At 33.5% G+C, this 57,671-nt stretch carries 52 protein-coding genes and 3 tRNA genes (1 of these 55 running past the window's edge); 30 read left to right on the forward strand and 25 right to left on the reverse strand.

What is annotated here, in order from left to right; all coding sequences use genetic code 11:
* Positions 1-275: 275 nt before the first annotated feature.
* The 6 genes from thrS (at position 276) to C8N41_RS15550 (ending at position 7,823) form a co-directional block, all read left to right on the forward strand.
* Positions 276-2,219, forward strand: coding sequence for a threonine--tRNA ligase (gene thrS / locus C8N41_RS15525; protein ID WP_115839933.1), 1,944 nt, complete (start codon positions 276-278; stop codon positions 2,217-2,219).
* A 37-nt stretch (positions 2,220-2,256) separates the two neighbouring features.
* The gene (gene infC, locus C8N41_RS15530) at positions 2,257-2,805 is read left to right on the forward strand and encodes a translation initiation factor IF-3 (protein WP_092443500.1); all 549 of its coding nucleotides are present in this window, start codon (positions 2,257-2,259) and stop codon (positions 2,803-2,805) included.
* Positions 2,806-2,863: 58 nt separating this feature from the next.
* Entirely contained in the window at positions 2,864-3,061 is a 198-nt protein-coding gene (gene rpmI / locus C8N41_RS15535) for a 50S ribosomal protein L35 (RefSeq protein ID WP_092443502.1), read from the forward strand.
* 107 nt (positions 3,062-3,168) lie between these two features.
* Positions 3,169-3,513, forward strand: coding sequence for a 50S ribosomal protein L20 (gene rplT, locus C8N41_RS15540; protein ID WP_092443504.1), 345 nt, complete (start codon positions 3,169-3,171; stop codon positions 3,511-3,513).
* A 170-nt stretch (positions 3,514-3,683) separates the two neighbouring features.
* Positions 3,684-6,944 (forward strand): amidohydrolase family protein, encoded by a 3,261-nt coding sequence (locus C8N41_RS15545; protein ID WP_115839934.1) that lies wholly within the window; start codon positions 3,684-3,686, stop codon positions 6,942-6,944.
* Between the two features lie 75 nt (positions 6,945-7,019).
* Positions 7,020-7,823 (forward strand): HAD family hydrolase, encoded by an 804-nt coding sequence (locus tag C8N41_RS15550; protein WP_249033289.1) that lies wholly within the window; start codon positions 7,020-7,022, stop codon positions 7,821-7,823.
* Here C8N41_RS15550 and C8N41_RS15555 read toward each other — a convergent pair.
* The 11 genes from C8N41_RS15555 to tgt form a co-directional block, all read right to left on the reverse strand.
* Positions 7,788-8,219: a secondary thiamine-phosphate synthase enzyme YjbQ gene (locus C8N41_RS15555; protein WP_092443510.1), complete on the reverse strand. Its 432-nt coding sequence runs from the start codon at positions 8,217-8,219 to the stop codon at positions 7,788-7,790. The genes C8N41_RS15550 and C8N41_RS15555 overlap by 36 nt on opposite strands.
* Before the next feature lie 17 nt (positions 8,220-8,236).
* Complete coding sequence (locus C8N41_RS15560) at positions 8,237-8,515, reverse strand: EF-hand domain-containing protein (RefSeq protein WP_092443512.1); 279 nt, start codon at positions 8,513-8,515, stop codon at positions 8,237-8,239.
* Between the two features lie 246 nt (positions 8,516-8,761).
* Positions 8,762-9,946: an asparagine synthetase B gene (locus tag C8N41_RS15565; RefSeq protein ID WP_115839936.1), complete on the reverse strand. Its 1,185-nt coding sequence runs from the start codon at positions 9,944-9,946 to the stop codon at positions 8,762-8,764.
* Between the two features lie 146 nt (positions 9,947-10,092).
* Positions 10,093-10,818, reverse strand: a complete 726-nt coding sequence (locus tag C8N41_RS15570; RefSeq protein ID WP_092443516.1) for a sulfotransferase-like domain-containing protein — start codon at positions 10,816-10,818, stop codon at positions 10,093-10,095.
* Positions 10,811-11,728 (reverse strand): aminotransferase class IV, encoded by a 918-nt coding sequence (locus C8N41_RS15575; RefSeq protein WP_115839937.1) that lies wholly within the window; start codon positions 11,726-11,728, stop codon positions 10,811-10,813. Before C8N41_RS15575 ends, C8N41_RS15570 begins: the two co-directional genes overlap by 8 nt.
* 61 nt (positions 11,729-11,789) lie before the next feature.
* Positions 11,790-12,824, reverse strand: coding sequence for an AI-2E family transporter (locus tag C8N41_RS15580; protein WP_092443520.1), 1,035 nt, complete (start codon positions 12,822-12,824; stop codon positions 11,790-11,792).
* Positions 12,825-12,896: 72 nt separating this feature from the next.
* Positions 12,897-14,429 carry a replicative DNA helicase gene (gene dnaB / locus C8N41_RS15585; protein ID WP_092443522.1) on the reverse strand — a complete coding sequence of 511 codons (1,533 nt, stop codon included), beginning with the start codon at positions 14,427-14,429 and terminating at the stop codon, positions 12,897-12,899.
* A gap of 167 nt (positions 14,430-14,596) precedes the next feature.
* On the reverse strand, positions 14,597-15,550 hold the full coding sequence (locus tag C8N41_RS15590; protein WP_092443524.1) for an acetyl-CoA carboxylase carboxyltransferase subunit alpha: 954 nt from the start codon (positions 15,548-15,550) through the stop codon (positions 14,597-14,599).
* Positions 15,551-15,695: 145 nt separating this feature from the next.
* Entirely contained in the window at positions 15,696-16,604 is a 909-nt protein-coding gene (locus C8N41_RS15595; protein WP_092443526.1) for a DMT family transporter, read from the reverse strand.
* Positions 16,591-17,667, reverse strand: a complete 1,077-nt coding sequence (locus C8N41_RS15600; RefSeq protein ID WP_115839938.1) for an LptF/LptG family permease — start codon at positions 17,665-17,667, stop codon at positions 16,591-16,593. The genes C8N41_RS15595 and C8N41_RS15600 overlap by 14 nt, the downstream gene beginning before the upstream one ends.
* 58 nt (positions 17,668-17,725) lie before the next feature.
* Positions 17,726-18,856, reverse strand: coding sequence for a tRNA guanosine(34) transglycosylase Tgt (gene tgt / locus C8N41_RS15605; protein WP_092443530.1), 1,131 nt, complete (start codon positions 18,854-18,856; stop codon positions 17,726-17,728).
* A 314-nt stretch (positions 18,857-19,170) separates the two neighbouring features.
* Here tgt and C8N41_RS15610 point away from each other — a divergent pair, with 314 nt between their 5' ends.
* Genes C8N41_RS15610 through C8N41_RS15620 form a run of 3 tightly spaced genes read left to right on the forward strand, consistent with a single transcriptional unit; the run spans position 19,171 to position 21,673 of the window.
* On the forward strand, positions 19,171-20,016 hold the full coding sequence (locus C8N41_RS15610; protein WP_115839939.1) for a transketolase: 846 nt from the start codon (positions 19,171-19,173) through the stop codon (positions 20,014-20,016).
* Between the two features lie 42 nt (positions 20,017-20,058).
* Positions 20,059-21,012: a transketolase family protein gene (locus tag C8N41_RS15615; protein WP_115839940.1), complete on the forward strand. Its 954-nt coding sequence runs from the start codon at positions 20,059-20,061 to the stop codon at positions 21,010-21,012.
* Positions 21,013-21,067: 55 nt separating this feature from the next.
* Positions 21,068-21,673 carry a porin family protein gene (locus C8N41_RS15620; protein WP_115839941.1) on the forward strand — a complete coding sequence of 202 codons (606 nt, stop codon included), beginning with the start codon at positions 21,068-21,070 and terminating at the stop codon, positions 21,671-21,673.
* Between the two features lie 89 nt (positions 21,674-21,762).
* Here the strand turns inward: C8N41_RS15620 and C8N41_RS15625 are convergent, their stop codons facing one another.
* Complete coding sequence (locus tag C8N41_RS15625) at positions 21,763-22,812, reverse strand: FKBP-type peptidyl-prolyl cis-trans isomerase (RefSeq protein WP_115839942.1); 1,050 nt, start codon at positions 22,810-22,812, stop codon at positions 21,763-21,765.
* A gap of 135 nt (positions 22,813-22,947) precedes the next feature.
* On the opposite strand from C8N41_RS15625, the gene C8N41_RS15630 reads away from it, so the two are divergent.
* The 3 genes from C8N41_RS15630 (at position 22,948) to C8N41_RS15640 (ending at position 24,562) form a co-directional block, all read left to right on the forward strand.
* Positions 22,948-23,319 carry an RNA-binding S4 domain-containing protein gene (locus C8N41_RS15630; RefSeq protein ID WP_092443540.1) on the forward strand — a complete coding sequence of 124 codons (372 nt, stop codon included), beginning with the start codon at positions 22,948-22,950 and terminating at the stop codon, positions 23,317-23,319.
* Positions 23,320-23,390: 71 nt separating this feature from the next.
* Positions 23,391-23,966 (forward strand): methyltransferase domain-containing protein, encoded by a 576-nt coding sequence (locus C8N41_RS15635; RefSeq protein ID WP_170137141.1) that lies wholly within the window; start codon positions 23,391-23,393, stop codon positions 23,964-23,966.
* Positions 23,967-24,058: 92 nt separating this feature from the next.
* The gene (locus C8N41_RS15640) at positions 24,059-24,562 is read left to right on the forward strand and encodes a phosphoribosyltransferase family protein (RefSeq protein ID WP_115839944.1); all 504 of its coding nucleotides are present in this window, start codon (positions 24,059-24,061) and stop codon (positions 24,560-24,562) included.
* Here the strand turns inward: C8N41_RS15640 and C8N41_RS15645 are convergent.
* Positions 24,554-25,075: a shikimate kinase gene (locus C8N41_RS15645; protein WP_115839945.1), complete on the reverse strand. Its 522-nt coding sequence runs from the start codon at positions 25,073-25,075 to the stop codon at positions 24,554-24,556. The genes C8N41_RS15640 and C8N41_RS15645 overlap by 9 nt on opposite strands.
* Before the next feature lie 129 nt (positions 25,076-25,204).
* Here C8N41_RS15645 and C8N41_RS15650 point away from each other — a divergent pair.
* From C8N41_RS15650 to C8N41_RS15680, 7 genes are all read left to right on the forward strand, one after another.
* Positions 25,205-25,277, forward strand: a tRNA-Lys gene (locus tag C8N41_RS15650).
* A 264-nt stretch (positions 25,278-25,541) separates the two neighbouring features.
* A tRNA-Lys gene (locus tag C8N41_RS15655) sits at positions 25,542-25,614 on the forward strand.
* A gap of 59 nt (positions 25,615-25,673) precedes the next feature.
* Positions 25,674-25,757: transfer RNA gene (locus tag C8N41_RS15660), tRNA-Leu, on the forward strand.
* Positions 25,758-25,912: 155 nt separating this feature from the next.
* Complete coding sequence (locus tag C8N41_RS15665; RefSeq protein ID WP_115839946.1) at positions 25,913-26,824, forward strand: MerR family transcriptional regulator; 912 nt, start codon at positions 25,913-25,915, stop codon at positions 26,822-26,824.
* Positions 26,817-28,277: a phytoene desaturase family protein gene (locus C8N41_RS15670; RefSeq protein WP_115839947.1), complete on the forward strand. Its 1,461-nt coding sequence runs from the start codon at positions 26,817-26,819 to the stop codon at positions 28,275-28,277. The genes C8N41_RS15665 and C8N41_RS15670 overlap by 8 nt, the downstream gene beginning before the upstream one ends.
* 20 nt (positions 28,278-28,297) lie before the next feature.
* Complete coding sequence (locus tag C8N41_RS15675; RefSeq protein ID WP_092443549.1) at positions 28,298-29,137, forward strand: phytoene/squalene synthase family protein; 840 nt, start codon at positions 28,298-28,300, stop codon at positions 29,135-29,137.
* A gap of 12 nt (positions 29,138-29,149) precedes the next feature.
* Positions 29,150-29,596: a sterol desaturase family protein gene (locus tag C8N41_RS15680; RefSeq protein WP_092443551.1), complete on the forward strand. Its 447-nt coding sequence runs from the start codon at positions 29,150-29,152 to the stop codon at positions 29,594-29,596.
* Position 29,597: 1 nt separating this feature from the next.
* On the opposite strand, the gene C8N41_RS15685 is transcribed toward C8N41_RS15680, so the two are convergent.
* The 9 genes from C8N41_RS15685 to C8N41_RS15725 form a co-directional block, all read right to left on the reverse strand.
* Positions 29,598-30,224, reverse strand: coding sequence for a TlpA family protein disulfide reductase (locus tag C8N41_RS15685; protein ID WP_249033290.1), 627 nt, complete (start codon positions 30,222-30,224; stop codon positions 29,598-29,600).
* A 22-nt stretch (positions 30,225-30,246) separates the two neighbouring features.
* Complete coding sequence (locus C8N41_RS15690) at positions 30,247-31,125, reverse strand: anti-sigma factor (RefSeq protein ID WP_115839948.1); 879 nt, start codon at positions 31,123-31,125, stop codon at positions 30,247-30,249.
* A gap of 70 nt (positions 31,126-31,195) precedes the next feature.
* Positions 31,196-31,867: a Crp/Fnr family transcriptional regulator gene (locus tag C8N41_RS15695; protein WP_115839949.1), complete on the reverse strand. Its 672-nt coding sequence runs from the start codon at positions 31,865-31,867 to the stop codon at positions 31,196-31,198.
* Between the two features lie 111 nt (positions 31,868-31,978).
* A complete protein-coding gene (locus C8N41_RS15700; protein WP_115839950.1) occupies positions 31,979-34,249 on the reverse strand; it encodes an aconitate hydratase in 2,271 nt (756 codons plus the stop codon).
* 177 nt (positions 34,250-34,426) lie between these two features.
* A complete protein-coding gene (locus C8N41_RS15705; RefSeq protein WP_115839951.1) occupies positions 34,427-37,201 on the reverse strand; it encodes a bifunctional aconitate hydratase 2/2-methylisocitrate dehydratase in 2,775 nt (924 codons plus the stop codon).
* A gap of 313 nt (positions 37,202-37,514) precedes the next feature.
* The gene (locus C8N41_RS15710) at positions 37,515-38,468 is read right to left on the reverse strand and encodes an AAA family ATPase (protein WP_092443561.1); all 954 of its coding nucleotides are present in this window, start codon (positions 38,466-38,468) and stop codon (positions 37,515-37,517) included.
* Positions 38,469-38,474: 6 nt separating this feature from the next.
* Positions 38,475-39,929 carry a peptidylprolyl isomerase gene (locus tag C8N41_RS15715; RefSeq protein ID WP_092443563.1) on the reverse strand — a complete coding sequence of 485 codons (1,455 nt, stop codon included), beginning with the start codon at positions 39,927-39,929 and terminating at the stop codon, positions 38,475-38,477.
* On the reverse strand, positions 39,877-40,614 hold the full coding sequence (locus C8N41_RS15720; protein WP_244266697.1) for a peptidyl-prolyl cis-trans isomerase: 738 nt from the start codon (positions 40,612-40,614) through the stop codon (positions 39,877-39,879). Before C8N41_RS15720 ends, C8N41_RS15715 begins: the two co-directional genes overlap by 53 nt.
* Before the next feature lie 127 nt (positions 40,615-40,741).
* Complete coding sequence (locus C8N41_RS15725; protein WP_115839952.1) at positions 40,742-42,685, reverse strand: peptidylprolyl isomerase; 1,944 nt, start codon at positions 42,683-42,685, stop codon at positions 40,742-40,744.
* Positions 42,686-42,937: 252 nt separating this feature from the next.
* On the opposite strand from C8N41_RS15725, the gene C8N41_RS15730 reads away from it, so the two are divergent.
* Together C8N41_RS15730 and C8N41_RS15735 are read left to right on the forward strand one after the other, a co-directional pair.
* Positions 42,938-43,387 (forward strand): SRPBCC family protein, encoded by a 450-nt coding sequence (locus tag C8N41_RS15730; RefSeq protein ID WP_115839953.1) that lies wholly within the window; start codon positions 42,938-42,940, stop codon positions 43,385-43,387.
* Positions 43,388-43,435: 48 nt separating this feature from the next.
* Positions 43,436-43,669, forward strand: coding sequence for a hypothetical protein (locus C8N41_RS15735; RefSeq protein ID WP_115839954.1), 234 nt, complete (start codon positions 43,436-43,438; stop codon positions 43,667-43,669).
* A gap of 16 nt (positions 43,670-43,685) precedes the next feature.
* On the opposite strand, the gene C8N41_RS15740 is transcribed toward C8N41_RS15735, so the two are convergent.
* Positions 43,686-44,849 carry a lycopene cyclase family protein gene (locus tag C8N41_RS15740; protein WP_249033291.1) on the reverse strand — a complete coding sequence of 388 codons (1,164 nt, stop codon included), beginning with the start codon at positions 44,847-44,849 and terminating at the stop codon, positions 43,686-43,688.
* Positions 44,850-45,073: 224 nt separating this feature from the next.
* Here C8N41_RS15740 and C8N41_RS15745 point away from each other — a divergent pair, with 224 nt between their 5' ends.
* From C8N41_RS15745 to C8N41_RS15755, 3 genes are all read left to right on the forward strand, one after another.
* Positions 45,074-45,517, forward strand: a complete 444-nt coding sequence (locus tag C8N41_RS15745; protein ID WP_115839956.1) for a hypothetical protein — start codon at positions 45,074-45,076, stop codon at positions 45,515-45,517.
* Positions 45,518-45,680: 163 nt separating this feature from the next.
* Positions 45,681-46,241 (forward strand): STM3941 family protein, encoded by a 561-nt coding sequence (locus C8N41_RS15750; RefSeq protein ID WP_115839957.1) that lies wholly within the window; start codon positions 45,681-45,683, stop codon positions 46,239-46,241.
* Between the two features lie 216 nt (positions 46,242-46,457).
* On the forward strand, positions 46,458-46,814 hold the full coding sequence (locus C8N41_RS15755) for a bleomycin resistance protein (RefSeq protein ID WP_092443585.1): 357 nt from the start codon (positions 46,458-46,460) through the stop codon (positions 46,812-46,814).
* A 460-nt stretch (positions 46,815-47,274) separates the two neighbouring features.
* On the opposite strand, the gene C8N41_RS15760 is transcribed toward C8N41_RS15755, so the two are convergent.
* Together C8N41_RS15760 and C8N41_RS15765 are read right to left on the reverse strand one after the other, a co-directional pair.
* Positions 47,275-48,159 (reverse strand): patatin-like phospholipase family protein, encoded by an 885-nt coding sequence (locus C8N41_RS15760; protein ID WP_115839958.1) that lies wholly within the window; start codon positions 48,157-48,159, stop codon positions 47,275-47,277.
* A gap of 137 nt (positions 48,160-48,296) precedes the next feature.
* Positions 48,297-50,276, reverse strand: coding sequence for a M1 family metallopeptidase (locus C8N41_RS15765; protein ID WP_115839959.1), 1,980 nt, complete (start codon positions 50,274-50,276; stop codon positions 48,297-48,299).
* Positions 50,277-50,587: 311 nt separating this feature from the next.
* On the opposite strand from C8N41_RS15765, the gene C8N41_RS15770 reads away from it, so the two are divergent.
* The 6 genes from C8N41_RS15770 to recG all read left to right on the forward strand — a co-directional run.
* Entirely contained in the window at positions 50,588-51,199 is a 612-nt protein-coding gene (locus C8N41_RS15770; RefSeq protein WP_115839960.1) for an acyltransferase, read from the forward strand.
* A 154-nt stretch (positions 51,200-51,353) separates the two neighbouring features.
* The gene (locus C8N41_RS15775) at positions 51,354-51,605 is read left to right on the forward strand and encodes an acyl carrier protein (RefSeq protein WP_092443593.1); all 252 of its coding nucleotides are present in this window, start codon (positions 51,354-51,356) and stop codon (positions 51,603-51,605) included.
* 19 nt (positions 51,606-51,624) lie between these two features.
* Positions 51,625-53,601, forward strand: a complete 1,977-nt coding sequence (gene asnB / locus C8N41_RS15780) for an asparagine synthase (glutamine-hydrolyzing) (RefSeq protein WP_115839961.1) — start codon at positions 51,625-51,627, stop codon at positions 53,599-53,601.
* A gap of 22 nt (positions 53,602-53,623) precedes the next feature.
* Positions 53,624-54,604 carry an NAD(+) synthase gene (gene nadE / locus C8N41_RS15785; RefSeq protein ID WP_115839962.1) on the forward strand — a complete coding sequence of 327 codons (981 nt, stop codon included), beginning with the start codon at positions 53,624-53,626 and terminating at the stop codon, positions 54,602-54,604.
* An 11-nt stretch (positions 54,605-54,615) separates the two neighbouring features.
* Positions 54,616-56,076 carry an AMP-binding protein gene (locus tag C8N41_RS15790; protein ID WP_115839963.1) on the forward strand — a complete coding sequence of 487 codons (1,461 nt, stop codon included), beginning with the start codon at positions 54,616-54,618 and terminating at the stop codon, positions 56,074-56,076.
* A 180-nt stretch (positions 56,077-56,256) separates the two neighbouring features.
* Positions 56,257-57,671: the 5' portion of an ATP-dependent DNA helicase RecG gene (recG, locus tag C8N41_RS15795; protein WP_115839964.1), read on the forward strand. Its footprint extends 688 nt past the window's final position; 1,415 of the gene's 2,103 nt are visible here — the first part of the coding sequence; it begins with the start codon at positions 56,257-56,259; its stop codon lies off the right edge, out of view.

The raw sequence follows: 57,671 nt of genomic DNA on the forward strand, positions 1-57,671 counted from the left end.
TAGAACCATAACAAGTATGTGCGTTAGCGGTAGTAACGGCATCCTTTTTTGTTTCTATATTCTCTTTATATAAAGTAGACAATCTTATATTATAGGTAGCAATCATTATAATATAAGCGTTAAACAAAAAAGATATAGCGGATGACGCGGCACTTTTGCTCATTAAAAGCTAAAGTGAAACGCTATAATAACACGAATCAATAATTATAGAAACTTCACTTTGTCTATTCCTTATATAGGTATATCTTTGTAGGCTAAAATTTATACTATATATAATGATACAAATTACTCTACCAGATGGTTCGGTTAGATCTTTCGAAAAAGATGTAACTCCTTATGAAGTGGCTGTAGACATTAGTGCTGGATTTGCGCGTAATGTTATTTCAGCAAAATTCAATGATACAGTTATTGAAACCACCACTCCATTAACCACAGACGGTAGTCTTACCTTATATACTTTTAGAGATGATGAAGGAAAAAAAGCATTTTGGCATTCTTCTGCTCACGTTTTAGCTCAAGCCTTAGAAGAATTATACCCTGGAGTAAAACTTTGGGTTGGTCCAGCAATAGATAATGGGTTTTATTATGACGTTGATTTAGGTAAAGAAGGCACTATTTCTGAAAAGGATTTTAAATCTATTGAAACTAAAATGATAGAAATCGCTAGAGGCAAGCACGATTTTAAGATGCGTGATGTTTCTAAAGCTGAAGCTTTATCCTATTATGAAGGAAAAAACGAATATAAAGTTGATTTAATTGACAACTTAGAAGATGGTACGATTAGTTTTTGTGACCATTCTACTTTTACAGATCTTTGTCGGGGTGGACATATACCAAATACCGGAATTATAAAAGCAGTTAAGATTTTAAGTGTTGCTGGTGCTTACTATAAAGGTGATGAAAAGAATAAACAATTAACTAGAGTTTACGGTATTTCTTTTCCTAAACAAAAGGAACTGACAGAATACTTGGAGCTATTAGAAGAAGCTAAGAAAAGAGACCACCGTAAACTTGGTAAAGAATTAGAACTGTTTACGTTCTCTCAACGAGTAGGACAAGGTTTACCTTTATGGTTACCTAAAGGTGCTGCTCTAAGAGAAAGACTAGAAAATTTTCTAAAAGCCGCACAAAAGAAAGCTGGTTACGAAATGGTTGTCACACCTCATATTGGTCAAAAAGAATTATATGTTACTTCTGGCCACTATGCAAAATATGGAGAAGACAGTTTTCAACCTATTGCAACTCCTTCTGAAGGTGAAGAATTTTTATTAAAACCAATGAATTGCCCTCATCATTGTGAGATTTATAATTCTAAACCTTTTTCCTATAAAGAATTACCAAAACGCTATGCAGAATTTGGAACTGTTTACAGATACGAACAAAGTGGTGAATTACATGGCTTAACAAGAGTTAGAGGTTTTACGCAAGACGATGCTCATATTTTCTGTACACCAGATCAATTAGATAAAGAATTTAAAGATGTTATCGATTTAGTACTTTATGTATTTGGCTCTTTAGGTTTTGAGAACTTCACAGCTCAAGTTTCATTAAGAGATCCTGAAAACCTAGAAAAATACATTGGTAGTGATGAAAATTGGCAGAAAGCGGAAGAAGCTATTTTAAATGCAGCAAAAGATAAAGGCCTGAACTATGTTGTTGAAACTGGTGAAGCTGCATTTTATGGACCAAAGTTAGACTTTATGGTTAAAGATGCTTTAGGTAGACAATGGCAATTAGGAACCATACAAGTAGATTATAATCTACCAGAACGTTTTGATTTAGCTTATAAAGGCAGTGATAACGAAATGCACAGACCAGTAATGATTCACCGTGCGCCCTTTGGAAGTATGGAAAGATTCATTGCAATTTTACTAGAGCATACTGGCGGAAATTTCCCACTTTGGTTAATGCCAGAACAAGCAATAATACTTTCAATAAGTGAGAAATATGAAAAATACGCCGAAAAAGTTTTAATTTCGCTAGAAAATGACGAAATTCGCGCCCTCACAGACAATAGAAATGAAACTGTAGGTAAGAAAATTCGTGAAGCTGAAATGCAAAAGTTTCCTTTTATGATTATTGTTGGTGAGCAAGAAGAAAAGGATAATACAATAACAGTGCGTCAACATGGTGGCGAAGACCTTGGCACAATTAGTGTAGAAGACTTTGTTAAAATAGTAAAAGAAAGAATTAGTAAAAGTTTAAAGACTTTTAAATAATAAAAATAAGTTTAATTTAAATACAGAAGCCATAGCAATACGTAGAAACAGAAAGAATTTTACAAGACGTGTATCTCAAGAAGATAAACACCGTATAAATTCTAAGATCAGATCTGAAGAAGTAAGATTAGTCGGAGATAATGTAGAAATAGGAGTTTATCCTATCAAACAGGCATTATCCTTAGCCGATGAACAAGGTTTGGATCTCGTTGAGATTTCGCCAAATGCGAACCCTCCTGTTTGTAAAGTTATGGATTATAAAAAATTCCTTTACGAGCAGAAAAAGCGAGAAAAAACACTGAAGTCTAAAGCGACTAAAGTTATCGTGAAAGAAATTCGTTTTGGTCCTCAGACAGACGACCATGATTACGAGTTTAAAAAGAAACACGCTGAAAAGTTCCTAAAAGATGGAGCTAAATTAAAAGCGTTTGTATTCTTTAAAGGACGTTCCATAGTTTTTAAAGAGCAAGGTCAAATCTTATTATTAAGATTGGCACAAGATCTTGAAGAATTTGGAAAAGTAGAACAAATGCCAAAACTTGAAGGAAAGCGAATGATTATGTTCATTGCACCTAAGAAAAAATAAAAGCTGAATAATTCAGCAAAACGATAATAAGCGAAACGTAAATTAAAAAGAGGAGAAAATGCCTAAAATGAAAACAAAATCGAGTGCTAAGAAACGTTTCAAACTAACTGGCACTGGTAAGATTAAAAGGAAGCATGCTTTTAAGAGTCATATCTTGACAAAAAAATCTAAAAAGCGCAAGCTTAAATTAACTCATGATGCTTTAGTACATAAAGCAGACGAGGACAATATTAAAACTTTATTACGTTTAAAGTAATTCTGTTTTAATCGGTTAACACAATTTATAAACCCTGGAGTTAGGCAAAATAATTTAGCAAGTGTCTATTAATTTAGACCGCCTACTACAAAAAACAATTAAAAGAAATGCCAAGATCAGTAAATTCAGTAGCAAAGAGAGCCAGAAGAAAAAAGGTTCTTAAGCAAGCAAAAGGTTACTTCGGAAGACGTAAAAACGTTTGGACAGTAGCAAAAAATGCGGTTGATAAAGCGATGCAATATTCGTATAGAGACCGTAGAAATAAAAAGAGAACATTCCGTTCGTTATGGATTATGCGTATTAACGCAGGTGCAAGACAACATGGAATGAGCTATTCAAAATTTATGGGAGGATTAAAATCTAATAACATTGACTTGAACCGTAAGGTACTTGCCGATTTAGCAATGAATCACCCAGAAGCTTTTGAAGCTATAGTAAACAAAGTAAAATAGGCTTTTAGCCAAATTGATAACAACATTTCGCTTATAAAAACCGATTCATTAATTTGAGTCGGTTTTTTTTATGCCCTTATCCTAAAAATCAAAAGCTATTTACTGCGCTTAGGTCATATGCACAAACTCATTTTTTATGTTTAACTTACACTTTTATTAAAACTAATAATATGAAGCGTATTTTACTCATTATCAACATCTTTATTCTACTACTTACTCCTAATGCATATTCTCAAAAAACTGAAAAATCAAAATCTTGGAGTGTCGCAAATCCTGAAGGTGATTGGGATTTTAAATCTATAAAACTCTCCACTAACGAAGGCACATGGATGAACCTCGATGTTAGTCCAGATGGAAAACACATTGTTTTTGATCTATTAGGAGATATTTATAAACTAGACATTAAAGGTGGAAAAGCACAACTTTTAAGAGAAGGATTACCTTTTGAAATTCAACCACGATTTAGCCCTAACGGTAAATACATTACATTTACTAGTGATGCAGGCGGAGGTGATAACATTTGGGTTATGGACGCAGACGGCTCAAATGCAAAGCAAATTACAAAAGAAAATTTTAGGTTATTAAACAATGCCATTTGGACTCCAGATGGCAATTATATTATTGCAAGAAAACACTTTACCTCTAGTCGCTCATTGGGTGCAGGAGAGTTATGGATGTATCATAAAACTGGTGGAACTGGACTTCAACTTACTAAAAAGAAAAACGATCAACAAGACGTTAATGAACCTAGTATCTCTCCAGATGGCAAATATTTATACTACAGTGAAGATGTTTATCCTGGTGGCTATTTTCAATATAATAAAGACCCTAACAGTCAAATCTATGTTATCAATAGATACGATATGGAAACGGGAAAAACGACAAGAATTACTGGTGGTCCTGGAGGAGCAGCACGTCCTCAGGTCTCTAGAGATGGAAAAAAATTAGCCTTTATAAAGCGAGTACGCACAAAATCTGTACTATTTATTCACGATTTAGAAACGGGAGAAGAATGGCCAGTCTATGATCAACTCAATAAAGACCAACAAGAAGCTTGGGCCATTTTTGGAGTGTATACCAATTTTAATTGGATGCCAAATAATGAAGATATCGTAATTTGGTCTGGCGGAAAAATTAACAAAATCAATATCAATTCACTTCAAGTTTCTGATATTCCTTTTCAAGCCAACGCCACAATCAAAATTGCTAAAGCGGTTAAATTTAATACTCCTGTAGCACCAGATACTTTTAATGCTAAAGTTATTAGACATGTTGAGACTTCACCCGATGGAAAATCAATTGTATTTAATGCCCTTGGCTATTTATACACTCAAAAATTACCTAATGGTAAAGCTAAAAGATTAACTTCAGGTACCGATTTTGAATTTGAACCAACCTTTTCACCAGATGGAACTACCATAACCTATGTTACATGGAATGACGACAATCTAGGAGCTATTTACGAGATCCCTTCAACTGGAGGAGCACCTAAAAAATTAACATCAGAAAAAGGTATTTATAGAAATCCATCATATGCACATAACGGCAAGCAAATTGTTTATCGAAAAGAAGGAGGAAACAATGAACAAGGCCGTACATTTTCTAAAAAAACAGGTATCTATCGTATGGATAGTGATGGTACAAACCATAAACTAATTACTAAAGAAGGAGATTATCCACGGTTTAATGCAGACGATTCTCGCATTATATATCAACACGGTGGGCAGTTCTTTGGAGCTCTAACTAAAGAATTAAAAAGTATTGACCTTAATGGTTTTGATAAGCGTACACTAGTAAAATCCAAACACGGTAATATCTTAGTACCTAGTCCTGATAGTAATTGGATTGCTTTTGTGCATTTACATAAGGTATATTTGGCACCGATGCCAAAATCCGGAAAAACTTTAGACTTAACCGATAAAAGTCAATATGTTCCGGTAACTCAACTCTCTAAAGACGCTGGTATCAATCTACATTGGTCTAAAGACAGTAAAACTTTGCATTGGACCTTAGGTAACCAATATTTTTCGGCAGAAGCTTCTGAAGATGTTAAGCTTGTAGAAAAAAGCATTACCATTAATGTCGAAGCTAAGACTGATAAACCTTCAGGAAGAATTGCTCTAAAAGGAGCACGACTCATTACTATGGAAGGTGATAGAGTTATAGAAAACGGAACGATTATTATTAACCAAAACATAATAGAATCCATAGGACAATCATCAGATATTACAATCCCTTCTGATGCCAAAATATATGATGTTTCAGGAAAAACAATAATGCCAGGCATGGTAGATGCACACGCCCATATTGGTGGCTTTAGATACGGATTAACAACACAAAAGCATTGGCAATTTTATGCAAATTTAGCCTATGGAGTAACAACATCCCATGATCCCTCTGCCCATACTGAAACCATTTTTGCTCTTTCCGAATTACAAAAAACAGGTGAACTTGTTGGACCACGCCTCTACTCTACTGGTTTTATACTTTATGGAGCTGATGGAGATTTTAAAGCCGTTATAAATAATCTTGAAGATGCACGTTCATCAATTAGACGTACAAAAGCGTTTGGTGCATTATCCGTTAAGAGTTATAATCAGCCAAGACGAGAACAAAGACAACAAGTGTTACAAGCAGCTAGAGAAGAAGGTATATTTGTGGTTCCGGAAGGTGGTTCTACATTTTACCACAATATCACCATGGTTATGGATGGACATACTGGAGTTGAGCATAATATACCAGTTGCTCCGGTTTATAAAGATGTTTTAGAACTTTGGGGAAAAAGTAATGTTGGCTATACGCCTACACTTATTGTCAATTATGGTGGTATGAATAGTGAAGTATACTGGTATCAAAAAACAAATGTTTGGGAAAATGAAAAATTATTAAAATACACACCAAGAGGCATTATAGATTCGCGTTCTAGACACCGTATTATGGTACCAGATGAAGAGTACGAAAACGGACATATTTTGGTTTCAAAGACCACAAAAGCTCTTAGTGATGCAGGTGTAAAAGTAAACCTTGGTGCTCATGGACAACTACAAGGTCTTGGTGCCCATTGGGAACTTTGGTCTCTTCATCAAGGAGGTATGTCCAATCTAGAAGCTTTAAAAGCAGCCACTATAAATGGTGCTAATTATATAGGTGCAGGCAACGATATCGGTTCACTAAAAAAAGGCAAATTGGCTGATTTAATTGTAATGGACAAGAACCCTTTAGAAGATATTAGAAATTCTGAAAGCATTATTTATACCATGATTAATGGACGATTCTATGATACTGAAACCATGAATGAAATTGGAAATCATCCGAAAGAACGTACTCTATTCTACTGGGAAAACAATAAATACAACCAAGCCTTTCCTTGGCATGAAGCCTCTCATAGCTTTACTCGGGAAACCTGCGGTTGTCATATAGGTTCTCACTAAAAACAAAAAACCGATTCTATTATGAATCGGTTTTTTATTTCACTTAATTTGAATTCAACTTTTGATATATATAACATGAAAGACGTAAAAATGGTCGTAACAGACATGGATGGTACTCTTCTAAATTCTAATCACGAAGTCAGTTCTAAGTTCTTTACACTATTTAAAAATTTAAAACAGAAAAATATTCAGTTTGTAGCAGCTAGTGGTCGACCATATTACAGTATTATTGAAAAACTTCAATCCATAAAAGAAGACATAATAATCGTTGCTGAAAATGGAGGTTTAGTTATTAAAGCTGAAGAAGTATTGCTTTCAAACACATTGCATACTAAGCGATTAAAAGCATTATATAACACAGTAACATCTATAGCAGATACCTATCCTATTTTCTGTACCCAAAATCAAGCATTTATTCTTAGAGCACCAGATGAATTAGTAAAAACGTTTTCTGAATATTATTCTAATTATACCATCATTAATACTTTTGAAGAGATTACCGATGACATTATAAAAATAGCCTTATACCACACTTCAAATTCTGAAGCCCATATTTTTCCATTTGTAAAACACCTAAAACCAGAACTTAATGTGGTGGTTTCTGGAAATCATTGGGTGGATATATCTGAGGCCATTACTAATAAAGGAAATGCTCTTACATTTCTACAACATCAATTAAATATTACGCCTGCTGAAACAATGGTATTTGGAGACTATAATAATGATTTGGAAATGCTAAAACGAGCCAAATACAGTTATGCCATGAAAAATGCGCATCCGGATGTAAAATTGCTGGCCAAATTTGAAACATCTACTAATGATAACAATGGTGTAGAATTAGTTTTAGAACAACTCATTGCCGAAAGCGGTAAGCACTAATTGCCTCCTACTTGCTCTATTTCTGTGTTCGCAAAGATAAATGCCTTGCCAAATTCCAAGATTTAATTTACCGTCTGTAATAGGAATTTGTACCGATGTTTCCATTAAAGACGCTTTAATATGTGCTGGCATATCATCAGAGCCTTCAAATGTATGCTGGTAATAGGATTGATTTTCTGGTACCATAACATTCATATGACTTTCAAAATCTAACCTCACCGTAGGGTCTGCATTTTCATTTATCGTTAAACTTGCTGAAGTATGTTTTATAAAGACTTGTAATTGTCCGATTTTTATTTGGCTGATTTCTGGAATTGCCTGTAATATGTTTTTAGTAATTAAGTGAAACCCTCTACTGTATGCCTGAAGTTTAAGTTCTTTCTGAAAAAATTTCATAATATCGCATCATAATTTTAATTAGATTCATCTGACATTTCGTCGATTGCAAATTTAAATTCTTCCCAACTAATAAGATCATCACCATCTTTATCATAGCCTTCTATTAATTTTGAATACACCATACCACGTATAAATCCAGTAATTTTAGCTTCTTTCAATAATTTTACAATTTCAGCTTTATTTAGTTTTCCGTCTCCATCTTTATCAAAAAACTTAAACGCGTCCTCTGGAGTTTCAAAATGGTTGGTAATTAAGATTCGGATTTTGTTTAGTATGGTTTCTTTAGAGAACATATGTAAAGCATTTTATTAAAAATAAGTAATATTACTGTAAGCGCATTATTATAGAGTAGAAAAAAGTGATTCTAAAGTAAGCTTTAATTTTGGTTACTTCAAAATTCTACTTCCTAATCAATACTTCGGAAATATTAAAAAATCACGATTTAAGACTTAACTGGTCTCATTTTAATTAAGCGTTCGCTATAAATGGTATTACAAATTCAGAATGGGAGAATGAGATACGTAATAAAATATTTCATTTTATGTTTTCTGCTTTTTCTTCTTAGCTGCTGGAAACAGAACATTATTCAAAATCAAACGATAGCCTGGTGATGTTGGATGTAGGTCTAATTCTGTTTTAGGATCTCCTACTCTATGTGTATAATCTTCAGGATCGTGACCACCATAAAATGTAAAGAAGCCTTTTCCTTTAATACCATGAATGTATTTAGCTTCACCATTGGTACGGTTTTCTCCCATAACCAAAACATTAGACTTAATTTGGCCGCGAGCAAAAGCTGTAGTTTGGCCCATAAATCCTTTAACCAGAGCTGTATGGTTTTGAGTTAACATGGTTGGAATTGGATCCCATTTAGCCGAATATTCCATCAACGAAAAATAATCCGTGGTTTTAGGTATTTTTCGTTTGGTTGTCATGTCTATAGATGAAAACTCATAAACATTAGGGCTGCGTTCTAATATATAATCTTTAAAAGCAAACGTTTTACTAAAATCAATTTTATTCTGATATCCTGGATCGCTACCGTCTCCATCAAACATTGGTTCGCAAATATCAACTCCTTCAGCCGATAATGCAATATCAAAACTATCCGTAGCAGAACACATAGCAAACATAAATCCACCACCCACAACATAATCTCTTATTTTCAAAGCCACCGCTAATTTTTCATCAGACACTTTATCGTAACCTAATTTTCTGGCCAAAGCTTCAGCTTCTTTTTTATCTTCAATATACCAAGCTGCAGAACGGTATGCTCTATAAAACTTTCCATATTGACCTGTAAAATCTTCGTGATGTAAGTGCAACCAATCATAAAGAAGCAATTCGTCCTTTAACACTTCTTCATCATAAATGGTTTCATAAGGAATTTCAGCATACGTTAGCACCATGGTCACAGCATCATCCCATGGTTTTAATCCCGTTGGCGTATAAACCGCAATTTTTGGTGCTTTTTCTAATACAACGGCTTCTTGATTTACCGCAGGACTAGCAATACCTTCTAAAATTTGTGTTGCTTTAGCATCAGAAATAACTTCAAAAGACACTCCTCTAATTTGGCATTCGCGTTGAATAATTTCCGCATCAGGTAATAAAAACGAACCACCTCTATAATTTAGTAGCCATTTTACTTTCAGTTCGCGTTCTAGCGTCCAATAGGTTATACCATATGCCTTTAAATGATTGCTCTGTGTTTCTGCATCCATTGGAATAAGAATATAAGATGCAAAAGCATTTAAACTAAAGCATAGGCTAAAAATTATAAAAAGTAGATTTTTCAAGGTCATAGATTTATAACGAAATATAGCTATATTTTAGTCTATAAAAGATTGATTTAGCATTCTTTTAAGACCTATATTGAATAAGTTATAAGTTGGTTGTAATGTGTAAGACATTCATTTAATAATGGTTTTAAATGTTCTGAAATTTTTTCTTCTTTTGGTTTATAAGGTATAAAACCATGAGATAGGTGAACATTTTTATACCAATACTTTGCCCAAATACCATCTTCTTTAAGCTGTTGTGGTTGCCATGAGAGCATCTTGTTATCAAAAGGAATATTAGCAAATGTGCATAGCTTTTGCAATGTTCCTTTTGGGTTTAATAATACTTTTTTTGCATCTAATACCACAAAAGGAATCTGATGTGTTTTAAAATATTCTATCAACTCTACATGCAGTGCATAGCCAACATCATCTATGCTTGGATTTTTTATAACTTTATTAAAAGAAGGTAGCATCTCTTTTGGATCTCTTGTAAGGATGACGTTCACCATTTTTTTCATAAAATCACGCTTCAAGTTCCATAAATGATGTGTCATTTGTTTAAAAAACAAAACTGGTTTTTCAGTATTCTCTAGCATCATGCTAACGACCTTTTCTCCGTCGTTTTCCATGCTCTTCAATATTAAGTCAGCACCTGGATGGTACGTATGAGCTTCAGGATGATTTTTTAAATAATAACCATACAATGGTTCATCAAATACTTTGGTATCTTCTCTTTGGGCAAAAGCATACATTAAAGCTGTCGAAATATTTCTTGGTCCAGACCATAAACAAATACGTGTTATGTTATTCATTGTGTACCGTATTTTCAATTAACGCTTCGTAAAGTGCATTCAGTTTTTTAGTGACGCTCCCATAATTACCTTCGCCAATCTGCCTTCCGTCAATTTTTGTTACCGGAGTTAAACCACCAAAAGTTCCTGTCACAAACGCTTCATCGGCTCCATAAACATCAAATAGTGAAAAGTCTTTTTCAAAACAAGGTATATGGTTTGTATTACAGATTTCAATAACTTTGGCTCTGGTAATACCATTCATACAATATTTGCTAGTTGAAGTCCACACTTCTCCTTTATGCACTATAAAAAAATTAGTCGCATTACAAGTAGAAACAAAACCATTAACATCTAACATTAAAGCTTCGTCTGCACCAGCTTGTATAGCTTGAATAAGCGCTTGAACTTCATGAAGTTTACTGTGGCAATTTAACCTTGGGTCTAAATAATCTGGCGAACCTCTTCTAATTGTACTTGTAAAAAGAGTAATTCCTTTTTCTTTAGAATCTTGTGAAGCCGTTTTATATTCTGGTATAATCACTACATTTGGACCAGAAATTGTGAGACGAGGATCTTGTGATGGTGTTTTCTTGATACCGCGAGTAACCATGATTCTCACATGTACTCCGTCGGTCATGTTATTTGCTTTTAGTGTTCGCATTACTTTAGCTTGTAATTCTTTCTTTGAAAAAGGTAAATGCATACCAACTGAAGCTGCAGCAGTCCATAAGCGATTAAAATGATCGTCCAAAAATACTAATACACCATGATGTAATCGTAAGGCTTCCCAAATACCATCACCGACTAAGTAACCACTATCGAAAACGGAAATTTTAGCGTCTTTACGCGGAAATAATTGATCGTTTATTGAAATTAGAATATCGTTATTTCTACTATCTTCAATAGCATTGTGCGTTCCATGAACCATATTTATAATTTTAATATCGAAAGATAAATAAAATTATATTTTAAAGCTCTAAAAAAACGATTTACTCCATGGTAGTTTCATTACCTGAGAGTAAGCTTGCAATCACTTTAGTTCCTTCAAATTGTTCTAAAATAATTTTGATAAAAACCGTAATTGGAATGGCCATAATTAAACCAGGAATGCCCCAAAGAAATCCCCAAAACATCAGCATTACAAGTACCGCAATGACATTTATGGAAAAAGATTTTCCCATAAAAATAGGTTCTAAAATTGCGCCAAAAGTCACTTGAACCATAGAAATAGAAAAGATAAAAAAGAACAATGTACTCGTTGGATCTAATTCTACAAAAGCAAAAATAGATAAGAGAATAACAGAAATAAAAGAACCTACCATTTGAACAAAGTTAATTGCAAAAGCAAATAAACCCCAGAAAATAGGAAAACTAACATCAAAAAAGACACACATTAATCCTGTAAATATTCCGGTAAGTGCACTGACTAAAACTTTAACTTTTATAAATTTAATTAAGTCTTTTTCAATTTTCATAAAGGTTTTAACAGAGGTATGCTTACGTTTTAGCAACGTGCTATTGAGTAATTTATGCACATTAATCGATTCTGCTAACCATAATACCACAAAAAATACGGTCATTAATAAAGCGGTTAAAAACGAGTTTACGAATCCGAGTGTAGAACCAAGATTTTCTTTTTCGAATAGTTGACCAATAAGGCCGTGTTCTTGTTCAATCTCTATCCCAAAGTTATCAAATAGATATACTTTTAGATCCGCTATTTTTAACTCTGCTTTAGATAAAAACCCAGTGTTATTCGCTAATATTTGCTTGCTTGATAACTGAACAAGCTCTACCCCAATCTTGAGACCTATTGCAACTAACAAGAGTACAATAATAATACTGACAATTTTAGGTACATTTCTACGTCCCAACCATCGCATTAATGGCAAGAATAATAATGCTATAAACATTGAAAAAATCAATGGAATAAAAATAAAAGACAATATCTTTAGTAAATAAAATACTAAAGGCACCACTAAAATTAACAGCAATACATTGGTTGTACGTCTTTGTTCTAACATGAGGCAGATTACTTTTTAAACTAAGCCCTCAAAGATAAGTTAAAATACAGTTTTTAAAAGCTTAAATTGCTGTTAAAATGGTACTCCATCATCCTCTGGTCCACCAAAGGCATCTGAGGCAGACGGGAATTTATCTGGAGTAAAGGTATTATCATTAGCTGCTTCATTCATTTTGGAATGGTATTCACCAAACGGTGTGTCAAAATCATCTAAATTATCGAACTTACCTAAATGACCGATAAACTTTAATCTAATATTTTCTAAGCCACCATTTCTGTGCTTTGCTACAATAAATTCTCCTTGACCTTCGGTTGGTGAACGTTCTTCATCATCCCATTCATCAATTTTATAATATTCAGGTCTATAAATAAAGGATACGATATCTGCATCTTGCTCAATGGCACCAGATTCACGTAAATCGGATAGTAAAGGTCTTTTACTTCCACCACGCGTTTCTACAGCACGTGATAACTGAGATAAAGCTATTACCGGCACACTTAATTCTTTTGCTAGAGCTTTTAAGTTTCGAGAAATCATGGAAATTTCCTGTTCACGGTTTCCTCCTTTTTGACTTCCACCTGCGGTCATTAACTGCAAGTAATCTATCATAATCATCTTAATGCCATATTGAGACGCTAAACGACGCGCTTTTGCTCTTAAGTCGAAAATAGAAAGTGATGGAGTATCATCTATAAATAACGGTGCTTGCTCTAATGTTTTAACTTTAACATTAAGCTGTTCCCATTCGTGCTTTTCTAATTTACCCGTTCTTAACTTTTCTGAAGACAAACCCGTTTCACTAGAAATTAGTCGTGTAATTAACTGTACAGAGGACATCTCTAAAGAAAAGAACGCTACAGGTGTATTACTATTAACAGCCACATTTCTGGCCATGGTAAGTGTTAAGGCTGTTTTTCCCATACCAGGACGTGCCGCAACAATAATTAAATCACTTGGTTGCCAACCTGAGGTTAATTTATCTAACTTATCGAAACCAGAAGGCACACCACTCATTCCCTCTTTATTGGACATTTCTTCGATTTTCTTCTTCGCTTGAATTACCAAACTCTGAGCAGATTCTGTAGATTTTTTTACGTTACCTTGGGTGACTTCATACAACTTTGCCTCTGCAGTATCTAATAAGTCAAAAACATCTTTAGTTTCATCATACGCTTCTTCAATAATTTCGTTTGAAATTTTTATTAAACTTCTCTGAATATATTTCTGAAGAATAATACGTGCATGGAATTCGATATGCGCCGAAGACGATACACGTTGTGTTAAAGAAATAAGATAAAAATCACCTCCAATAGCTTCTAGCTTTTGATCTTTTTTTAATTGACTAGAAACGGTTAATAAGTCAATAGGCTCACTGTTTTCGAACAATTTAAAGATGGCTTCAAAGATATACTTATGCGCTTCTTTATAGAACGCATCAGGACTAAGGATATCAATAACTTCATCGACTCCTTTTTTATCTATCATCATCGCACCAATTACAACCTCTTCTAAATCAGTTGCTTGAGGAGGTATTTTACCTTTCTCTAAATTAATGATAGTGCCTTTATCAACTTTGTAGCCTTGTACTGGATTGGGTTGTTTCATAAGTAACAAAAGTAGTTAAATAGTGTTGAGGAAATGAAAATCTTCGCTTTACGATTTCAACATATCTTCAACAATCTAACTGTTAATAACTTGATTATATTTTTAATAGCGCCAAAAAAAACCGAAGCCTAAACTTCAGTTTTTTTAGTATCCTATGTTTAGTGGAATTAATCCTTATAGACACCCATGGCGTCGTATTTTTCCATTCGTTGATTTACTAAATCTTTTGGTGATAAGTTTTTAAGTTCACCATACGCTTTTTCGATTGCATTTTTTACTGCTAAAAACGTTTTGTCTCTATCCGTATGAGCTCCACCAAGTGGTTCTTTAATAATTGAATCGACCAATTTCATACGTTTCATATCCTTAGCTGTAAGTTTTAACGCTTCTGCAGCTTGTTCTTTATATTCCCAGCTTCTCCATAAAATAGAAGAACAAGATTCTGGTGAAATTACAGAATACCAAGTATTCTCTAACATCATAACACGATCTCCAACACCAATACCTAAGGCTCCACCAGAAGCACCTTCACCAATTATGATGGTGATGATTGGTACTTTAAGACGTGCCATTTCTAAAATATTTCTGGCAATTGCTTCCCCTTGTCCGCGCTCTTCTGCTTCTAATCCTGGATAAGCACCTGGTGTATCGATTAACGTTACTACAGGAATTCCAAATTTTTCAGCAGATTTCATTAATCGTAAAGCTTTACGATACCCTTCAGGATTAGACATTCCAAAATTACGATACTGTCTTGTTTTGGTATTAAACCCTTTTTGTTGTCCAATAAACATATATGATTGGTCACCTATTTTACCTAGACCTCCAATCATGGCCTTATCATCCTTTACATTTCGGTCTCCGTGTAGTTCTAAAAATGTATCACCACAGAGTGCTTTTATATGATCTAAGGTATAAGGTCTATTAGGGTGGCGAGATAACTGAACACGTTGCCATGCTGAAAGATTTTTATAAATATCTTTCTTAGTTTCAGCGAGCTTTTTTTCAATCTGCTTACAAGTTTCGGTGACATCGACATCACTTTCTTTACCTATAATCTCGCATTTATCTAATTGCTCTTCAAGTTCTTTTATTGGTAATTCAAACTCTAAATATTCCATACAATTTGAAGTTAGTTTTGTTTAGTTAGTATAGTTAGGTTACAAACCTACGTATTCTTATTTCTATATTAGAAAAAATACTCAAAAAAGTAAGTTCGCATTTTCAATTTACAAAAATAGAATTTATTCAAGAAACATTAAAAATTTAATTGGTAATACTATTCGATTTGCGTTTTTGCCTTTTATAATTCTTAAAAATGGCATCGAATAAAACGGTCATTAAAACGAGAATAGCACCGATATAAAATTGTGGAGACATTTTTTCAGTCTCAGGAAAAAGTGCCAAGGCTATAGCAATACCGTATACAGGTTCTAAGTTATAACTTAAAATAACAGTAAAAGGACTGATATATCGCATGATATCTACAGATCCAATAAATGCATAAGCCGTACATACTGAAGCCAAAATAAACAAATACATCCAATCGGAATTTGAAAGTGTAAAAAACTCAGCATTAAAAGTTTTACCTGTACATAAAATAAAGACCGTTAAAAACAAGACACCACTGACAAACTCATAAAATGAAATCACAGTCGCATTATGCTTTGTTATAAAAAGACCATTAATGACTGCAAATAATGTTGAGAATAAAGCGGAAAGCAACCCTAAAATAATACCATTAATATATCCCATTTCGCTACTCGTAATTAAATAGACTCCAAGAATAACAATGATTCCAAAGATAATTTCATAGCCCAGAATACGTCGCTTAAATATTAAAGGTTCTATAAATGAAGCAAAGAAAGCTCCAGAAGAAAACATAGCTAAAGCAATAGACACATTGGCTTGGTTGATGGCTTCAAAAAAAGTAATCCAATGTAAAGCGATGATTACACCAGCTGCAGAAAATTGTAAAAGTGAGGTCTTTGTTATTTTAATATTTACCTGTACGACTTTAATATAAATAAACATTAAAATTCCGGCCATTGCCATTCTATACCAAACGAGTTCTATGGCACCAATGGTAATTAACTCACCTAAAATGGCTGTAAAACCGGCAATGATAACAAGAAAATGTAAGTGCAGATAATGCTTTAATTTAGCGTTTGGCATTTTGAAGGAGATATACAGCTAAAATACCAAATATTACATTAGGAAACCACACTGCAACTATCGCTGGGAAATTAGATTGTTCTGCCATGACTCCAAATACTTTATCAAAGAACACATAAATCATAGCAATGGCAATACCAACGGCTAAATTTGTTCCCATACCTCCACGTCGTTTTACAGACGATACCGCAACTGCAATAATGGTAAGAATAAATATAGATACAGGTAAACTCCACTTTTTTAATTTCACTACTTCATAGCGACCAATATTTGGCGATCCGCGTCGTTTTTCTGCAGCAATAAATTTCAATAATTCTCCATAAGATTTCGTCTCGGCAGCATATTGTACGGGAGTAAGATCTTCAAGCTCAAAAGGGAAATCCATAAGTTTCTGACCTTCTTGCTCAACCGTTTCAACTCCATCATTAAACGAACGTTTTATATAAGTAATCAGTTTATAGACACTATCTTTTTCAACATAACTAATGCGGTCTGCAAAGATTTTATATTTCAGTTCGTTATTTTCAAAATGTTCGTAAGTGAATTTTAAACCTGTGCTGGTTTTAGGTATAAAATTACTAACGTAGATATAATCGTTATCATTAATTTGTTGATACACATCTTTGGTTTGCTGAATAGATCTACCTTTTTTAAGGTATTTAAATTTAAATTCATTAAAACCTTGGCTGGCAATTGGCGCTAAATACATCCCTAAAAACAAAGCGAAACCTGCAACAATTGAAGCTCCTATTATATACGGCCTTAAAAACCTCGAAAAAGAAACACCCGAACTTAAAAACGCAACAATTTCTGTATTATTAGCCAGTTTAGAAGTAAACCAAATCACCGATAAAAATAAGAATAATGGAAATAGAAGATTAGCGAAATAAACAGTAAAATCTAAATAATAAAATGCTACCTCTCCAAATGGCACATCATTTTCTAACATCTTACCTACCTTCTCCGCTAAGTCTACAATTATTCCGATAGGAACAAACAGCAATAACATCATCAGGAATGTAAATAAATACCGTTTTAATATGTACCAATCTAGTATTTTCAAGTTGCTCGTTTAATTATGGATTAAAATTATAATTTCTGAATTTACACTAAAAATTACCTTACAGTCTGTTGTCCATTTGCTTTACCATTTTATCCTTCCAAGTACCAAAATCACCTGCAATTATGTGTTTTCGGGCTTCTCTCGTTAACCATAGATAAAACCCTAGGTTATGAATAGTTGCAATTTGTTTTCCTAATAATTCATTTACAGTGAACAAATGTCTTAAATATGCTTTGCTATATTCTGTATCTACAAAGGTTATTCCCATTTCATCTATGGGTGAAAAATCATTTGCCCATTTTAAATTTTTGATATTAATAGAGCCATGTGCTGTAAATAACATACCATTTCTAGCATTTCTTGTTGGCATCACACAATCAAACATGTCTACACCTAACGCAATATTTTCTAATATATTGATTGGTGTCCCTACTCCCATTAAATACCGCGGCTTATCCTCTGGTAGAATGCTACAAACCACATCGGTCATTGCATACATTTCTTCTGCAGGCTCTCCTACAGACAATCCACCAATGGCATTACCTTCAGCTCCTGCATTGGCAATATATTCTGCAGATTGTTGACGTAAATCTTTGTACGTACTTCCTTGCACAATTGGAAAAAACGTCTGTTCGTAATCGTATGTAAACGGAGTCTTTTTTAAATGAGTTAAACAACGCTCTAACCAACGATGCGTCATATGCATAGAACGCTTAGCGTAATGATAATCGCATGGATAAGGTGTACACTCATCAAAGGCCATAATAATATCTGCGCCAATACTACGTTGAACTTCCATTACATTTTCTGGTGTAAATACATGGTAGCTACCATCAATATGCGATTTAAACTTTACACCTTCTTCTTTTATCTTTCTATTAGACGATAATGAATAAACTTGATATCCTCCAGAATCAGTTAAGATATTACGATCCCAATTCATAAATTTATGCAAACCGCCTGCTTGTTCTAAAATTGGAGTTTGAGGTCTTAAATAAAGATGGTATGTATTTCCTAAAATAATATCTGGATTGATATCATTTTTAAGTTCTCTTTGATGCACACCTTTTACCGAAGCTACAGTGCCTACTGGCATAAAAATAGGTGTTTCTATAGTGCCATGATCTGTAGTAATAGATCCTGCTCTAGCTTTGGTTTGCTTATCGTTTGCTACTCTTGTAAATTTCATGTGTTATTACTTATTGTTTTTCAGTGCACACATGTGTTTTGCAATTTACCACTCTATTGAATTGATAATTCTTCAGCATGCTCATGTCATTAAATATAAGTCTGAGGGCAAATATAAATAACTCTACTACATTCCTTCTTAAATTAGATTTAAAAAATAGTGCAGTCACAATTTTTAGATTTTACATTGTGAATATTACAATTTTAAGCATATTGTTAGCAAATCATTCAATTCGTTAATAAGTGCACGTTTTCAACTTTTGATAAGCCTAAGTAAAAAGTTATTTTTGTAGCATAAAACTTAAGCAAAATAACATGCCAAACATTAAAGAATTAACTGATTTAACTACTCAAGTTCGTAGAGATATTTTACGAATGGTACACAAGGTAAACTCTGGTCATCCAGGTGGATCACTAGGTTGTGCTGAATTTTTTGTTTCTCTATACCAAAAGCTCATGGAAACTAAAGACGGTTTTGATATGGACGGTATTGGAGAGGATTTATTTTTTCTTTCTAACGGACACATTTCTCCTGTATACTATAGTGTATTGGCTAGATCTGGATATTTTCCTGTTGAAGAATTAAATACCTTTAGACTTATCGACTCACGTTTACAAGGCCATCCAACTACGCATGAAGGCTTACCAGGCATTAGAATTGCTTCGGGTTCTCTTGGTCAAGGTATGTCTGTGGCTATTGGAGCTGCACAAGCCAAAAAACTTAATAATGATGACCATTTGGTATACAGTCTGCATGGTGATGGAGAATTACAAGAAGGTCAGAATTGGGAAGCTATAATGTATGCTTCTGCTAAAAAAGTGGATAATCTTATTTCAACCATTGATTTAAACCAACAACAGATTGATGGCTGTACAGACGATGTTTTACCAATGGGAAGTCTAAGAGCTAAATTTGAAGCTTTCGGTTGGACCGTTTTAGACATCGAAAAAGGAAATGATATTGAAGCTGTACTAGAAGGCATGAAAAAAGCAAAATCATTAACAGGACAAGGAAAACCTGTTTGTGTACTTCTACACACGGTAATGGGTAATGGTGTCGATTTTATGATGCATACACATGCTTGGCATGGTAAAGCACCAAATGACGAGCAATTGGCTATTGGGTTAGAACAAAATACTGAAACTCTAGGAGATTACTAAAAAAGTATAATTAAACAGATACCCATTTGTATGGGCATTATTATGAAAACATACACATATACAGAAAAGAAAGATACCAGAAGTGGATTTGGTGCAGGTTTAGCAGAATTAGGACGTACAAATCCTAATGTTGTAGCACTTTGTGCAGACTTAATTGGGTCTTTAAAAATGAACGAATTCATTGATGAAAACCCAGAACGTTTCTTTCAAATAGGAATTGCAGAAGCTAATATGATGGGCATTGCAGCAGGTTTAACCATAGGAGGAAAAATTCCTTTTACCGGAACGTTTGCTAATTTCTCTACTGGTAGAGTTTACGACCAAATTCGCCAATCTATTGCTTACTCTGGTAAGAATGTAAAAATTTGTGCATCTCATGCTGGGTTAACCCTAGGAGAAGATGGTGCGACTCATCAAATTTTAGAAGACATCGGATTAATGAAAATGTTACCAGGCATGGTTGTTATTAATCCTTGTGATTATAACCAAACAAAAGCTGCAACAATTGCAATCGCAGACTACGATGGACCTGTTTACCTAAGATTTGGTCGTCCGTCTGTACCAATTTTTACTCCTGCAGATCAGAAATTTGAAATCGGAAAAGCTATTCAACTTACAGAAGGAACTGATGTAACTATAGTAGCTACAGGGCACTTAGTATGGGAAGCTTTAGAAGCATCAAAAGCATTACATGAAGCTGGTATTTCTGCCGAAGTTATAAATATTCATACCATTAAACCTTTAGACGATAAAGCTATTATAGAATCGGTATCTAAAACGGGATGTATTGTAACCGCAGAAGAACACAATTATTTGGGTGGACTTGGAGAAAGTGTTGCTAGAGTATTAGCTCAACACAAACCAACCCCTCAAGAGTTTGTGGCAACCAACGATACGTTTGGTGAATCTGGTACACCAGCTCAACTTATGGATAAGTATGGTTTAAATAGCGATGCCATACAGAAAGCGGTTAAAAAAGTGATGAAAAGAAAATAAATTTCATCTGGCATCGTTTTTGAAAGTAAGTTCTTAATCTTAAAAAACGAACATTATGAAACATTTACAAAAAACAGTTATTGCAACTGCGATTTTGGCTTTAGTTGGCTTTTCAATGACAGCACAGAATGGTAATTCTTTTGGAATTAAAGGAGGCCTGAATTACAGTGCTAATGGAGATTATTTTGAATCTGCGAGTGCTAATGCTAAAAATCCGGATCGTAATATTGGGTACCACATTGGACTTTTTGGTAAAATCGGTAATCGCCTTTATTTAAAACCAGAGCTAATGTATACCGCAACGCGAAGTGATTATTATAGTGATGAATTTTCTGTTAAGAAAATTGATGCTCCTGTATTAGTAGGTGTTAAAATCTTAGGTCCTGTTAGCGTTTTTGCTGGACCTTCATTTCAGTATTTATTGGATACAGAGTTTGAAGGTATTGAAATTGATAATGTTGAAGACGATTTCTCTATAGGTTTAAATTTTGGCATCGGACTTAGTTTTAATAATATTGGAATTGACTTAAGGTACGAAAGAGGCTTTAGCGAAAATGAAGCGACATTCATTGACACTAATCTTAATCTTGATGAAGTATTCGAAAGCAGAATTGATACAAGACCAGATCAATTAATATTAAGTTTATCCCTTGCGCTTTAGTAATAGATGATAAATAAAACATATTAAAAAAGCCGCTCATTTTTTTGAGCGGCTTTTTTTAATGTTGTATGTATAATTAATTTTAATGCTTAGATTTCATTATAATTAATAGTGATTGTTTCGTCTAAATAATCTGGTGTGCCATCGTTATTAGAGTCTGCTATAGTTACCGTTTTAATTGTTATAACACCATCTATTGTAACTCTACTTATTTCATATTCATTAGCACCAAGCACTGGTTCTTCGTCATTATTATTTGTATTTACGATATATGTCGATGGTATTAATTCATCAAGCGTTGCTACATTATCTCCATCATCATCAATATCTATAAAGTTTGGAGAAAAATCTTCATCTGTATCATCATCAACCACATCTAAGTCACCATCTCTATCTTCGAGATAAGACGGCACACCATCACTGTCATGATCTTCAACTTCATATTGTAACAATTCAAATTTAAACATTAAATTATCATATGAAGATCCTGTGCTAGTCCCAGAAAAATACCCCAATCCAGAAGGAATAAACATTATTCCTAAACCAGGATTCGTAAAGGTAAAAATACCATTGTCATCTATTTCATAGCTAGATGATGCATTAAACGTTGGCATTACTAGTTGCCACGCCTTAATAACGCTAAAGCTAAATCCATCTGTTTGCAAATTAAAATTAATTGGAGTAACACTAGAGTCAAAAGTTTCATAATTATCATCTAAGGCTTCATTTATAGAACTTCCGCTATATCTTACACGAACCATATCTGTAAATGCTGGAGAACCACCACCTCCTTGATTAATATTTAAAACGTAATATTCATAATCTGTTTCAAAATATGTAGTTGTACGCAATTCTACTGCCGACATTAATAATGTATGGCCATCTGGTACGGTTTCACCTTCTTCTAAAGCTGTTATTACTATATCTGTATATTTATGATTTGTACCTGTTTCAAAAAAACCAGAGTTATAATAATGTGATGTTAAATAGGCTATTAAAGAATCTTTGTCTTTTGCTTGCTGCTCAGTTCTGTCTTCCTCAACAAAATCTACAGAATCATCGTCATCGTTCTTACACGAGACTAGAATGTTTAATAAAACCACTAATAAAAGACTAAATCTTAAAATTTTAATTTTCATAGAAACTAATATTGTTTGTAATAAACCTCTACAGTTGATATTGCAAAGTTCATTATTGCTTATTTTTAACGCGCAAGATACAATAATATAATATTTTTGCACTACAACATTAACGTAGATTTTAGTAAAAAAGATATGCGAATTGATAAATATTTATGGTGTGTACGCTATTATAAAACAAGAAGTATTGCCACGGGTGCATGCAAAAAAGGGCAAATAAAAGTTAATGGAGCTCCAGTAAAACCGTCAAGAGAAGTTTTCCCTACGGATAAGATTGAACTGAGAAAAGATCAAATCATTTACCAACTTACAGTTAACGATATTCCTCCAAATCGCGTTGGAGCAAAATTGGTGGACCTTTATAGAACTGATACCACACCTAAATCCGCTTTTGAAGCCAAGGAGCTATTAAAATATAGCAAAGATTATTATCGAAAGAAAGGTTCTGGAAGACCAACTAAAAAAGACAGACGCGATATTGATAGCTTCTATGATGATGAAGAGTAATTATTTTTGCAAAACGTAAGTTTTAAACTCTAACAATATACTCTAATTAATACCTTTTGCATATGGATCACATGGATAAAACTTATTGGGAAGCTCGCTACACCTCTGAACAAACAGGTTGGAATATTGGTTACGTTTCAACGCCACTTAAAGCATACTTTGATCAACTTACGGACAAAAGCTTAAAAATTTTAATTCCAGGTGCAGGCAATAGTTATGAAGCCGAATATCTATGGAGTATAGGTTTTAAAAACGTCTATGTATTAGATTTCGCTAAACAACCGTTACAACATTTTAAGGAGCGTGTTCCAGATTTTCCTGATAACCAACTTCTACATTCCGATTTCTTTACCTTAAATGACAATTTTGATCTTATTATAGAACAAACTTTCTTTAGCGCCTTGGATCCTAACCTAAGAACTCAGTACGTATCGCAAATGTCTCAGTTGCTAAAACCAAACGGCAAGCTGGTTGGATTATTATTTAATTCTGAATTTGATAAAGCCGGACCTCCATTTGGCGGCTCCCTTTCAGACTATCAATCCTTATTTAAAACAAATTTTAAAATAAAAGTTTTAGAACCTTCAATTAATTCTATAAAAGAACGACAAGGTAAAGAACTGTTTTTTATCTTTGAGACTCCATAATGGGTAGTGAGCAGATTTTGTCTTTTGCAGAATAGCACTGTGGAATTAAAAGCTGTTTCTTATATTAAATCTTAATTTTCTAAAATTAATCTATGGCACTGACAAAAAACACGATTTTAAGTCATAAAGAAATTGAGCATAAAATAAAACGAATAGCGTATCAAATCTATGAAAGCAACGTTAACGAAACTGAACTTATCATTGCCGGCATTGAAAGTAATGGCTATATTCTTGCTAAGAAAATAAAATCTAATTTAGATAAAATTTCACCGATTAAGTCCACTTTATGCAAGGTATCTATTAACAAATTAGAACCTACTAATCCTATAACAACGTCAATTGTAAAGGCTGATTACACCAATAAATCTTTAGTCCTTATCGATGATGTCTTAAATTCTGGAAGTACACTTATATATGGAATAAAACATTTTTTAGATGTGCCTTTAAAGCAATTTAAAACAGCTGTTTTAGTGAATCGAAATCACAAAAAATATCCTGTAAAAGCTGATTTTAAAGGGATTTCGCTGTCAACTTCCTTATTTGAGCATGTGCATGTTAACATCTCTAAGCAACCGTACGAGGCCTATTTAGACTAAATGCGACATTAGATCTTCTAAAATTTCTTGTTCTGATTTATAATCGGTTTGTAAGGTAAAATCAGACTTACTATAATATTGAGTGCGTTCAAATAAATGTTTTCCTATAAATTCTAATAATTCTGCCTCTATCTCCAAATGACTAATTAACGGACGTGTGTCTCTCTCATTAAATAAGCGTTTCGCTAAAAGAGGAATCGATAATTTAAGATAAAATGAAACGACATGAGACGTTTCGGTTAGCAGAGTCATATTATTACCATAACAAGGTGTACCTCCACCTAAGGCAAGTACAATAGGCTGAGAACTATTTACAAGCTCCTTTAAATACTCAGTTTCTTTTTTTCTAAAATAAATTTCGCCTTTCTTTTTAAAGAGGTTTGAAATTGAAGTATTTTCTTTATCAGAAATATAATCATCGAGATCTAAAAATTTACAATTCAACTTTGTAGCTAATGCCTTACCAATAGTTGATTTTCCCGAACCCATATACCCTATTAAAACTATTATCATCGTACTTATAAATTGATTATTAAACCAATAGGTTTATTCATGACAAAAAAACGAAAAAAAATTAAAAAAAGTATTGTTAAATTAAAGAAAGCTTATATATTTGCACCCTCGTTAGAGAAAAGCAGTATTGACCAGTTAGCTCAGTTGGCAGAGCATCTCCCTTTTAAGGAGAGGGTCCTGGGTTCGAGCCCCAGACTGGTCACTAAAAAGTTAAGCATTGTGCTTAACTTTTTTTTTTTGTTTTATACTGAATTGAAACTACATGACATAAAATTAATATGTCATAATAATTTTTAATTTGTAAGCCATATACCACACACGTAACAAACTCATATCCAAACCACAAGAATTATATAGCTTTTAAGATCTATTTTTTTAAATAAAAAAATGAATATTTTTTTAATTCTGTTCTTTGTATTTGCATAAAGATATTATATTTGCACCCTCGTTAGAGAAAAGCAGTATTGACCAGTTAGCTCAGTTGGCAGAGCATCTCCCTTTTAAGGAGAGGGTCCTGGGTTCGAGCCCCAGACTGGTCACTAAAAGAAAGTTAAGTTTTATGCTTAACTTTTTTTTATATTTACTTCATAATTATTTTGCGCACGTGGCGGAATTGGTAGACGCGCCAGCTTGAGGGGTTGGTGGACATTAGTCCGTGGAAGTTCGAGTCTTCTCGTGCGCACAATCACTTTAATCAATATACTTTTTATTAGCAGTAAACAGCATCTTTTTAGAAGCCTACTCCTCCTTTTTAAATACTTTTTTCATAATTTTTGTTAATTCTACTTTTTCGTATTACTATAAACCTTATTTTTGTTTAAACATTTTTAAAAATTAATGAACAATATTAAGGAGAGATTCAGTATTAAAGACCTCGAAAATCTTACAGGTATAAAGGCACACACTATTAGAATTTGGGAAAAGCGTTATAATCTGCTAGAACCAAAACGTACAGATACCAATATTAGATATTACGATTTAGCCAGTTTTCAGAAACTACTTAATGTTAGTTACCTTAACAATAATGGTTATAAAATTTCTAAAATTGCAACAATAGATACAGATGAAATTCCGCAATTAGTAAGAGAAATAGCTACTGAGACTAACATGGAGAGTCATGCTATTAATTCTTTTAAACTTTCCATGCTTAATTTTGATCAAGCTTTATTTTACAAAACTTATAATTCACTTTTAGAGGAAAAGTCTTTCGAGGATATATTCTACCACATATTTCTACCTCTATTATCAGAAATTGGTGTATTGTGGCAAACAGACACGATTAATCCCGCTCACGAGCACTTTATCTCTATTTTGATACGACAAAAAATTCTTATCAATACAGAAAAAATTCTTTGTGAGCAGACACACGAACCGAGTAAAACATTTGTACTTTATTTACCCGTTAATGAAATACACGAGTTAGGTTTAATGTTTCTTAATTACATTATTGCAAAGCAAGGCCATCGTTCTATATACCTAGGCCCTAGTGTTCCTATTGAAAATTTAATAGAACTAAAAAACTACTACAACGATATTAATTTTGTATCTTATTTCACTATAAAACCCGAAGAAGAAAATATTTCAAAGTATTTAAAGGAATTTGATGAACTCATCTTAAGCACTCCTAATACTAAATTATGGATTTTAGGAAATATGATTAAAACCATTGATAAAGCAAAATTACCCAATAATATTACTGCGTTTAATCTTATTACAGACCTCACTGAAGAATTAAAAAACAATGCGTAAAACAATATCTATAATAGGCTCTGGGTTTTCGGCTTTATCTGCTTCGTGTTATCTCGCAAAAGCAGGACACCGTGTTTCAATTTACGAAAAAAATGAAACGGTTGGTGGACGAGCTCGGCAATTTAAAAAAGATGGATTTACCTTCGATATCGGTCCAAGTTGGTATTGGATGCCAGATATTTTCGAAAAATTCTTCAATGATTTTAACAAATCAACTTCAGATTTTTACCAACTCGATAAATTGAGTCCTGCGTATAAAATATTCTTTTCAGATGATGTCATTACGGTTGGTGACCACATGGATAAAATTTGTGAAGAATTTGAGCGTATTGAAACTGGCAGCTCTAAACCACTAAAGAAATTTATAGCAACAGCTCAAGAAAATTATAATATTGCTATTAATAAAGTGGTTTTAAAACCAGGACTTTCTCCATTTGAACTGGTAACCAAAGAAACAGTAACACGTTTAGATCGTTTTTATAAAACCATTAGCGCTGAGATTAGGAAAAATTTTAAAAACCCAAAACTTATCTCCACTTTAGAATTTCCGGTTTTGTTTCTGGGTGCTAAACCCAATCAAACACCATCTTTTTATAGTTTTATGAATTTTGCTGATTTTGGTCTCGGCACCTGGCACCCCAAAGGTGGTATGTACGAAATAGTTAAGGCTATGAAAAATTTAGCGGAAAGCTTAGGAGTTACCTTTTACACCAATAGTAATGTTACAAAAATAAATGTCGAGCACAAGCAAGCAATAAGTATTATTGTCAATGGAAAAACGATATATTCGGATGTTATTTTAAGTGGTGCTGATTATCATCATTCTGAAACTCTTTTAGACCTCAAACACAGGCAGTACAGTGAAGCCTATTGGAACAATCGCACATTTGCACCATCTTCTCTACTCTTTTATGTTGGGTTTAGTCAGAAATTAAACCATGTGGAGCATCATAATTTATTTTTTGATACGGATTTTGAGCATCATGCAGAAGAAATTTATGATACCCCTAAGTGGCCAACAAATCCTTTATTTTATGCTAATTTTCCTTCAGTAACAGATTGTACTATGGCGCCGGATAACTGCGAAACAGGCTTTTTTCTAATTCCAATCGCACCAGGTTTAGAAGACACACCAGAGCTACGTGATCAGTATTTTGAGCTTATTTTAGATCGTTTCGAAAAACAAACCAATCAACGCGTTGCAAACCATATTTTATTTAGAACATCCTATTGTGTGAATGATTTTATTGAAGATTATAATTCCTATAAAGGCAATGCTTATGGCATGGCTAATACCTTAATGCAAACAGCATTTCTAAGGCCAAAACTAAAAAGTAAAAAAGTAGATGGACTCTATTTTACAGGTCAACTTACCGTACCTGGACCAGGAGTGCCTCCAGCTTTAATTTCAGGAAAGCTTGTTGCAGAACTGATTCAAAAAAATGAAGTTTAACTCTCAAAAACATTACCGCTATGAAATCAATTTTCGACAACGTTTCCCACACTTGTAGCAAAGTCGTTACTAATGCGTACAGTACATCATTCTCATTAGCCACAAAAATGCTATCTCCTACCATTAGACAAGACATTTATAATATATATGGTTTTGTAAGATTTGCGGATGAAATTGTAGACTCATTTCACGATTACGATAAAGACAAACTTTTCGATATGTTTGAAACTGATCTCGAAGCCGCTTTAGAAAACAAAATAAGTCTCAACCCTATTCTAAATGCTTTTCAAGAAACCTACCATACTTATGGCATCGAAAAACATTTAGTAGATTCATTTATGAATAGCATGCGATTAGATCTTCATAAAAAGGATTATCTCACTGATTTAGAATACAAGCAATATATTTACGGCTCTGCAGATGTGGTGGGTTTAATGTGTCTAAAAGTATTTGTTAAAGGAGAGGATTCTAAATATAACGAATTAAAAGACTCAGCCATGAGTTTAGGATCGGCCTTTCAGAAAGTAAACTTTTTACGAGATTTAAAAGAAGATTTTGAAGACTTAAGCAGAACATATTTTCCAAATACAGATTTAAATCAACTTGACGAAACTTCAAAACAGGCAATTATCTCAGATATTGAAGACGATTTTGCTAAAGGCTTAAAAGGCATTAAACGGCTCCCAATCGAAGCACGTTTTGGTGTATTTATGGCTTATAGATACTATAGTAAACTACTCGAAAAACTCAAAAAAACACCAGCTTTACAAATTAAATCAACGCGAATAAGAGTGCCTAATTATAGAAAAATTGAGCTACTCACTCGTAGTTATGTAAAATATCAATTAAATTTACTATAAATAAACAAAGCTATGCATATTGCTTTTTGGATTTTAATATTTCTTTCTACATTCTTTATTATGGAGTTTAATGCGTGGTTTACGCACAAGTATATTATGCATGGATTTCTATGGAGTTTACATAAAGATCATCACCATAAAGATCACGATAGTTGGTTTGAACGCAATGATGCTTTTTTTATATTTTACGCCATAGTTAGCATGACCTGTTTTTATCTTTGGAGTTATGAAGACGTATGGTACACTCTTCCAATAGGTTTAGGGATTTTGGTTTATGGAGCTGCCTATTTTATTGTTCATGATATTTTTATCCACCAACGGTTTAAATGGTTACGTAATATTGACAATAAATACGCCAGAGGATTGAGACGTGCTCATAAAATTCATCATAAACACTTAGGTAAAGACAAGGGTGAAAACTTCGGAATGCTTATTGTGCCTTTAAAATATTTCAAATAAATTATTCCGACAGTAACACATTTAGTTGTTGTCTTACTGAATCACTATTCCAGTTTACAGCACCAGACTTGTCCACAACGATTTCACTATTTTTATTTATAATAAAAGTCCTAGGAATAGCATTGACATTAAACTCAGAAGGAGGAGCATTTAAAAGTTGATGTACTTCAAAACTAAAACCATTCTTTGATTTAAATTGGTGAACTTTATTCATATCATCATTGGTAACAAAAAGAAACACAACCCGATCTTCATAATCATCATATAACGCTTGAAGGCTTGGCATTTCTGCTATACAGGGCGGACACCAAGTAGCCCAAAAGTTAATAAATACAACTTTTCCTTTAGTGTCTTTAAATCTTAAAACCGAATTTGTTTTATTGGATTTTAAAACCCAATCCGTTGATTGTATTGTGATTCTTTCGTCGGAATCAATAACTGAAGATGTATTAATATAACTTATCCCTTTATGAACCCATACTTGCATCGTCTTTCTCGTGTACGGAAAAATAAATGCGATAAGTATTGCAATACCTACGATATTGTAAATTCTGTATTTTTTATTTTGGGAAGTCGTCATAAGCGCAATATAAAGAAGCGTAACACCAAAATTAGCGTTACGCTTCAAATCTAACAAATATGAACCTCTTTTAATTTCTTATTACGGTACCTGATACTACAGAAATTGGACCTGAACCCATAGTAATAGCAGTATGTGTCATAGCATCATCAGGAACAACATGTGCTAATGGTTTTAAGGTAAAAGGTGCTGGGTCATTATCCGGACTCGGCTCTACAGAAATTACAATTGTAGCTCCTTTTAAATCCGTAGGAAACGTCATCCCTTCTGGTGCATTTTGTAAATAATCTTCACCAGGATAGTTTGGACCATTTCCTGCATCACCTTTAAAAATTGATGTTGCGGCATTATCATCTGCCGTAGTAGGATCGAGAAAAGTTCCTGTACTAATTGGTGTACCATCTAAAACAGCCCAGCCTTCATATATCCATCCATCTGCTAAGGTTGGTAAATTTAAACCTGCTACAGCACTTCCGGTAGAATTGTCTAAAAACCAAACTCCACTCTCTTCATTAGTGTCATCTGTATCTGTTGGAGTCGCTAAAATATAAGTTCCAGTGGATGCACCAAAATCAGCAACAATACTATTGGAATTGACACTTGCTGTAGTTCCAGAAAAGTCACCTGCTAAAATCTTTGTAGCCGCTGGAGCAGGATCCGTATCTACTGCTGGCTCAATAGACAGTACAAATGTATTAGCCGCTTCTAGCTGTGTACTGTTTACGGAAAAGGTTTGCGGAAAATCCACGCTACTAAATGTCCCAGTAGATACTGGAGACCCATCGACAATAATCCATCCTTCATAAACAAAATCGTTCCCTAATGCTTCTAAACCATCAAGATTAAGGGTTAAATTTGAATTGGTAGGACTACTGTTATCGTCATCACTACTGCATGAGCTGGCAATCATTCCTAATGCCAAAACTCCTAAAATCATTTTTTTCTTCATTGCAATTTAATTTTAAATTATAACTCAAAATTATAGCAAATCCGTGTCATTAAATGTTAGCTAGCTAACATTAAGCCGATGTTTTTAAGATTCTTATCTCTTTTCTGTTAAAATCTAAGTAATTTTCTTCTTTAAGTTCATTGAGAAGAATATTTATGGTAGGTCTTGAAGTTCCAATTAGTGATGCAATATCCTTTTGTGTAAAAGGATGCTTTATAATCTGATCTCCTGTAGCCTGGCAGTCGCAACCATAATCTGCACAAAGCTCATCTAAAAACTCCTTTAAACGGGTTTTGGTATCTTTAAATAATAGTAACTGTAGCCTGCGTTCTAACTTTTTAAACTTAAAACCTATAAACTTATAAATCTTAAGACTAAAGCTTTGATTATCTCGCATAAGATTGTGCATTGTATCTACACTTATTGGGCAAATAGAGGTTATATCATCTATGGACTGTGCAAATTCATCGCGTTTTTCATCTCCTAATATTGCTTTTTCTCCAAACAATTCCCCTTTGGTTAAAATCGCTTTTACAACCTCCTTACCATCATCGGTGCAATACCCAATTTTGACTTTTCCTTTTTCAATTAAATATACTTTATTGGCTGAGTCTGATTCGAAATAGATATAATCCTTCTTTTTATAGACACAAAAATTATGGCCTTTTGCATAAGTCTTAATTTTATGAGGACAAAGGACCTTAAAAAGGTCGACATCGTCAAAGAACCACAATGACTGCATAGTGAGAAAAAAATTTGTTAGATTTTAAGATAGTCGAAATAAAGACCCAAAACTTACATAAAAAAAGCTCTTGATTTCTCAAGAGCTTTTTTAGTAAATGTTTATACTTTTTTAAGCATTATTCTCCTTTTTAATTAAATTTAAAGCAGAACCTTCATTATACCATTTTATTTGTGCGTCGTTATAACTATGATTAAGAGCGATAACATCTTTACTTCCATCAGCATGAACAACTTCTACGTGTAGCTGCTTATCGGGAGCAAACTCATTCAAGTCAGTAAAGTTGAAAGTGTCATCTTCTTGTATTAAGTCGTAATCGGCTTCATTAGCAAAAGTTAAACCTAACATACCTTGTTTCTTAAGGTTTGTTTCATGAATACGTGCAAAAGATTTAACTATCACTGCAGCCACACCTAGATGTCTTGGTTGCATAGCTGCGTGTTCTCTAGAAGACCCTTCACCATAATTATGATCACCAACTACAATAGATTTAATGCCAGCTTTTTTATATGCCCTTGCTGTATCTGGAACACCACCATACTCTCCAGTTAACTGATTTTTTACAAAATTCGTTTTCTTACCAAAAGCATTCACAGCACCAATTAAAGTATTATTTGAAATATTATCTAAATGACCTCTAAACCTTAACCATGGTCCAGCCATAGATATATGGTCTGTAGTACATTTTCCAAAAGCTTTAATTAATAATTTCGCTCCTGTGATAGAATCTCCTAATGGTATAAATGGTTCTAATAATTCTATACGTTCTGATGTAGGACTTACTTTTACTTCCACTCCACTTCCATCAGCAAGAGGTGCTAAGTATCCATTTTCCTTTACTTCAAAACCTTTAGGAGGTAATTCCCATCCTGTTGGTTCATCGAACATCACTTCTTCCCCATTTTCATTAATAAGTTTATCGGTCATAGGATTAAAGTCTAAACGACCTGCAACCGCAATAGCTGCCGTTAATTCTGGAGATGCTACAAACGCATGTGTATTTGGATTTCCATCTGCGCGTTTAGCGAAGTTTCTGTTAAACGAATGTACAATGCTGTTTTTAGGAGCATTCTTAGGGTCTTTGTACCTTGCCCATTGTCCAATACATGGCCCACAAGCGTTGGTAAAAATTTTAGCATCTAGTTTCTCAAAAATCCCCAGGATACCGTCGCGTTCTGCCGTGTAACGTACTTGTTCTGAGCCAGGGTTAATTCCTAAATCCGCTTTTATTTTCAAACCTTTATCTAGGGCCTGTTGAGCAATGGATGATGCCCTCGATAAATCTTCATAAGATGAATTAGTACACGACCCAATTAAACCCCATTCTACTTGCAGTGGCCATTCGTTAGCTGTTGCTTTTTCAGTCATAGAACTTCCAACTTCTGTAGATAAATCTGGCGTAAACGGTCCATTTAATAATGGTCCTAATTCAGAAAGGTTAATTTCTATCACTTGATCAAAATACTGTTCTGGATTTGCATAAACATCTTCATCAGCGGTTAAATATGGTCTAATCGCGTTTGCTGCATCTGCAACATCTGCTCTATCTGTTGCTCTTAAATAGCGTTCCATGGAATCATCGTATCCAAATGTTGATGTCGTAGCTCCTATCTCTGCACCCATATTACAAATGGTACCCTTACCTGTACATGACATAGAGGTCGCTCCAGGACCAAAATATTCTACAATAGCACCTGTACCACCTTTTACGGTAAGAATCTCTGCTACTTTTAAGATAACATCTTTAGGTGCTGTCCAACCAGACAAAGTACCTGTTAATTTAACTCCGATTAATTTTGGGAATTTAAGCTCCCAAGCCATACCTGCCATAACATCAACAGCATCAGCTCCTCCAACTCCAATGGCCACCATACCTAGTCCACCTGCATTAACAGTGTGAGAATCTGTACCAATCATCATTCCACCAGGAAAAGCGTAATTTTCGAGTACAACTTGATGAATAATTCCTGCACCTGGTTTCCAGAAGCCTATCCCATATTTATTAGAAACTGACTCTAAGAAATTAAACACTTCACTACTCGTTTCGTTGGCATGTTTTAAATCTGTACTTGCACCATCTTTAGCTTGAATTAAGTGATCACAATGTACCGTAGTAGGCACAGCTACTTTTGGCTTACCTGCTTGCATAAATTGCAAAAGCGCCATTTGAGCCGTTGCATCCTGACAAGCAACCCGGTCTGGAGCAAAATCTACATAATCCTTTCCTCTAGTAAAAGCCTTATTTGGTTCTCCATCCCAAAGATGAGCGTATAATATTTTTTCAGAAAGTGTTAACGGCTTACCCACTATTTTCCTCGCTGCATCAACGCGCTCAGTCATTTTAGAGTAAACGTCCTTAATCATATCAATATCAAATGCCATAGTCTTTAATTTTTTATAAATTTAATTCCACTAATATACAAAATGCAAAAGGACTTTAAAAAGGTCTCTTATATATAAATATTGATAGTGATATAAGTTTTCTCTATGCTTCTATTTCTCTGAAATAAAAAAGCCCGAATCTGAGATTCGAGCTTTTAGTTATAAAGTCTTAATTAATTATCTAACTAATTGTTTTGTTGAAGGTTTAAACTTTGTCAACACAATACCATCTACAGCAGCTTCATATTCTGCTAAGGTTGGTGTTCTACCTAAAATTGTAGATAATACCACTACAGGTGTTGATGATAATAGAGACTCACCTTTTTTATCACCAGCATCTTTAACGACTCTTCCTTGGAATAATCGTGTTGAGGTTGCCATAACAGTATCACCAGGCTCCGCTTTTTCTTGGTTACCCATACAAAGGTTACAGCCAGGACGTTCTAAATACAGCATGTTTTCATATTTAGTACGTGCTAAACCTTTTGGTGCACTATCATCAAATTCAAACCCAGAATATTTTTGTAATACTTCCCAGTCTCCTTCTTCTTTTAGTTCATCGACAATGTTATATGTTGGTGGAGCCACAACTAAAGGAGCTTTAAATTCTACTTTTCCTTCTTGTGCTTCAATATTTTTTAGCATCTGTGCTAATATTTTCATATCTCCTTTATGAACCATACATGAACCCACAAAACCTAAATCGACTTGTTTAGTTCCTCCATAATAAGATAGAGGTCTAATATTATCGTGCGTATAACGTTTAGATACATCTTCGTTGTTCACATCTGGATCTGCAATCATTGGTTCGGCTATCTCATCTAAATCGATAACAACTTCCGCATGATATTTAGCATTAGCATCAGGTCTTAAAGAAGGTTTTATACCTGTCTTTAACTCTGTTATTCTAGTTTCTGCTTTTTCTACAAGACCTTTAAGAACTTGTTTTTCATTATCCATACCTTTATCAATCATGATTTGGATACGACCTTTTGCAATCTCCAGAGATTCAATCAAAGTTTCATCTTCTGAAATACAGATAGATGCCTTTGCTTTCATTTCGGCGGTCCAGTCTGTAAATGTAAAGGCTTCATCTGCAGTTAATGTTCCGATGTGTACTTCAATCACACGACCTTGGAAAACATTTTCACCGCCAAATTGCTTTAACATTTGTTGTTGTGTTGCATGTACGACATCACGGAAATCCATATAAGATTTCATGTTACCCTTAAAGGTTACTTTAACAGACTCAGGAATTGGCATAGACGCTTCACCTGTAGCTAAAGCTAGTGCAACAGTACCAGAATCAGCTCCAAAGGCTACACCTTTGGACATACGTGTATGTGAATCTCCTCCAATAATGATGTCCCAATCACCAACTGTAATATCGTTTAATACTTTATGAATAACGTCTGTCATTGGAAAGTACTTTCCTTTTGGATCACGACCTGTAATTAACCCGAAGTCGTTCATAAAACGCATTAATCTTGGAATGTTAGCTTTAGATTTATCATCCCAAACCGATGCTGTATGACAACCCGATTGGTACGCTCCATCTACTATAGGAGAAATTACCGTTGCAGCCATCATCTCTAATTCTTGAGATGTCATTAATCCGGTAGTATCCTGAGATCCAACGATGTTAACTTCTGCACGTACATAAGAACCTGCATGTAATGTAGCACCTGAAGTCCCTACGGCATTTTTATTAAATATTTTTTCTACTGCTGTTAGGCCCTGACCTTCAATAGACACTTCTTTAGAAGGTGCATAAACTTGAGGTACGTCAATACCTAATACGTTACAAGCAAATGTTTGTAATTTTTTACCAAAAACAACAGCATAAGATCCACCTGCTTTCATAAACTCCATTTTCTGTGGTGTAAATGCCGCAGAAACATCTTTAAGCTCTTGGTCTCCGTTGTATAATTTTTTCTCTTTTGTATTTATAGTTAATACCGTACCTGTAGCAACGGAGTATACTTCTTTTAAAATTGGCTCACCATCTTCATCAACAATAGTATTACCATTCTCATCCTTTTGTTGTACCCAGTTTTTAAGATCTAAACCAATACCTCCTGTAACTCCTACTGTAGTTAAGAAGATTGGTGCTATTCCATTTGTCCCAGCAATAACGGGAGCAATATTAATAAATGGAACGTATGGACTAGAAGGAATACCTGTCCATAAAGCGACATTATTTACACCAGACATTCTAGAAGATCCAACTCCCATAGTACCTTTTTCTGCAATTAGCATGACACGTTTATCTGGATGTGCTTCTTTTAATGCTAATAATTCCTTTTGCATTTCTTTATTATGCTCAAACATACACTGGCCATGTAACTCACGGTCTGACCTTGAGTGTGCATCACCACCTGGAGATAACAAATCGGTTGAGATATCGCCAACACCAGCGATATAAGTTACCACCTTAATTTCTTCTTCAATCTCTGGTAACTTAGTAAAAAATTCTGCTTGAGCATAGCTCTCAATTAAATCTTTAGCTATTGGATTACCTTCATTATAAGCCGCTTCAATACGCGATGTGTCCGCTTCGTATAAAAACACCTGAGTTTTTAAAACTTCGGCTGCTTGCTTTGCAATATCTATATCGTCACCCAACGCCAGGTCTAATAGGACTTTTACAGAAGGTCCACCTTTCATGTGTGATAATTGTTCAAAAGCAAACGCTGGGGAAATTTCTTCTACAATAGCCTCACCTAAGATAATCTCTTTTAAAAACTGAGCCTTAACACCAGCTGCACTCGTTGTTCCTGGTAAAACATTATAGATAAAAAAGTTAAGAGAATCTTCTCTATACTCATTGTCTACATCTTTAATCTGCTCAATTATTTTACTTAATAATTCAGCACCATCAATAGGTTGCGGATGAAGTCCTTGTGTTTTTCGTTCTTCTATCTGCTTTAGGTAATCTTGATAAATACTCATGGAAGGATTGTTTAGTTCTATTTTTTTAATCTAAGGGATATAAAAAAATTACAGTCTTATTTTTTTTTGTTTAAAAGTTTTGCAAATTAATATAAAGATTTAAAAATACACTATACTAAAACATTATTATCATACTATTTTAGTATAGCGATATAAAATTTTGATATGCCTATTAAATTCCTAGAAGAATTGACCATATAGTTGACTATTTGTATAGTATACATACAGCATAACAACCATTATTTTATAGCATCAATGCTACTTCTATAATCGGTTTGAAAAAAAAATATGTAGAAAGATGAAGTTAGAAGAGTTAAAATAAACTTTGAATAATATTCTCATCACTAACTCCTTCGGCTTCGGCTTTGTAGTTTTTAATAATACGATGTCTTAAAATACCTGTTGCTACAGCCTGTACATCTTCTATATCTGGCGAGAATTTACCATGAGTTGCCGCATGGGTTTTAGCCGCTAATATTAAATTTTGAGAGGCTCGTGGTCCTGCTCCCCAATCTACAAACTCTTTAACGATTTCTGCTGCAGAATTTTCTTTGGGTCTAGTTTTAGAAACCATCGATACCGCGTATTCTATAACATTATCTGCTACAGGCATACGACGAATCACATTTTGGAAATCAATTATTTCTTGAGCAGAAAATAAAGCATTAACCGTCATTTTAACATCTGTAGTAGTGGCTTTTACCACATCTACTTCTTCTTGAAACGATGGATATTTTAAATTAATAGCAAACATAAAGCGATCTAACTGCGCTTCTGGTAAAGGATATGTTCCTTCTTGCTCTATAGGGTTTTGAGTCGCCAATACAAAATAAGGTAAATCTAATTTATATTGATGTCCCGCTACAGTTACCGAACGTTCTTGCATTGCCTCTAATAAAGCAGCCTGTGTTTTAGGAGGTGTTCTGTTAATCTCATCAGCCAATATAATATTGGAGAAAATTGGCCCTTTTATAAATTTGAACTGTCTGTTTTCGTCTAATATTTCGCTTCCTAAAATATCACTTGGCATTAAATCTGGTGTAAACTGAATACGTTTAAAATTGAGACCTAATGCTTGTGCAATGGTATTTACCATTAAGGTTTTTGCCAATCCTGGAACTCCGATTAATAAAGAATGACCACCAGAAAAAATAGAAATTAATATTTGGTCTACAACATCATCTTGACCGATGATAACTTTGGCAACTTCTTGTTTTAGTGCAGCATATTTTTTTACAAAATTTTCAATTATTGCAACATCAGACATATTCAATTATTTTTTTAACCAGTTACTTTTAAAATCACAGTCTTTATACACACCATTGACTTTTACATAAGTTTCTGCAATGGTTTCTTTCTGCCATTTTGCAATCGCATCGACTTGCTTATCTTGTAAGGCTAATTCTTTAATTTTTAAATAATCTTTTGCGAAGTCAGCTTCATGATCGTCAATACGATCTGTAACAGTTAAAATTTTAAATTTAATTCTATTTACACGGTCTTCATCTTGAATAACTTCACTAATCTCTCCGTCTTTTAAATCTTGAATTTGTGCATACAATTCTGGTTCCATACGTGTTAATTCAAAATTAAAATCTTGAGTTACTGGATTGGTCATTTGCCCTCCTTCGTATTTAGTTTCTTTTTCGTCACTAAATTCTCTTGCCGCTTCAGCAAAGGTTAATGTACCGTCTACAATTTTAGCTCTCACTTTATCAATTTCATCTTTTGCCTCTTGAATTGCTTCTTGAGTCAATTCTGGTCGGATTAAAATATGTCTAACGTCGTATTCCTGACCTCTAATTTTTTCTAATAAAATGATATGATATCCAAAATCTGTTTCAAATGGCTCAGAAATTTCACCTTCTTGTAATGAGAACGCAACATCTCTAAACTCTTTTACCATTCTAGGTTGATTTCGGTTTAAAGTATACTTCCCTCCTGTTGATTTTGAAGCAGAATCTTCAGTATAAAACAATACTTTAGTGGTAAAGCTAGATCCGTTTTCTTCCACATCTTTTTTGAAACCTTTTAATTTATCAATAACGGCTTGTTTAGATTCTTCTGTTACTTCTGGAATAATAACGATTTGAGCCAATTTAAGTTCTGTTCCAAAAATTGGACGTTCGTCTACAGGAATATCGTTAAAAAACGTACGTACTTCTTCTGGTGTAACTTCAATATCACCAATAACTTTGGTACGCATTTCTTGAGCGAGATAACCATTTTTATTAATCTCATACATCTCATCTCTCAAAGCTTGTTCAGAATCCTTTTTATAGAAATCTAATAACCCTTGCATATCTCCTTTGGTCTGTGCTAAGATACCTTGTATTTGCTGCTCTGTACGCGACTTAATATATAGCTCGTTTACAACAATACTATCTTGTATGGCTTGATGTGCATACAATTTACTTTCTAACAGACTTCCAAAAAGTTCGCATCGTGTTACATCTTTTAAATCAGCACCTTGGGCTTTTAATTGCGCAATTTCTCTATCTAAATCAGATTCTAAAATGATAAAATCACCTACAACTGCAGCAACACCATCTGCTTTTATGCGTGTTTTATTAACTATAGTGTCCTTAGTTTGCTCAACTTCTACAACATCATCATTAATGATTTCTTGAGCATGACTAAAGTTGAAAGATATAAAACCAACCAGTAAGGCCGATTTAATTAAAAATTTGAAATTTATTCTGTTTAATAGCATCGTTTGTAATATCATTTTCGAGTTGCTTAATGAGCTCTAATTTTCTCTTGTTTATAACAATTTTCTTAATTGACGAACTTACATAATCCAAAGGTGCATAGTCGTTTTGAAGTCGTACGTCATTTACTAGCATCAAATATAGGTTTAATGAATCTTTGAGTTGTAAGAAATTAGTTTTTTTTAACAGTTCATTTTTATTGCTGTTATTGATAATTGGAATTTTTTCGGCCACACGACTTAATTTTAACCAAATGGAATCGTTTAAAGAGTACGACCTAAACTGTACCGAAATAGAATCTAAATACATTTTGTCTTTAGTTTCGAAACGTTTAAATCGTTTTTTAATTGTATCTAAGTTAACTGGATTTAATGGTAAACTGACATACCTAAACTGAATTAAATCGTCGTTAAGTTTAAAAGACTCTTTATTATTATCGTAAAATAATTGTAATGTCTCGCGTTGCACTGTAGAATCAATATTCTTTTTCACCAAACCTTCTAAATACGCTTTGGTGTACAAATCATTTTTATATTGTTCTACTAATTTAGAAAACTCATTTTGCTTGTCTTCAGAAAGATTCACTAATGCTCCATCCATTAACAGTAGGCGTCTTGCCCAACGATTAATATAGGCATTAACCATTAATGTACTATCTTGTTGCGATGTCCCTTCTGGAACCACATCCTTAATATCATTCATATAGAGGTAACTTTCGTTAACTCTAGCCACAGGGTTATCATCATTAGCCTTTTTAAAGTAGTCACAGCTACTAAAAAGGAGACAAACACTGCATATGTATAAGAACTGTTTCAAAAAAAATGGGAAATTAGTTTTCTACTTTATTTTTTATATCTGTTAAAGTGTCTTGATTGACTTCAACATTAAAGCGATCGTAGAGGCTGTTAATCCAATTGGTTTCAATTTCCGCTTGGTAATCATTGATGACACTTCCCCTTGCTTCTTCCAAAGTTTTTTGTCCGGCTGGTAAAACTTCAATCACATTGATAACATGGTAAGCTTCATTATGCTTGTAAATTTCTGATATACCTTTTTTAGCTTCGAAATTTGAAGGCATAATTGAATTATCTGCAGCGTACGTTCCTTTTGTAAAGATAACGTTTTGCTTTTCCTTAGTATTTAGCGCACTTTCAATGTCTGCTTCAGAAGCTCCTTTTTTCATCATTTTAAGAATCTTCTTCATCTTAGATTTACTAGCAGACGTTGCCATAACGACACCCACACGGTCATTCCATTGATAATTAGATTTGTTTTTAGCGTAGAACTCTTCAATACCTATAGAATCTTTAGAAGCCTTATTCCATACTTCTTTTTCCATTAAATCAAATAATAATAAACCGTCTCTATATTCTTTTAAGATGTTGGCATATTCCGGATTTTCAACTTCTAAATTATCCTCTCTATACTTTAAAATTGATTTTTCGAAGAAGCTTTCAAACTCGTTATCAATTACGGTTTCGAAAGGCACATTTTTCCCAGTATAAATACGCTGAACATTTTTTAAATGTTTTCCAAAATCGTTAAAAGTGAAAATGGTTTTATTTATTGAAAATAAGGTTTCGGTTCCTTTGAAATCCGCAGGTACCTCCCAAGTACGATTATAAAAATCTGTAGTCAGTAAACCTGTAAAATAGGGTTTAGCTTCAGCATTATAATCTATTTCGTAACGATTTTTAAGTTTCTCAACTAAAGATTTCTGAATTAATTTAGATCTTGAATCTCTTTTCACTTTGGCTTCTAAAGCCGATTTTACATTCTCTAAAGGTTCTATGGGTTGCCATTCAATTCGTTTTACAATATGCCAACCATAGGCTGATTTAAATGGCTTACTAATTTCTCCATCTTGACTTAAACCAAAAGCCACATCCTCAAACTCTGTAGAACTTAGTTGACCACTCTTAAATGGTGCAATCCTTCCTCCTTCTCTGGCTGAACTTTTATCTTCTGAAAACTGTTTTGCTAATGCGTCAAAACTTTCACCTTGTTTTAGTTTTTTGTAAATATCATTAATTCGATCTTCTGGATTTACAAGTGAATCTTTAGGATTTAAATTTACCATAATATGTGCTACAGTAACCGTCCCACGAGAAGGACGTCTGTCATTAACTTTTACTACATGGTAACCAAACTGCGTACGAAATGGCATTGAAATTTCTCCCTCTTTGGTATTATACGCGGCAGTTTCAAAATCGTACACCATTTTAAACGCTGAAAAATAACCTAAATCTTCAAGAAAGATAGTTTTACCGTTATGCATTTCAGCTTTTACCTTGTCGTAACCTTCTTCCAAAGCGCGTTTTCTTAACGCTAAAACTTCGTTATAAGCATTAATGGTATCTTTTGCTGAAGCATCTAAGCGCACTAAAATATGAGAAGCGTTAATATCTATATTACTGCGTTCATACGCTTCTTGTACTAACTCTTCTGTAACTTTATTTTCTGAAATATAATTGCTTATCAACTGCTTCTTGTATCTAGCAAATTCGCGCTGGTAGCTTTTGTCTTCATCCAACTTTAAGCGTTTAGCTTCTTTTAATTTGAGCTGGTATTCGGTAAATAGTTTTAAGTAGCCATTAACATCCTTTTGACTTTCATCTTGAACTAAATCTAAATTTTTATTATAGACTCTTAAAAATTCTGAAGCCATTATTGATTCTCCATCTACTTTGAGAAGCACGGCGTCATTATCTTGCGAAAAAGAAAAATTTAGTGCAAAAAACACTAAAAACAAACATTTCAAACTAAGTTTCATAATTTAATCGTGATTTGTATTGATATAAATAACGTACTTTTAAAACTCAGCAAAAGTAACATAAATAGCGTATTTAGCAAGCGGAATAAAAGGCATTATTTTAATAATCACTGCTAGTTACGTCGTAAAAATCACACCCGAATGATAAGTAGTTATAATTTACAATGATTTTAACAATTAAAATTAGCCTAACATCGATTAGATTTAAATATCGCTAAGGCATTTTATAATTTTATAAAAATTGTAAAGTGCATGAAATACACCAGCGAGATCCTTATTAATGAATCCATTTCGGAAGTAATTAAAAAATACAGTTCTGCAGCCAACTTAAAACACTGGCAAGCAGGTTTAGTTAGCACCGAACACATTTCTGGAAATCCGAGTGAAATTGGTGCTACGATGCGTTTAATCTTTAACTTTGGCAAACGCAAAATGGAAATTATTGAAACGGTAACCAAACAAGATTTTCCTAATGAATTACATCTTACTTATACTACAAATGGTGTACGCAATATCCAAGAAAATTATTTTAAGGTTTTAGAAAACAATACTACAAAATGGATTTCTAAAACAGAATGCCAACCCACAAGTTTTAAAATGAGCGTCATGTTGTTTTTAATGCCTGGTTTATTTAAAAAACAGACAGAAACCTATATGAATAATTTTAAAAATTTTGTAGAACAAGGAACTTCTATTTGTTAGGCTTACTTTTACACCCATTCAACTTTACATAACAACAACATTAAAACAATGCGCAAATTAAAATTGATTTGGGATTTTAGAGGACCAGCAGGACAAAAAACCGCAGAACACCATCTTGTACATTTAAAAGAATACATAGAAATTAACCAACTAGACATTACGGTTACTGGTGTAGAAACTATTAACGATATGCATAGCTTAGCCTATTTAGTCGTTGATGAAGCCGAAATGAAACCAATTAGAGACCAATTAAAACCGCATAGAGGTCTGGTTTATTCTTAATTTTTACTTTCTGTTTTTAAAATAAGCGCTTTAAAAATGCCTGTATAAATCGTTTTGGTGGTACAGATAAAATAATTTTTAAATCTTCAATTAAAGTCGATTCTTCGTCTAAAAACCGAAAAATAGTGGTTACATCAGCCTTTTTAAACATAGATGAAAAAAGGGCTGCACCTTCATTGTTATGTTTAGCTAAAACATCTAAAAATATTAGATCATAGAACCTGTATTTAGTACGTTTATTAAATGTAGACAAATCCTGATTTTTCTTTAGAAACTCCACAACGTCTTTTGTTTTTTTTGAAGTACTTGTAAAGGTGTAGCCTGTACTTGCTTTTGTCCAACCTCCTGCTGTTCCAATATGCAGAATACGATTAGAATTTAAACGGTTAAACTTAAAAGAGGTCATGGGAATATTTCCCTTTTCCTTTTCAATTATAGTATAATCAACAATATTTTTACGGTCTAGGTAACGTTTTATAGCCTCTTCATAGACTCTATATTCTAACAATTCTTTAGAAAATAAAGTATACTCAAATAAGGCTGTTTTTTTGTCTATGGGCAAAACATACATAAAGCGCGTATTTCCGTTTTGAGGCACTGAAAAATCCATAAATGTCGCTTTAGAATCATCAAACGTATCTACTGGTGTTTTTATAAACCAACCTACAAAATGCTGATGAATTAAAGGATACTTATCTTGCGATTTATATATATCAGAATTAGGTAAGCTATTAAAAATATTAGTGCCTTTATATTTTCCATTTGTAGTCTCAATTATAACACTATGGACTTGTTCGGAGACATTGTTAACCTTACCTTCAACAAAACTAATATTTGATTTAGTGTTTATTTCTTTCCATAATGTATCATAAAAGTTGCCACTCCTTATCATTTTATACTGAAACGGCATTATAGCAATGTTTTTAGAAAACCATGCACTACCAAAATAAATCTTAGACCATTGTTTACAAACAAGTGCATCCCATTCTCCTACTCCGTTTTCCCAATAACACCAAGTTCTGTCGTTGCCCTTATTTTTTACTTGGTCTATGATTAAAATAGATTTATCATCAAAAAAAGCATCTTGAGACATTCGGTATGCTAAAAGCAACCCAGACGCACCTGCACCTAAAATAATATAATCGTATGTAATCAACGTGGTATTTAATTTTAACAGCAAAAGTAAACCATTTTGTTTGGTTTAAGAGGTCGCTAGTTGTGGTTGATGGTAAAATACAACATCTTAATTTGAAGGGTCATTCCATTTGTTTCAGATATAAAACATTAATATACTGCATAAAAAAATTATATTTACATTAGTGCATTAGCCAAAAACACGACTTATCCAGAAAGTTTTATGGGATATAAACTATTAGGGTTAATATATAACGAGTTGTACAACATTTGATAAATACGAAATTCATATCATTTTTAGTTCTGATTTTAATAATCGGATGCAAAGCAAAAAGCGGAATAGAATATTCTACTCAAAATAAATTTGAATTTGAATATTTCAATACCGACAAAAGTTTTGAATTGGAATTAGTTGAATTTTATCGGAATTCAGCAAGTTGCGGAACTGAAGGATTGCCATATGCACTTTTGATTGGAAAAACAAAAACGGAATCTTTACCTGAAAAAATTTCTGTTCTTTCATATTGCGATGATAGAATATTTGAAATAGGAGACAAATTAAAAATAGAACCAACAGAAAATCCAACAAAAAAAACAACAATGAATCCGATATATTTTGTGAAAGACACGATAATAAACGGAAACAAAAATCGGTGGATAATTGGCTCGGAATACAAAGCGATTTGGGGAAGACCAATTAAACGAAATAAATAAAAACGTTGTACAACACCGTGTATAATTCATTGCTAGTTCTAGCCTGCTTGGAAATTCCTTCGGAATTTCCTCTGGTTCGTTTTAGTTTACTAATTTAGTTGCTCAAACACGCAACGAAATCATACACAAAACCGTTGTAACACATTTAACCAAAAAACTAAAAATGAATGAAATAAGAATAACTTTGAGCAAAACAAAATTAGTGCTTATGCTAATTGGCTGTATTGCCTTTATTTTTGGTGGAGTTTATATGATTATAGAACCTTATAAACCTGACAATAATCGGTATTCCGAGGATTTTCTTTTATTTATTGGACTAGCTAGTGTTATATTCTTCGGTTTAGGTCTCTTTTTTATCTTAAAAAAAATTTTTAGCACAAAAATTGGATTGATTATTAATGAACTAGGAATTATTGATAACTCAAATGCAATTAGTCTTGGTCTAATTGAATGGAACGATATATCTGGAATTTCTATAATTCAACCTCAAGTTCCAGTTTTTAATTTAGGGACAACTGTCTCTACTAAAAAAATGATAATCCTGAAAACTGACAATCCGGAAAAATTTATTGAACGATTAAGAAATCCGATTTTAAAAGAAACTTTGATATACAATAATAAAATTTATGGTTCCTCTTTAACTATTATAAGTTCAGGTCTGAATATAAAATTTTCGGAATTAGAAAATACAGTTAAAGAACAGATGCCTAAATGGAAAAAATAAAAACGTGTTACAACAACATTTATAACTAATAGCTGTGTTGAGCCTACTTGCAGAAATTCCTTCAGGATTTAAACTGGTTTCTAAATATGTATTAACTTAATTGCTTAACCACAAAACATATTGAAACTCGCTAGGCCCTCAATTAAGAAAGCCAATAAAACAAACCAAGTATTAAGTATTCTCGATGCTTGGTTACTATAAACTTAAATTAACTATATGCTAACAGACATCAATCCAAAATTACCCATGCGTGATAAAAAAGTGACTCGAGAATTTTACTCAAACCAATTGGGTTTTAAGGAATTTGGTAGCACTGATTATGAAGGTTATTTAATGATGGAAAAAGATCGCGTTCAAATTCATTTCTTTGAATTTAAAGAAATTGACCCGAAAGAAAATTATGGACAAGTTTATATTAGAACGAACCATATTGACGCATTTTATAAATCATTATTGGAAAAACGGACAAAAATTCACCCTAATGGAACATTGGAAATTAAACCTTGGGGACAAAAAGAATTTTCTATTCTTGATCCCGACAGTAATTTATTGACATTTGGCCAAGCTATCTAAATTGAGTTCCTAATTAATAAAACCTGAATACAATGAAAACCATATCTAAAAGAAAATCAGCGCTACTATTGTCAACTGGTATGTTGCTAATAGCAATATCACTAACAAGCACTAAATATCTAGAAGTACCCGATTTTGCAAAAGGTACTTGTATAGGCATTGGAATTGGGTTGTTACTTATCTCACTCTTTTTTAGCAATTATAAAAATAATAAGTAGTAAACAGCACAACAAACATGGTGAAAACGATTGAAAAAACACCATAAAACTCTAAGAAGTTAAAATTAAGAAGCCAAACACAAACTTACATAACCAAGACTCTACATGTTACGTAAACTAATTTTATACTAGTAAACCGTTTCTAAGAGGTAATTATAGGGACAACAAGATGTTCTTGTATATGAAGTCTATAAGTTGAATGCTGTCTCAAAAAAAATTAAATAATCACAGTACTTCCTCCCTTATTTATCATGTCGTCTTTCTGCATAATCATAACCTTCTTGCCACCATTTTTCCATTAGGCGTTTGCTAAAAATTAAAGAATTTTCTGTGAGACTGGTTGGTGTGTAATACAAATTGAGCTTTACATTTTTATTGCGAGCTGCCAATTTTCCTATAATAATATCATTTCGCTCTACCTGATCTAACAAATGTCCGAACAAGCTAATCATTAACGAAAACGGATTCTTTCCCAGCACTTTTTGCTTGCCTAAGGTTTCCGCCTCTAAAACAATAGCATCTACTTCTGTGGCACCGCGTTGTATAGCTTCTCTAATAGGAATTACAGAACCTAAACCACCATCTGCATACTCATAACCATCGACTTTTGCTAAAGACATAAACGGAATGTAATTACACGAAATCCATATCCAGTTACAAAATTCCTCATAAGAACACTCTTGTATCGATTTATATTCCACACGATTCATAGACAAATTAGATACCGTAACTACCACGTCATGCTTTTCCTTTTTAATTTTTAAATACTCTTCATAAGTTACATTTTTCCGAATATGCTTGCGCAAGGCTTTACTTTCTCCAAAAGTGCGTTTACGTCTAATAAACTGCCATAAAGAATTTACAAAATCAATAGACACATACTCTCTATCTCCTTTTTTATGCTGCACGAATGGACTAATACTAAAAATATTATGCTGCTGAACATTGGTAAAAATGTCGTAAAGTTTACCAATTTCGTTAACGGCTAAATGCGGAATTAAGAGACTTCCGGTTGAAGTTCCTAAAAACATATCGTAATTATGTTTTTCGCGTTCTATTAAGTATTGCGCAACACCTCCTGCAAATGCTCCTTTACTTCCTCCTCCGGATATCACTAATGCTCGCATGTTATTATGGTTTATTTTATTTTATTCCTAATGGAATTCAGTTTTATTGTTTTCACTTCAAATAACAGCTTTATAATTCTATGCTATTATAATTCCTGTTAAGTTCTACTTTGAGATTTCATTACAATGTATAACGACTACTCTTTTTCTAATTTTTTAGAAAATTCCTTAGCAAATTTTACAAGTCTCCAATTGTGATGAGATTTCGCTATTTCAAGATTAGAAAGACACTTTTCGTTACAAGATTGTATTAAAGCCAGATAATTAAAAGCTTTTATTCTTACATCGGCATTATATTTTTGATCTGTATAACGTACAAGTTCATCAAATAGTTCTTGTTTATTATCCGCTTCGTAATACGGTGTGTTTAGATTTAATACAATCCAGAGCATACGTACATTTTTATCGCTAAACCCTTCAATATGTCTTGTTTTAGAAAGGTATTTAGAACGCTCTAGCGGAAAATTAACCCACAAATTATATAAAGCATTTTCTATAGTAACATACGACTTATCATTGAGTAACGACTCGTAATCGGTTTTTATCGCTTCTGGAATTTTGGTAACATATTCCGAAATAGTCTGTCGAACTTTTAAGCTATTCTTAAACACCTGTGAAGTAACCAATGAAGGCATTTGCGATATCACTTTAATCTTTGCTTCATCAGAAACATAATATTTAAGATATTCTGCACATTTAGATGTTTTAGCTTCGCAGTCAACCATAGCATATTCATTGATAAAACTCGATTGTTGTTTTAAAATTGCAAATGCTTCTTCGTAAGGAAAAGCTTTGTTTTTAATCCAAAAACTTACAAAGTAAGATAAGGATTGTCCGTATAAATTTTCAACTTCAGCAATAAAATTAGAAGTATCTACACTAGCGAATTGATATTTTTTTAGATAATTCTTCACGGCTTTTTTAAACACCTCATCACCAACAGCACTTCTTAACGCATGTAAAACCCACGCTCCACGTTGATAAAACGTTAAACTACTCGATTTAGGATCTAAAAGCGAGGTACCATTACCGGACAAATCTTGTCTGCTAAGTTCTATAATAGACTGCAACAGTTTAAAATTGAAATAGTCTTCACCAAACACTTCGCGCTCTGCTAATAGCGCATAATAGGTAGCAAAACCTTCTTGCAACCAATGGTGCTCTCCAGAACTTGCTGTTACCAAATCTCCAAACCATTGATGTGCTAATTCGTGCGCATTTACATTTACGTAATTTTTATCGTTAAAACCAATTGCATCAACCATAAAAGCATCTGAAAAAATAGTGACGCTCGTATTTTCCATACCTGCATATAGAAAATCGTGAACAGGAACTTGTTTATAGATTTGCCATGGATAAGCAAAACCTATTTCTTCTTCCAAAAAATCGAACATTTTTTTAGAATAACGATACGTGGGCTCCACTTTTAAAGAATCTTCTGGATAGAAGTAATACTCGAGAGAAACTCCGCTGTTTGAAGTTTCGGTCTTTTTATGATACCTCCCATATACAAAAGCTAATAAATAACTAGAAATTGGTTTTTGCATGGTATAAGACACTTTTTCTTGTCCGTTTGGCAAAAGAATGTCATCTGTTTTAATACCGTTTGCAATAAAATTATATTCGGAATCCTTAATTGCACTGAGATTAAATATCATTTTATCATTTACATCATCTAAACTAGGAAACCAATGACTTGTATATTTTCCTTGGCCTTGCGTCCAAACTTGTGGTTCGTTTTCACGTTGCAAAAAATACAAAGCTTGTTTAGGCTTTACAACATAGTCTAATGAAATAATATAGGATGAGTTTTTTTTAAACTGATAAGCAAAATAGATTTTTTGATTGTGATAAGTGTAGTTTAATTGTTTTGCTTCAGCATTAGTCTCACCTACTCTAATCTCTACATTATTAAAACTCATATTAACGGCATCAAGAAAAATAGAGTCTACAGATTTTAAAATATCGAGATGATAACTTACTTTCCCTTTAACTTTAGACGAATCTACCATAATATTAAGTAGAGCGTCCGCTCTTTTAAAATCAACATATTCAGTTTGTTGCGCATAAGACAAACTGACAATACAGAAACAAAACGCAATAAAAAATTTCTTCATAAAATTAAATGAGTCAAGAATAAGACCAAAATACACAATTCAACTCTTATATCACAAAAACTCAATTCTTAAAATAATATTACCGTCGATAGATCGCAATTCTATAACTATACCAAATTACACTTTCGGTTTAGTCTTACTAAAAAATTGTTCTCATATACAATAGCAGAAGTTTTACTATAAATTATGCACTAAATACAACCTTTTAATACAACTGACAATTATCATTTTCTAAACTAATTTTATATGTATATTTGCTGAAACGCGTTTTTAATCACCTACACACCAGCCCTTTTACTTAAACAAAATCTATGGATGCAAACCTATTTGAAATTGGATATTATGGTGACACCGAATTAAAGTCACTTGGATTTAAATCTTTGGGGACAAACGTAAAAATCGCTAAAAACTGTTTAATTGTAGGTATTCCTAATATTTCAATTGGAAGTAATGTTATTATTGACTCGTTTTGCTCCATTATTGTGCCCGGAGAAGGGTATTTAAATATTGGATCTTATACTCATATCGCATCTTATTGTCACCTATTGGCCTCTGATGGTATTGAGCTTCGGGATTATTGCGGATTATCTCAAGGTGTTAAAATATACAGTAAGACAGACGATTATTCCGGACACTCATTAACCAACCCAACAATTCCAAATGCCTTTAAAATCATGAAAAAAGGCCGTGTTGCGCTTGGAGAACACACTATTATTGGTGCAGGATGCGTAATACTTCCTAACGTTTCAATTGGAGAAGGCACATCGGTTGGTGCTCTTTCGTTGGTCAGCTCAAATTTAGATACCTGGACCATCTACTTTGGAAACCCATTAAAAAGACTTTCTAAACGTTCTAAAAAGCTCTTAGATAAAAAGCAAGAATTTCTGGAAGGATTAGAACACTACAAGACTTCAGATTTATAAACAACTTTTTAGCCCAAGCGTTAACTAACTTATGAACAATAATTTAGAATAACTTATCTCTAAACTTCTAAAACCATTTAAAGAAAAACAATAAGTTTACACTTCATAATTGATATTGACATAGTTCTAGAAAACAGATAACAACACTACTATAATGCATATAGATACGGAACGAAGAACCAAAGTAAGAAATTACATTATTGAATCTACTTTTGATGATGTAGAAAAAATAAAGGATGATACGCTTATATTTGAAGAAGGTATTCTCGACTCCATGGGCTTACTATTTTTAATTGAATTTTTACAAGAAGAGTTCAACTTAACAACTAATGATGAAGAGTTGGTTGTAGAAAATTTTCAGTCCATCAATAATATCCTAACATTTATAGAGAGTAAAACGCCTTAATTAACTTTTTTTCTAAAGTATGTGTGGGATTACCGGCTTTTATAATTTTAATACTAATACCAACAACAAGGTTACTACGCTAAAGCAAATGCTTACAAGGATTAAGCATAGAGGACCTGATGAAAGTGGTATCTATATCTCTAATAATATTGGTCTCGGTAGTGTACGTCTCAGCATCGTTGATTTGGAGACCGGTACCATGCCGCTTTCTAACCATGATGATTCTTTATGGATAGTTTTTAACGGTGAAATATTTAACCATATTGAACTTAGAGAAGAACTTTTAGCTCAAAACCATACATTTAAAACCCAAAGCGATACTGAAGTCTTGGTGCACCTATACGAAGCCTATGGACCAGCATTTCTAAACAAATTAAATGGTCAATTCGCCATAGCTATTTGGGACAAAAACAAGCAAGAGTTATTTTTAGCGCGAGATCGTGTTGGCATTAGACCTTTGTTTTATACTACAATCAACAATGCCTTTGTCTTTGCTTCAGAAATAAAATCGTTTTTAGAGTTTCCAGAATTTAGTCCTAAACTTTCAGCTAAAGCTTTATCAGAATATTTCACCTTTTGGACGACTATAGGCTCTAACACAGCATTTACAGATGTACACGAATTGCCTCCTGGCAGTTACATGCAGTTATCTTCTAATTCTAAAACCATAAAAACATATTGGGAATTACCACTAAGCACACCAGAAAATTATAAATATAAAACGGTTAGTGAAGCAGCAGAAACATTCGAAACCCTATTTACCGATGCTGTTAAATTACGACTTAGAGCTGATGTGCAAGTTGGCGCCTATTTAAGCGGAGGATTAGATTCTAGCATAACCACGTCTTACATAAAAAAGCTTTCACCAAAGCAGCTCCATACATTCTCTATGGGCTTTACAGACAAGGTATTTGACGAATCAGATTTTCAAAATACAGCAAAAGATTATTTTAAAACCCAACACACCAGCATTACCTGTAGTCCTAAAGCTATCTCAGACAACTTTAAAGCGGTTGTTTGGCATTCTGAAGCTCCGTTACTTCGAACTGCACCTACACCAATGCATCTATTAGCAAAAAGCGTAAAAGAGCATCATATTAAAGTCGTAATCACTGGCGAAGGAGCCGACGAACTTTTTGGTGGCTATAATATTTTCAAAGAAACAAAAATTAAGCACTTTTGGGCTAAGGATCCAAAATCGAAATACCGCCCTTTACTTCTCAAAAAACTCTATCCTTACATTCCGCAAATCAGTAAAGCGAACAACGCGATATTAAAACTGTTTTTTAGATATAAATTGAATGAAACAAAGTCGCCTATTTATTCACATTTATTACGATGGAATAATACTTCTCGACTCAAAAACTACCTCTCTAAAAACTACAAAAGCGCTATCCAAGATCACCACCCAATTAAGGACATAGAAATGCAATTAGAAACAAAATTTAAAAACCTCGATTATTTGAGCAAAGCACAATGGATAGAGTTCAACTTTTTTATGTCTAAATACTTATTAGCTGCGCAAGGAGACCGAATGGCTATGGCAAATTCAATAGAAGGTCGCTATCCTTTTTTAGACCACAGAATTATAGAATTTTGTATGAGCCTACATCCCGATTTAAAACTAAATGGACTCAATGAAAAGTATCTTTTAAAAAAAATTGTGAAAGGTAAATTACCAGAATCTATTGTTAACAGGTCTAAACAAGCTTATAGAGCACCAATACAAAGTGTGTTTTTTTCTAAACATATGCCTCCATATCTAACTTTGATGCTCTCGGATAAAAAAATTAACGAATTTGGTATTTTTAACGCTACCTACGTCAATCAACTAAGAAAAAAAATGACCGTAAACAAACAGGTTTCAGAAATTGACAATATGGCCATAACGGCCGTTTTATCGACTCAAATATTATACGATTTATTCATTTTAAAATCCATACCAGCATTGCAAAAACACGAACTTGTAGTGCTAAATAAAACCATAATAGATTAACCATATTGCAAAAACATTCATTATGACCACAGCACGTAAACCTTTTTCAAAAGATATTTTACACCTCGAAAATATAGATACCGTTTGCAATGACATTATTAGCAAATTAAAAAATGATGTGGCTCGTAAACTACAACGTAGAGGTGCTGTAATTGGTATAAGTGGAGGTATCGATTCTTCCGTGTGTATGGCGTTATCTGCAAAAGCCTTTGGCCCCAATAAAGTGACTGCCATTATGCTACCCGAACAAGATTCTAGTGACGACAGTCGATTACTTGCCGAAAAATTAGCTACAAAATTTAATGTTACAGATACTATAGTTGAAGATATCACCAAAGCTTTAGATGGTTTTGGATGTTACCAGAGACGAGACGACGCCATCTCAAGAGTTATAACCAGTTTTGACCCTACCGTGGATAAAGCAAAAATTGAAATTAAGCAATCGGCAGCATCTCACTTACCACCTGCTTTTTCAGTTACAGTTATAAAACCTAACGGAGAAATCATTAGCAAGCTCTTACCTGTAAAAGAATACCTTCAAATTGTAGCATCTACAAACTTTAAACAACGCAGTAGAATGAGTATGCTGTATTACCATGCAGAACGCTTACATTATGCCGTTATTGGTACACCAAACAAACACGAAGTTGAACAAGGCTTTTTTGTAAAATATGGAGATGGTGGAGCAGACATCATGCCTATCGGACACTTATATAAAACACAGGTTTACCAATTAGCACATCATTTAGGTGTACCTCAAGAAATCATTGACAGAACACCAACAACAGACACTTACACAGCAGAGCAAACCCAAGAAAATTTCTTTTATCAAATGCCTTTTGAAGAGATGGACCTTATTTGGTATGGTTGGGAACATCAGTATCCTGCTGACGAAGTCGCTAAGGTTATGGGCAAAACCACTGAGGATATAGAAAATATTTATAAAAACTTTGAACGCAAAAGAAAAACTACTGAATATTTAAGAATGCGTCCCATATTCTAAAACTGTCGCCAATGAACGTTTTTGACCATCTTTTTGATTCCTCTAAGACCCTTGATAAAGATTTTTTACTAAGCTCTAAAGAAACGGTATCATTCGAAAAAATCTATAATGAGAGTTTAAAAATAGCATCCTATTTAAAGCAAAACCAAGGAGAAAATAAGCATATTACTCTTATCAGTGCTAATTCCGTGTTTTTTATAACTGCGTACTTAGGCATTTTAAAATCGGGAAATATCTGTGTCCCCTTAAATTTCGCTATAGAACAAGAAAATTTAGATGAAATTTTAAGTACAACCGAAAGTACTACAGTATTCATCTCTAAACCTTTGCAAAGAAAATTAGAAATTTGTTCTACTATTGCTATCATAGATGAAGAAAAAACCGCAGCGATTTTAGAGCATCAAACTATCCTTGACTTTAATATAGATTTTAATCACCAACGTATCGCAGAAATTATTTTTACTTCGGGCTCAACAGGACACCCCAAAGGTGTAATGCTTAGCCATCAAAATATTATAGCCAACACAGACTCCATAATTTCATATTTAAAACTAACCTCTAAAGACATTATGTGCGTGGTACTACCGTTCTTTTACTGCTATGGTTTATCATTATTACACACACATCTAAAAGTGGGAGGCGCTTTAGTTCTCAATAACAGTTTTATTTTTTTAGGATCAGTAATTAAGGACTTAAAAGCATATAAATGCACAGGTTTCGCTGGTGTTCCTAGTCATTTTCAAATATTATTAAAAAAGTCAAAAACGTTTAAAACCGAAACATTTCCAGATTTAAGATATGTCACGCAAGCTGGAGGAAAATTACATCCCATGTATATTAATGAGTTTGGGGAGGCCTTTCCAACTAAAGCATTTTTCGTAATGTATGGTCAAACCGAAGCTACTGCACGCTTATCGTATTTAGCACCAGAATTTATTAAAACAAAAACCAGCTCTATAGGAAAAGCCATTCCTAATGTAGAATTAAAAATAGTAAACGCCAAAGGTGAACCTGCTGCGATTGACGAAGAAGGTGAACTTTTAGCTCGTGGAGAAAATATAATGGTAGGCTACTTTAAAGACACTGAAAGCACTAATAACACAATTACAAATAACTGGTTGCACACAGGTGATTTAGCCACCATGGACCAAGATGGATTTATCTATGTTGTCGCTAGAAAAAAAGAAATTATTAAAGTTGGAGGAAAAAGGGTAAGTCCAAAAGAAATTGAAGATGTTATTCTCGCCATTCCAGAAGTCGAAGATTGTATGATTACAGGTTTTGACGACGAACTTTTAGGAGAAGCAATACTTGCAACAATCGTCATTACAGACGTTAATAAAGAGAAACACATGAAAGATAAAATTCTCAAAGAGTGCTCTAATCATTTATCTGCTTATAAACTACCACAAAAAATTGAATTTGTCAATACAATAAAATTAACCGCTACAGGAAAAAAGAGTATCAAATAACATAAGTATATCAGAGTCGTTTTCTTTACCAAATACAAAATCCTATAGTTTTTTACTAGCGGCAAAATAGGTCTCATAGATTGCAGAAATAACAAATCTAAGCTTTAACGATTAAAATAAAGTTAAATTCTTCATCCGATGGGATTCCTGCGTTCGTAGGAAATTGGTAAATTCGCAACTATGAGTGTGAATTTACAAACTCCCATTGATTACCTAAAAGGTGTTGGCCCAAACCGCGCAGATTTGTTGCGTTCAGAATTGGGTATTCAGACTTATCAAGACTTAATCAATCTTTTTCCTAATCGCTACATAGATCGTACCAGATACTATAAAATTAACCAATTGCAACGCAACAATGCTGAAGTTCAAATCATAGGAAAACTAACAGGTTTTAAAGAAGTTGCACAAAAAAGAGGCAAACGTTTAGTGGCTAACTTTATAGACGATACAGGCATGATGGAACTCGTTTGGTTTAGAGGTCAAAAATGGATACGTGAAAGTTTAAAAACAGGTCAAACCTATGTGATTTTTGGAAAAACGAATTGGTTTAATGGTAAATTCAGCATGCCGCATCCTGAAATTGAATTGCAATCGGAACACGAAAGACATCTACGTTCAGCCATGCAAGCCATTTATCCTTCCACAGAGAAATTATCAAACAAGGGAATTACCAATAAAGTCCTAACCAATATTATTCAGCAATTATTTTTAGAAACCAAAGGCCGATTTGTTGAAACCTTACCGGATGATGTGATGACGGAATTAAAATTAATTCCAAAATCTGAAGCCCTTTTTAACGTACATTTTCCAAAGACTCCAGAGCTCTTAGCGAGAGCACAATTTCGATTAAAATTTGAAGAATTATTTTATATTCAACTACAATTAATTATTAAAAATCTCATCAATAAATCGAAGATAAAAGGTCTAACTTTTGATAGTGTTGGAGATTATTTTAATACCTTTTACAAGGACCATTTGCCTTTTGATTTAACTAATGCACAGAAACGTGTTTTAAAAGAAATTAGACACGATTTAGGTAGTAAAGCACAAATGAATCGCCTTTTACAAGGAGATGTAGGCTCAGGTAAAACGATAGTTGCTTTTATGTCAATGCTCATGGGACTTGACAATGGTTTCCAATGCTGTTTAATGGCACCAACTGCAATTTTGTCAGTACAACACTACCAAGGATTACTAGAACTATGTAAACTGCTAAACATCAGCATCTCACTGTTAACTGGCTCAACTAAAGCTTCAGAACGAAAAATAATTCATCAAAATTTAGAAAGTGGAGAATTACAAATCTTAATTGGGACCCACGCACTTCTAGAAGACAAAGTAAAATTTAAAAATTTAGGACTTGCTATTGTCGATGAGCAACATCGATTTGGGGTAGAACAGCGTTCAAAATTATGGTATAAAAATGAGTTGCCTCCAAATGTTTTAGTTATGACAGCAACTCCAATTCCTAGAACTTTAGCCATGTCTGTTTATGGAGATTTAGATATCTCTGTAATCGATGAATTGCCAGCAGGAAGAAAACCCATAAAAACAGTGCACCGATATGATAACAATCGTCTGAAAGTTTTCAAATT

Source organism: Winogradskyella sediminis (genome assembly GCF_003387355.1).
Lineage (GTDB): Bacteria > Bacteroidota > Bacteroidia > Flavobacteriales > Flavobacteriaceae > Winogradskyella > Winogradskyella sediminis.

Bases quoted from the DNA above. Each gene is read 5' to 3' on its own strand.
- thrS (WP_115839933.1), top strand. From the start codon at position 276: ATGATACAAATTACTCTACCAGATGGTTCGGTTAGATCTTTCGAAAAA.
- rpmI (WP_092443502.1), top strand. From the start codon at position 2,864: ATGCCTAAAATGAAAACAAAATCGAGTGCTAAGAAACGTTTCAAACTA.
- rplT (WP_092443504.1), top strand. From the start codon at position 3,169: ATGCCAAGATCAGTAAATTCAGTAGCAAAGAGAGCCAGAAGAAAAAAG.
- C8N41_RS15545 (WP_115839934.1), top strand. From the start codon at position 3,684: ATGAAGCGTATTTTACTCATTATCAACATCTTTATTCTACTACTTACT.
- C8N41_RS15550 (WP_249033289.1), top strand. From the start codon at position 7,020: ATGAAAGACGTAAAAATGGTCGTAACAGACATGGATGGTACTCTTCTA.
- C8N41_RS15555 (WP_092443510.1), bottom strand. From the start codon at position 8,219: ATGAAATTTTTTCAGAAAGAACTTAAACTTCAGGCATACAGTAGAGGG.
- C8N41_RS15560 (WP_092443512.1), bottom strand. From the start codon at position 8,515: ATGTTCTCTAAAGAAACCATACTAAACAAAATCCGAATCTTAATTACC.
- C8N41_RS15565 (WP_115839936.1), bottom strand. From the start codon at position 9,946: ATGGATGCAGAAACACAGAGCAATCATTTAAAGGCATATGGTATAACC.
- C8N41_RS15570 (WP_092443516.1), bottom strand. From the start codon at position 10,818: ATGAATAACATAACACGTATTTGTTTATGGTCTGGACCAAGAAATATT.
- C8N41_RS15575 (WP_115839937.1), bottom strand. From the start codon at position 11,728: ATGGTTCATGGAACGCACAATGCTATTGAAGATAGTAGAAATAACGAT.
- C8N41_RS15580 (WP_092443520.1), bottom strand. From the start codon at position 12,824: ATGTTAGAACAAAGACGTACAACCAATGTATTGCTGTTAATTTTAGTG.
- dnaB (WP_092443522.1), bottom strand. From the start codon at position 14,429: ATGAAACAACCCAATCCAGTACAAGGCTACAAAGTTGATAAAGGCACT.
- C8N41_RS15590 (WP_092443524.1), bottom strand. From the start codon at position 15,550: ATGGAATATTTAGAGTTTGAATTACCAATAAAAGAACTTGAAGAGCAA.
- C8N41_RS15595 (WP_092443526.1), bottom strand. From the start codon at position 16,604: ATGCCAAACGCTAAATTAAAGCATTATCTGCACTTACATTTTCTTGTT.
- tgt (WP_092443530.1), bottom strand. From the start codon at position 18,856: ATGAAATTTACAAGAGTAGCAAACGATAAGCAAACCAAAGCTAGAGCA.
- C8N41_RS15610 (WP_115839939.1), top strand. From the start codon at position 19,171: ATGCCAAACATTAAAGAATTAACTGATTTAACTACTCAAGTTCGTAGA.
- C8N41_RS15615 (WP_115839940.1), top strand. From the start codon at position 20,059: ATGAAAACATACACATATACAGAAAAGAAAGATACCAGAAGTGGATTT.
- C8N41_RS15620 (WP_115839941.1), top strand. From the start codon at position 21,068: ATGAAACATTTACAAAAAACAGTTATTGCAACTGCGATTTTGGCTTTA.
- C8N41_RS15625 (WP_115839942.1), bottom strand. From the start codon at position 22,812: ATGAAAATTAAAATTTTAAGATTTAGTCTTTTATTAGTGGTTTTATTA.
- C8N41_RS15630 (WP_092443540.1), top strand. From the start codon at position 22,948: ATGCGAATTGATAAATATTTATGGTGTGTACGCTATTATAAAACAAGA.
- C8N41_RS15635 (WP_170137141.1), top strand. From the start codon at position 23,391: ATGGATAAAACTTATTGGGAAGCTCGCTACACCTCTGAACAAACAGGT.
- C8N41_RS15640 (WP_115839944.1), top strand. From the start codon at position 24,059: ATGGCACTGACAAAAAACACGATTTTAAGTCATAAAGAAATTGAGCAT.
- C8N41_RS15645 (WP_115839945.1), bottom strand. From the start codon at position 25,075: ATGATAATAGTTTTAATAGGGTATATGGGTTCGGGAAAATCAACTATT.
- C8N41_RS15665 (WP_115839946.1), top strand. From the start codon at position 25,913: ATGAACAATATTAAGGAGAGATTCAGTATTAAAGACCTCGAAAATCTT.
- C8N41_RS15670 (WP_115839947.1), top strand. From the start codon at position 26,817: ATGCGTAAAACAATATCTATAATAGGCTCTGGGTTTTCGGCTTTATCT.
- C8N41_RS15675 (WP_092443549.1), top strand. From the start codon at position 28,298: ATGAAATCAATTTTCGACAACGTTTCCCACACTTGTAGCAAAGTCGTT.
- C8N41_RS15680 (WP_092443551.1), top strand. From the start codon at position 29,150: ATGCATATTGCTTTTTGGATTTTAATATTTCTTTCTACATTCTTTATT.
- C8N41_RS15690 (WP_115839948.1), bottom strand. From the start codon at position 31,125: ATGAAGAAAAAAATGATTTTAGGAGTTTTGGCATTAGGAATGATTGCC.
- C8N41_RS15695 (WP_115839949.1), bottom strand. From the start codon at position 31,867: ATGCAGTCATTGTGGTTCTTTGACGATGTCGACCTTTTTAAGGTCCTT.
- C8N41_RS15700 (WP_115839950.1), bottom strand. From the start codon at position 34,249: ATGGCATTTGATATTGATATGATTAAGGACGTTTACTCTAAAATGACT.
- C8N41_RS15705 (WP_115839951.1), bottom strand. From the start codon at position 37,201: ATGAGTATTTATCAAGATTACCTAAAGCAGATAGAAGAACGAAAAACA.
- C8N41_RS15710 (WP_092443561.1), bottom strand. From the start codon at position 38,468: ATGTCTGATGTTGCAATAATTGAAAATTTTGTAAAAAAATATGCTGCA.
- C8N41_RS15715 (WP_092443563.1), bottom strand. From the start codon at position 39,929: ATGATATTACAAACGATGCTATTAAACAGAATAAATTTCAAATTTTTA.
- C8N41_RS15720 (WP_244266697.1), bottom strand. From the start codon at position 40,614: ATGAATGATATTAAGGATGTGGTTCCAGAAGGGACATCGCAACAAGAT.
- C8N41_RS15725 (WP_115839952.1), bottom strand. From the start codon at position 42,685: ATGAAACTTAGTTTGAAATGTTTGTTTTTAGTGTTTTTTGCACTAAAT.
- C8N41_RS15730 (WP_115839953.1), top strand. From the start codon at position 42,938: ATGAAATACACCAGCGAGATCCTTATTAATGAATCCATTTCGGAAGTA.
- C8N41_RS15735 (WP_115839954.1), top strand. From the start codon at position 43,436: ATGCGCAAATTAAAATTGATTTGGGATTTTAGAGGACCAGCAGGACAA.
- C8N41_RS15750 (WP_115839957.1), top strand. From the start codon at position 45,681: ATGAATGAAATAAGAATAACTTTGAGCAAAACAAAATTAGTGCTTATG.
- C8N41_RS15755 (WP_092443585.1), top strand. From the start codon at position 46,458: ATGCTAACAGACATCAATCCAAAATTACCCATGCGTGATAAAAAAGTG.
- C8N41_RS15760 (WP_115839958.1), bottom strand. From the start codon at position 48,159: ATGCGAGCATTAGTGATATCCGGAGGAGGAAGTAAAGGAGCATTTGCA.
- C8N41_RS15765 (WP_115839959.1), bottom strand. From the start codon at position 50,276: ATGAAGAAATTTTTTATTGCGTTTTGTTTCTGTATTGTCAGTTTGTCT.
- C8N41_RS15770 (WP_115839960.1), top strand. From the start codon at position 50,588: ATGGATGCAAACCTATTTGAAATTGGATATTATGGTGACACCGAATTA.
- C8N41_RS15775 (WP_092443593.1), top strand. From the start codon at position 51,354: ATGCATATAGATACGGAACGAAGAACCAAAGTAAGAAATTACATTATT.
- asnB (WP_115839961.1), top strand. From the start codon at position 51,625: ATGTGTGGGATTACCGGCTTTTATAATTTTAATACTAATACCAACAAC.
- nadE (WP_115839962.1), top strand. From the start codon at position 53,624: ATGACCACAGCACGTAAACCTTTTTCAAAAGATATTTTACACCTCGAA.
- C8N41_RS15790 (WP_115839963.1), top strand. From the start codon at position 54,616: ATGAACGTTTTTGACCATCTTTTTGATTCCTCTAAGACCCTTGATAAA.